Annotated in this window: 64 protein-coding genes (1 of these 64 only partly in view); 29 read left to right on the forward strand and 35 right to left on the reverse strand. The window is 68.9% G+C overall.

All coding sequences use genetic code 11. The features are described from left to right. The coding region (locus LI92_RS02100; protein WP_046315406.1) for an APC family permease at positions 1-1,270 on the reverse strand (1,270 nt) is incomplete at its 3' end. Between the two features lie 103 nt (positions 1,271-1,373). Between LI92_RS02100 and LI92_RS02105 the strand changes: the two genes are divergently transcribed. Together LI92_RS02105 and LI92_RS02110 are read left to right on the forward strand one after the other, a co-directional pair. After that, positions 1,374-2,045: a potassium channel family protein gene (locus LI92_RS02105; protein WP_082109500.1), complete on the forward strand. Its 672-nt coding sequence runs from the start codon at positions 1,374-1,376 to the stop codon at positions 2,043-2,045. A gap of 37 nt (positions 2,046-2,082) precedes the next feature. Then, positions 2,083-2,742: a potassium channel family protein gene (locus LI92_RS02110; RefSeq protein ID WP_046315410.1), complete on the forward strand. Its 660-nt coding sequence runs from the start codon at positions 2,083-2,085 to the stop codon at positions 2,740-2,742. Here the strand turns inward: LI92_RS02110 and LI92_RS02115 are convergent. Beyond that, positions 2,731-3,402, reverse strand: a complete 672-nt coding sequence (locus LI92_RS02115) for a DUF3159 domain-containing protein (protein WP_046315411.1) — start codon at positions 3,400-3,402, stop codon at positions 2,731-2,733. The genes LI92_RS02110 and LI92_RS02115 overlap by 12 nt on opposite strands. A gap of 28 nt (positions 3,403-3,430) precedes the next feature. Continuing rightward, the gene (locus LI92_RS02120; RefSeq protein ID WP_046315413.1) at positions 3,431-3,802 is read right to left on the reverse strand and encodes an OB-fold nucleic acid binding domain-containing protein; all 372 of its coding nucleotides are present in this window, start codon (positions 3,800-3,802) and stop codon (positions 3,431-3,433) included. Between the two features lie 106 nt (positions 3,803-3,908). On the opposite strand from LI92_RS02120, the gene LI92_RS02125 reads away from it, so the two are divergent. Next, on the forward strand, positions 3,909-4,616 hold the full coding sequence (locus LI92_RS02125; RefSeq protein ID WP_046315511.1) for a hypothetical protein: 708 nt from the start codon (positions 3,909-3,911) through the stop codon (positions 4,614-4,616). Between the two features lie 74 nt (positions 4,617-4,690). Here LI92_RS02125 and LI92_RS02130 read toward each other — a convergent pair whose 3' ends face one another. After that, positions 4,691-5,521 (reverse strand): DUF3710 domain-containing protein, encoded by an 831-nt coding sequence (locus tag LI92_RS02130; RefSeq protein ID WP_046315415.1) that lies wholly within the window; start codon positions 5,519-5,521, stop codon positions 4,691-4,693. A 37-nt stretch (positions 5,522-5,558) separates the two neighbouring features. Continuing rightward, a complete protein-coding gene (gene dut, locus LI92_RS02135; protein ID WP_046315416.1) occupies positions 5,559-6,023 on the reverse strand; it encodes a dUTP diphosphatase in 465 nt (154 codons plus the stop codon). A 25-nt stretch (positions 6,024-6,048) separates the two neighbouring features. Here dut and LI92_RS02140 point away from each other — a divergent pair, with 25 nt between their 5' ends. Next, positions 6,049-6,534 carry a DUF3093 domain-containing protein gene (locus LI92_RS02140; RefSeq protein ID WP_046315418.1) on the forward strand — a complete coding sequence of 162 codons (486 nt, stop codon included), beginning with the start codon at positions 6,049-6,051 and terminating at the stop codon, positions 6,532-6,534. Between the two features lie 24 nt (positions 6,535-6,558). Here the strand turns inward: LI92_RS02140 and LI92_RS02145 are convergent, their stop codons facing one another. Further along, a complete protein-coding gene (locus LI92_RS02145) occupies positions 6,559-6,861 on the reverse strand; it encodes a DUF4193 domain-containing protein (RefSeq protein WP_019738982.1) in 303 nt (100 codons plus the stop codon). Positions 6,862-7,030: 169 nt separating this feature from the next. Here LI92_RS02145 and cei point away from each other — a divergent pair, with 169 nt between their 5' ends. From cei to LI92_RS02165, 4 genes are all read left to right on the forward strand, one after another. Next, entirely contained in the window at positions 7,031-7,681 is a 651-nt protein-coding gene (gene cei / locus LI92_RS02150) for an envelope integrity protein Cei (protein WP_046315420.1), read from the forward strand. Between the two features lie 23 nt (positions 7,682-7,704). Continuing rightward, entirely contained in the window at positions 7,705-8,502 is a 798-nt protein-coding gene (gene ppgK / locus LI92_RS02155; RefSeq protein WP_046315422.1) for a polyphosphate--glucose phosphotransferase, read from the forward strand. A gap of 186 nt (positions 8,503-8,688) precedes the next feature. Next, positions 8,689-10,191, forward strand: coding sequence for an RNA polymerase sigma factor (locus LI92_RS02160; protein ID WP_046315513.1), 1,503 nt, complete (start codon positions 8,689-8,691; stop codon positions 10,189-10,191). A gap of 7 nt (positions 10,192-10,198) precedes the next feature. Beyond that, a complete protein-coding gene (locus tag LI92_RS02165; RefSeq protein WP_046315424.1) occupies positions 10,199-11,281 on the forward strand; it encodes a methyltransferase in 1,083 nt (360 codons plus the stop codon). Between the two features lie 40 nt (positions 11,282-11,321). Here the strand turns inward: LI92_RS02165 and LI92_RS23635 are convergent, their stop codons facing one another. Beyond that, positions 11,322-11,636 carry a DUF3303 domain-containing protein gene (locus tag LI92_RS23635; RefSeq protein WP_046315426.1) on the reverse strand — a complete coding sequence of 105 codons (315 nt, stop codon included), beginning with the start codon at positions 11,634-11,636 and terminating at the stop codon, positions 11,322-11,324. 249 nt (positions 11,637-11,885) lie between these two features. Between LI92_RS23635 and LI92_RS02175 the strand changes: the two genes are divergently transcribed. Next, a complete protein-coding gene (locus LI92_RS02175; RefSeq protein WP_046315428.1) occupies positions 11,886-12,176 on the forward strand; it encodes a hypothetical protein in 291 nt (96 codons plus the stop codon). Here the strand turns inward: LI92_RS02175 and LI92_RS02180 are convergent. Next, positions 12,127-12,492: a DUF952 domain-containing protein gene (locus tag LI92_RS02180; RefSeq protein ID WP_046315430.1), complete on the reverse strand. Its 366-nt coding sequence runs from the start codon at positions 12,490-12,492 to the stop codon at positions 12,127-12,129. The two genes, LI92_RS02175 and LI92_RS02180, sit on opposite strands and share 50 nt — an antisense overlap. Before the next feature lie 119 nt (positions 12,493-12,611). On the opposite strand from LI92_RS02180, the gene LI92_RS02185 reads away from it, so the two are divergent. Together LI92_RS02185 and LI92_RS02190 are read left to right on the forward strand one after the other, a co-directional pair. Further along, entirely contained in the window at positions 12,612-12,806 is a 195-nt protein-coding gene (locus LI92_RS02185) for a DUF7455 domain-containing protein (protein ID WP_046315432.1), read from the forward strand. A 73-nt stretch (positions 12,807-12,879) separates the two neighbouring features. Then, positions 12,880-13,827, forward strand: coding sequence for a YihY/virulence factor BrkB family protein (locus LI92_RS02190; RefSeq protein WP_046315434.1), 948 nt, complete (start codon positions 12,880-12,882; stop codon positions 13,825-13,827). Here the strand turns inward: LI92_RS02190 and LI92_RS02195 are convergent. Then, on the reverse strand, positions 13,814-14,053 hold the full coding sequence (locus LI92_RS02195) for a DUF3039 domain-containing protein (RefSeq protein WP_046315515.1): 240 nt from the start codon (positions 14,051-14,053) through the stop codon (positions 13,814-13,816). The two genes, LI92_RS02190 and LI92_RS02195, sit on opposite strands and share 14 nt — an antisense overlap. Positions 14,054-14,118: 65 nt before the next feature. Here LI92_RS02195 and LI92_RS02200 point away from each other — a divergent pair, with 65 nt between their 5' ends. The 3 genes from LI92_RS02200 (at position 14,119) to LI92_RS02210 (ending at position 16,507) form a co-directional block, all read left to right on the forward strand. Next, entirely contained in the window at positions 14,119-14,544 is a 426-nt protein-coding gene (locus LI92_RS02200) for a DUF3099 domain-containing protein (protein ID WP_046315436.1), read from the forward strand. Between the two features lie 128 nt (positions 14,545-14,672). Further along, a complete protein-coding gene (locus LI92_RS02205) occupies positions 14,673-15,638 on the forward strand; it encodes a sigma-70 family RNA polymerase sigma factor (protein ID WP_046315437.1) in 966 nt (321 codons plus the stop codon). Between the two features lie 176 nt (positions 15,639-15,814). Continuing rightward, a complete protein-coding gene (locus LI92_RS02210) occupies positions 15,815-16,507 on the forward strand; it encodes an iron-dependent transcriptional repressor DtxR (RefSeq protein WP_046315439.1) in 693 nt (230 codons plus the stop codon). Between the two features lie 10 nt (positions 16,508-16,517). Here LI92_RS02210 and LI92_RS02215 read toward each other — a convergent pair whose 3' ends face one another. Then, the gene (locus LI92_RS02215) at positions 16,518-17,573 is read right to left on the reverse strand and encodes a DUF4192 domain-containing protein (RefSeq protein WP_046315517.1); all 1,056 of its coding nucleotides are present in this window, start codon (positions 17,571-17,573) and stop codon (positions 16,518-16,520) included. Between the two features lie 299 nt (positions 17,574-17,872). On the opposite strand from LI92_RS02215, the gene LI92_RS02220 reads away from it, so the two are divergent. Further along, complete coding sequence (locus LI92_RS02220; protein ID WP_046315519.1) at positions 17,873-18,850, forward strand: proteasome assembly chaperone family protein; 978 nt, start codon at positions 17,873-17,875, stop codon at positions 18,848-18,850. A 13-nt stretch (positions 18,851-18,863) separates the two neighbouring features. Here LI92_RS02220 and LI92_RS02225 read toward each other — a convergent pair whose 3' ends face one another. From LI92_RS02225 to LI92_RS02235, 3 genes are all read right to left on the reverse strand, one after another. Further along, a complete protein-coding gene (locus LI92_RS02225) occupies positions 18,864-19,349 on the reverse strand; it encodes a peroxynitrite isomerase (protein WP_046315441.1) in 486 nt (161 codons plus the stop codon). 35 nt (positions 19,350-19,384) lie between these two features. Then, complete coding sequence (gene nrdR / locus LI92_RS02230) at positions 19,385-19,849, reverse strand: transcriptional regulator NrdR (protein ID WP_046315443.1); 465 nt, start codon at positions 19,847-19,849, stop codon at positions 19,385-19,387. A 145-nt stretch (positions 19,850-19,994) separates the two neighbouring features. After that, complete coding sequence (locus tag LI92_RS02235; RefSeq protein ID WP_046315445.1) at positions 19,995-20,504, reverse strand: LysM peptidoglycan-binding domain-containing protein; 510 nt, start codon at positions 20,502-20,504, stop codon at positions 19,995-19,997. 214 nt (positions 20,505-20,718) lie between these two features. Between LI92_RS02235 and lexA the strand changes: the two genes are divergently transcribed. Both lexA and LI92_RS02245 read left to right on the forward strand, forming a co-directional pair. Further along, positions 20,719-21,405 carry a transcriptional repressor LexA gene (gene lexA, locus LI92_RS02240; RefSeq protein WP_046315446.1) on the forward strand — a complete coding sequence of 229 codons (687 nt, stop codon included), beginning with the start codon at positions 20,719-20,721 and terminating at the stop codon, positions 21,403-21,405. Positions 21,406-21,407: 2 nt separating this feature from the next. Beyond that, complete coding sequence (locus LI92_RS02245) at positions 21,408-21,860, forward strand: nuclear transport factor 2 family protein (RefSeq protein ID WP_204368883.1); 453 nt, start codon at positions 21,408-21,410, stop codon at positions 21,858-21,860. Here LI92_RS02245 and LI92_RS02250 read toward each other — a convergent pair whose 3' ends face one another. The 9 genes from LI92_RS02250 to LI92_RS02290 form a co-directional block, all read right to left on the reverse strand. Further along, positions 21,861-23,855, reverse strand: a complete 1,995-nt coding sequence (locus LI92_RS02250) for a sunset domain-containing protein (protein ID WP_082109501.1) — start codon at positions 23,853-23,855, stop codon at positions 21,861-21,863. A 212-nt stretch (positions 23,856-24,067) separates the two neighbouring features. After that, entirely contained in the window at positions 24,068-25,228 is a 1,161-nt protein-coding gene (locus LI92_RS02255) for an acyl-CoA dehydrogenase family protein (protein WP_046315453.1), read from the reverse strand. Between the two features lie 90 nt (positions 25,229-25,318). After that, a complete protein-coding gene (locus tag LI92_RS02260) occupies positions 25,319-26,650 on the reverse strand; it encodes a DEAD/DEAH box helicase (protein ID WP_046315454.1) in 1,332 nt (443 codons plus the stop codon). 214 nt (positions 26,651-26,864) lie between these two features. Then, complete coding sequence (hflX, locus tag LI92_RS02265) at positions 26,865-28,286, reverse strand: GTPase HflX (protein ID WP_046315521.1); 1,422 nt, start codon at positions 28,284-28,286, stop codon at positions 26,865-26,867. Next, positions 28,283-29,161 carry a diaminopimelate epimerase gene (gene dapF / locus LI92_RS02270; RefSeq protein WP_046315456.1) on the reverse strand — a complete coding sequence of 293 codons (879 nt, stop codon included), beginning with the start codon at positions 29,159-29,161 and terminating at the stop codon, positions 28,283-28,285. Before dapF ends, hflX begins: the two co-directional genes overlap by 4 nt. Before the next feature lie 4 nt (positions 29,162-29,165). Then, positions 29,166-30,071: a tRNA (adenosine(37)-N6)-dimethylallyltransferase MiaA gene (gene miaA / locus LI92_RS02275; RefSeq protein ID WP_046315458.1), complete on the reverse strand. Its 906-nt coding sequence runs from the start codon at positions 30,069-30,071 to the stop codon at positions 29,166-29,168. Next, positions 30,068-30,736: a class III extradiol ring-cleavage dioxygenase family protein gene (locus tag LI92_RS02280; RefSeq protein ID WP_046315523.1), complete on the reverse strand. Its 669-nt coding sequence runs from the start codon at positions 30,734-30,736 to the stop codon at positions 30,068-30,070. Before LI92_RS02280 ends, miaA begins: the two co-directional genes overlap by 4 nt. A 10-nt stretch (positions 30,737-30,746) precedes the next feature. Beyond that, the gene (locus LI92_RS02285) at positions 30,747-31,664 is read right to left on the reverse strand and encodes a DMT family transporter (RefSeq protein ID WP_046315460.1); all 918 of its coding nucleotides are present in this window, start codon (positions 31,662-31,664) and stop codon (positions 30,747-30,749) included. A gap of 94 nt (positions 31,665-31,758) precedes the next feature. Then, a complete protein-coding gene (locus LI92_RS02290; protein ID WP_046315461.1) occupies positions 31,759-32,637 on the reverse strand; it encodes a DMT family transporter in 879 nt (292 codons plus the stop codon). 238 nt (positions 32,638-32,875) lie between these two features. Between LI92_RS02290 and LI92_RS02295 the strand changes: the two genes are divergently transcribed. Then, a complete protein-coding gene (locus LI92_RS02295) occupies positions 32,876-34,201 on the forward strand; it encodes a DUF349 domain-containing protein (RefSeq protein WP_052740677.1) in 1,326 nt (441 codons plus the stop codon). 186 nt (positions 34,202-34,387) lie between these two features. Beyond that, entirely contained in the window at positions 34,388-35,104 is a 717-nt protein-coding gene (locus LI92_RS02300; RefSeq protein ID WP_046315465.1) for a hypothetical protein, read from the forward strand. Here the strand turns inward: LI92_RS02300 and LI92_RS02305 are convergent. Both LI92_RS02305 and miaB read right to left on the reverse strand, forming a co-directional pair. Beyond that, positions 35,061-35,666: an Rv2732c family membrane protein gene (locus LI92_RS02305; RefSeq protein ID WP_046315467.1), complete on the reverse strand. Its 606-nt coding sequence runs from the start codon at positions 35,664-35,666 to the stop codon at positions 35,061-35,063. The genes LI92_RS02300 and LI92_RS02305 overlap by 44 nt on opposite strands. Further along, entirely contained in the window at positions 35,663-37,102 is a 1,440-nt protein-coding gene (gene miaB, locus LI92_RS02310) for a tRNA (N6-isopentenyl adenosine(37)-C2)-methylthiotransferase MiaB (protein WP_286134809.1), read from the reverse strand. The genes LI92_RS02305 and miaB overlap by 4 nt, the downstream gene beginning before the upstream one ends. Before the next feature lie 156 nt (positions 37,103-37,258). Here miaB and LI92_RS02315 point away from each other — a divergent pair, with 156 nt between their 5' ends. The 5 genes from LI92_RS02315 (at position 37,259) to LI92_RS02335 (ending at position 40,645) form a co-directional block, all read left to right on the forward strand. Further along, on the forward strand, positions 37,259-37,987 hold the full coding sequence (locus LI92_RS02315) for an amino acid ABC transporter ATP-binding protein (protein ID WP_046315525.1): 729 nt from the start codon (positions 37,259-37,261) through the stop codon (positions 37,985-37,987). Beyond that, positions 37,987-38,805, forward strand: a complete 819-nt coding sequence (locus LI92_RS02320; RefSeq protein ID WP_152665304.1) for a glutamate ABC transporter substrate-binding protein — start codon at positions 37,987-37,989, stop codon at positions 38,803-38,805. Before LI92_RS02315 ends, LI92_RS02320 begins: the two co-directional genes overlap by 1 nt. Continuing rightward, on the forward strand, positions 38,802-39,479 hold the full coding sequence (locus LI92_RS02325; protein WP_046315471.1) for an amino acid ABC transporter permease: 678 nt from the start codon (positions 38,802-38,804) through the stop codon (positions 39,477-39,479). Before LI92_RS02320 ends, LI92_RS02325 begins: the two co-directional genes overlap by 4 nt. Next, positions 39,476-40,360, forward strand: a complete 885-nt coding sequence (locus LI92_RS02330; RefSeq protein WP_046315473.1) for an amino acid ABC transporter permease — start codon at positions 39,476-39,478, stop codon at positions 40,358-40,360. Before LI92_RS02325 ends, LI92_RS02330 begins: the two co-directional genes overlap by 4 nt. Before the next feature lie 63 nt (positions 40,361-40,423). After that, positions 40,424-40,645: an Rv1893 family protein gene (locus LI92_RS02335; RefSeq protein ID WP_046315475.1), complete on the forward strand. Its 222-nt coding sequence runs from the start codon at positions 40,424-40,426 to the stop codon at positions 40,643-40,645. A gap of 9 nt (positions 40,646-40,654) precedes the next feature. Here LI92_RS02335 and recX read toward each other — a convergent pair whose 3' ends face one another. The 3 genes from recX to LI92_RS02350 all read right to left on the reverse strand — a co-directional run bounded on the left by recX (position 40,655) and on the right by LI92_RS02350 (position 43,626). Continuing rightward, positions 40,655-41,191, reverse strand: a complete 537-nt coding sequence (gene recX, locus LI92_RS02340; protein ID WP_046315477.1) for a recombination regulator RecX — start codon at positions 41,189-41,191, stop codon at positions 40,655-40,657. Continuing rightward, on the reverse strand, positions 41,160-42,209 hold the full coding sequence (gene recA / locus LI92_RS02345) for a recombinase RecA (RefSeq protein ID WP_046315480.1): 1,050 nt from the start codon (positions 42,207-42,209) through the stop codon (positions 41,160-41,162). Before recA ends, recX begins: the two co-directional genes overlap by 32 nt. 190 nt (positions 42,210-42,399) lie before the next feature. Beyond that, the gene (locus tag LI92_RS02350; RefSeq protein WP_046315482.1) at positions 42,400-43,626 is read right to left on the reverse strand and encodes an oxygenase MpaB family protein; all 1,227 of its coding nucleotides are present in this window, start codon (positions 43,624-43,626) and stop codon (positions 42,400-42,402) included. Between the two features lie 69 nt (positions 43,627-43,695). On the opposite strand from LI92_RS02350, the gene LI92_RS02355 reads away from it, so the two are divergent. Continuing rightward, a complete protein-coding gene (locus LI92_RS02355; protein ID WP_046315483.1) occupies positions 43,696-44,346 on the forward strand; it encodes a TetR/AcrR family transcriptional regulator in 651 nt (216 codons plus the stop codon). Here the strand turns inward: LI92_RS02355 and LI92_RS02360 are convergent. Both LI92_RS02360 and LI92_RS02365 read right to left on the reverse strand, forming a co-directional pair. Further along, positions 44,337-44,531: a DUF3046 domain-containing protein gene (locus LI92_RS02360; RefSeq protein WP_046315485.1), complete on the reverse strand. Its 195-nt coding sequence runs from the start codon at positions 44,529-44,531 to the stop codon at positions 44,337-44,339. The two genes, LI92_RS02355 and LI92_RS02360, sit on opposite strands and share 10 nt — an antisense overlap. Positions 44,532-44,541: 10 nt before the next feature. After that, entirely contained in the window at positions 44,542-45,714 is a 1,173-nt protein-coding gene (locus LI92_RS02365; RefSeq protein WP_046315528.1) for a glycosyltransferase, read from the reverse strand. Positions 45,715-45,756: 42 nt separating this feature from the next. Between LI92_RS02365 and LI92_RS02370 the strand changes: the two genes are divergently transcribed. After that, the gene (locus LI92_RS02370) at positions 45,757-46,203 is read left to right on the forward strand and encodes a limonene-1,2-epoxide hydrolase family protein (RefSeq protein ID WP_046315530.1); all 447 of its coding nucleotides are present in this window, start codon (positions 45,757-45,759) and stop codon (positions 46,201-46,203) included. Between the two features lie 10 nt (positions 46,204-46,213). Further along, the gene (locus LI92_RS02375) at positions 46,214-46,621 is read left to right on the forward strand and encodes a DUF5313 domain-containing protein (protein ID WP_046315487.1); all 408 of its coding nucleotides are present in this window, start codon (positions 46,214-46,216) and stop codon (positions 46,619-46,621) included. 7 nt (positions 46,622-46,628) lie between these two features. Here the strand turns inward: LI92_RS02375 and pspM are convergent, their stop codons facing one another. The 4 genes from pspM to pgsA form a co-directional block, all read right to left on the reverse strand. Continuing rightward, a complete protein-coding gene (pspM, locus tag LI92_RS02380; RefSeq protein ID WP_046315489.1) occupies positions 46,629-47,465 on the reverse strand; it encodes a phage shock envelope stress response protein PspM in 837 nt (278 codons plus the stop codon). A gap of 4 nt (positions 47,466-47,469) precedes the next feature. Beyond that, on the reverse strand, positions 47,470-48,294 hold the full coding sequence (gene pspA / locus LI92_RS02385; RefSeq protein WP_046315492.1) for a phage shock protein PspA: 825 nt from the start codon (positions 48,292-48,294) through the stop codon (positions 47,470-47,472). A gap of 104 nt (positions 48,295-48,398) precedes the next feature. After that, a complete protein-coding gene (clgR, locus tag LI92_RS02390) occupies positions 48,399-48,740 on the reverse strand; it encodes a transcriptional regulator ClgR (protein WP_046315495.1) in 342 nt (113 codons plus the stop codon). A gap of 87 nt (positions 48,741-48,827) precedes the next feature. Further along, a complete protein-coding gene (gene pgsA, locus LI92_RS02395; RefSeq protein ID WP_046315497.1) occupies positions 48,828-49,424 on the reverse strand; it encodes a CDP-diacylglycerol--glycerol-3-phosphate 3-phosphatidyltransferase in 597 nt (198 codons plus the stop codon). Between the two features lie 54 nt (positions 49,425-49,478). Here pgsA and LI92_RS02400 point away from each other — a divergent pair, with 54 nt between their 5' ends. After that, positions 49,479-50,003 carry an amino-acid N-acetyltransferase gene (locus LI92_RS02400; RefSeq protein ID WP_192829961.1) on the forward strand — a complete coding sequence of 175 codons (525 nt, stop codon included), beginning with the start codon at positions 49,479-49,481 and terminating at the stop codon, positions 50,001-50,003. Here LI92_RS02400 and LI92_RS02405 read toward each other — a convergent pair. Beyond that, the gene (locus LI92_RS02405; protein WP_046315499.1) at positions 50,000-50,509 is read right to left on the reverse strand and encodes a DUF421 domain-containing protein; all 510 of its coding nucleotides are present in this window, start codon (positions 50,507-50,509) and stop codon (positions 50,000-50,002) included. The genes LI92_RS02400 and LI92_RS02405 overlap by 4 nt on opposite strands. A 184-nt stretch (positions 50,510-50,693) precedes the next feature. Between LI92_RS02405 and LI92_RS02410 the strand changes: the two genes are divergently transcribed. Then, positions 50,694-52,055, forward strand: a complete 1,362-nt coding sequence (locus tag LI92_RS02410; protein WP_353585437.1) for a wax ester/triacylglycerol synthase family O-acyltransferase — start codon at positions 50,694-50,696, stop codon at positions 52,053-52,055. A gap of 47 nt (positions 52,056-52,102) precedes the next feature. Here the strand turns inward: LI92_RS02410 and LI92_RS02415 are convergent, their stop codons facing one another. Beyond that, positions 52,103-54,378, reverse strand: the 3' portion of a protein-coding gene (locus tag LI92_RS02415; RefSeq protein WP_152665305.1) for an FtsK/SpoIIIE family DNA translocase. It continues 325 nt past the right edge of the window; only the last 2,276 of its 2,601 coding nucleotides appear in the window; its start codon lies off the right edge, out of view; the stop codon is at positions 52,103-52,105.

The following is a 54,378-nucleotide window of genomic DNA, read 5'->3' on the forward strand; positions in this document are numbered from 1 at the left end:
GCAACCTGTTCCAATGCCGCACCATACCGATCTGACTCAGCGTGAACGAGACGAAGACCCCGACGATGTAGAGCTGGATGAGCGCGGTCACCTCCGCCCCGAACGCCACGATGAAGACGATGGCCACCACCGCCAGGAACACGATGCCGTTGGAGAACGCCAGCCGGTCGCCTCGGGTGTGCAACTGCCGGGGCAGGTAGGAGTCCTGGGCCAGGATCGATCCCAGCACCGGGAAGCCGTTGAAGGCGGTGTTGGCGGCCAGCGCCAGGATCAGCGCGGTCACCCCGGCGATGATCCACAGCCCGGGTGGAAAGCCCCGGAACACCGTCTCGGCCAGTTGGGCCAGCAGCGTCTTCTGTTCGTAGTCCGCCGGCGCACCGATCAGCTGCTCATGCGGACGGGCGGCGATCTTCACCCCGGTCTCCCGGGCCAGCACGATGATGCCCATCATCAACGTGACCGCAATCACACCCAGCATCAGCAGGGTGGTGGCGGCGTTCCGCGACTTCGGCTTGCGAAACGCCGGCACACCGTTGCTGATCGCCTCCACACCGGTCAGCGCGGCACAGCCCGAAGAGAATGATTTCGCCACCAGGAACACCAAGGCGACGCCCACCACCTCGCCCTGGGTGGAGTGGATCTTGAACTCGGCCGAATCGGCCTGCAGCGGATCGCCGAGCACGAAGATCTGGAACAGGCCCCAGCCCAGCATGGCGAAGACCCCGATCATGAACGCATACGTCGGGAAGGCGAACGCGGTACCGGACTCGCGGATGCCCCGCAGATTCGCCGCGGCCACCACGATCACCGTCCCCACCGCGAACGCCACTTTGTGCTCGGCGATGAACGGTATCGCCGAGCCGATGTTGGCGACTCCTGAGGAGATCGAGACGGCAACCGTCAGAACGTAATCCACCATCAGCGCACTGGCCACGGTCAAGCCCGCGGTGGGACCGAGGTTGACGGTGACGACTTCGTAGTCGCCGCCGCCCGACGGGTAGGCGTGCACATTCTGCCGGTAGGAGGCCACCACGGTGACAAACACGAAGGCGACCGCCAGACCCACCCACGGTGTCATCCGATAGGCCGCCAGGCCCGCCACCGACAACACCAGAAAGATCTCTTCGGGTCCATAGGCCACCGAGGACAGCGCGTCGGAGGCGAACACCGGGAGGGCGATGCGCTTCGGAAGCAGCGTGTGGCTGAGCCGATCACTGCGGAAGGGCCGGCCCAGGACCAGGCGCCGAGCAGCGGTGGAAATCTTCGACACGAGAGCCAAGGGTAAGCCAGCCGGGCATTGCCGGTAGCGTTCACCGAATACGGGCACCACTGCTGCTGCCAACCAGGCGAAACCGGCCGAAAGGACGTTGCACGTGCGGGTAGTTGTGATGGGTTGTGGCCGAGTTGGCGCCTCGGTGGCCGATGGGCTGTCCCGGATCGGCCACGAGGTCGCCATCATCGACCGAGACAGCACCGCGTTCAACCGGCTCAGTCCGGAGTTCAACGGCGAGCGCGTGCTCGGTATGGGCTTCGACCGCGATGTGCTGCTGCGAGCGGGCATCGAAGATGCGGCTGCGTTCGCCGCGGTGTCCTCCGGTGACAACTCCAACATCATCGCGGCGCGGCTGGCCCGGGAGACCTTCGGCGTATCGCGGGTGGTGGCCCGCATCTACGACGCCAAGCGGGCGGCGGTCTACGAGCGCCTGGGCATACCCACCATCGCCACGGTGCCGTGGACCACCGACCGGATGCTCGATGCGCTGACTCGGGAAAGCGAAACCACCAAGTGGCGTGACCCCACCGGCACCGTCGCGGTCGCCGAGGTGGTTCTGCATGAGGACTGGATCGGCCGTCCCGTCACCGATCTGGAGGCGGCCATCAATGCCCGGGTGGCGTTTCTGATCCGTTTCGGTACCGGTGTCCTGCCCGAGCCCAGAACAGTGATTCAGGCCAGCGACCAGGTCTACATCGTCGCGGTGTCGGGTCGGGTGGCCGAGGCGATCGCGATCGCGGCATTGCCGCCGAGCGAGGATCTGGACAAATGAAACCCCCCACCGGCCTCCGGCCGAAGGAGCGGCGCAGATGAAGGTAGCGATAGCCGGGGCGGGCGCGGTCGGCCGGTCGATCGCTCGCGAACTGCTCGACAGCGATCACCAGGTGACCTTGATCGAGCGCAACCCTGAGCACGTCGACCCCGAGGACATCGCCGACGCGCAATGGCATCTGGGCGATGCCTGCGAGCTGAGCCTGCTGGAGGCGGTGCACCTGGAGTCCTTCGACGTGGTGATCGCCGCGACGGGCGACGACAAGGCCAACGTGGTGCTGTCCCTGTTGGCCAAGACCGAGTTTGCGGTGCCCCGGGTGGTGGCGCGCGTCAATGATCCCCGCAATGAGTGGCTGTTCACCGACGCGTGGGGGGTGGACGTCGCAGTGTCCACGCCCCGCATGCTGGCGTCGCTGGTCGAGGAGGCCGTCGCGGTCGGCGACCTGGTTCGGCTCATGGAGTTCCGCAAAGGTCAGGCCAACCTGCTGGAGATCACCCTGCCCGATGACACGCCATGGGGCGGCAAGCCCGTGCGCAAGCTGACGCTGCCCCGCGACGCCGCGCTGGTGACGATCCTGCGCGGGGCCCGGGTGATCGTGCCGCAGGACGACGAACCCCTCGAGGGTGGTGACGAACTGCTGTTCGTGGCTTCCAGCGGCATCGAGGACGAACTGCGGGCCCTGCTGCTACCCCACTGACCGGGGAGCATGCTCGGCTGCCGGGGCGGCAGGGCGCGCGTCGAGTGCCCGCTGAGCGTATTTGACCGCCAGGTAGGTGACCACCGCCGCGACCGCCGTCAGGGGCCAGCCCATGGCGATGCGCGCCACCCCCAGCCAGCCCGTCTGATCGGCGTTGTAGAGCAGCCGCTGGACCACGAAACGGGACCCGAAGACCAGCACCCAGGTCAGAGTCGCCAGATCGTAGGCGTAGACGGCCGCACGCAGCTCGCGCCAGACCGTGGGCTGACCCGTTGCCCACGACCAGACGTAGCCGACCACCGGCCGGCGAATCACGATCGACGCGGCGAACACCGCTGCCCACACCAGCGACATCCAGATTCCCAGCAGGAAATAGGCCTTGGAGTCGCCCATGCGATAGGCGATCAGGGCGCAGACAGCAACCCCGAAGAAGCCGGAGACGGCCGGCTGGCTGGATTGCCGGCGCAGCAGGCGCCAGGCCAGTACCGCCGCGGCCACGCCCACCGCCGCCAGGACCGCTGCCCGCAGGCCGAAGACGTTGGAGGTCGGCACGAACACCAGGATCGGCAACGAGGAGTAGATCAGCCCGGACAGCCCGCCGACCTGCTCCAGAAGGCGCTGCGGCCCCTGGGCGCCCTCGGAGCGGTAGTCCTCGCTCATCGCTGTGCCGGTCTGACGGGAGGTGGGGTCACTGCTGGATTTCGTAGTGCGGGTTGTAGATGGCCTTGCCGCCGCTCTCCAGGTTGCCCAGCCGGCCGTGCACCCGCAGCGTGCGACCAGAGTCGATTCCGGGAATGCGGCGCTGCCCCAGCCAGACCAGCGTCACCGTGTCGGTGCCGTCGAAAAGTTCGGCCCGGACCCCGCCGACGCAACCCTTGGCGTTGGCTTCGACGCTGCGCAGTACCCCGACCATGGTGACCTCTTGGCCGCGCTGGCAGTCGATCGCGCGCTGCGCACCGGTGGTGAGCGCCTCGTCGGACAGCTCTTCGACGTCACGCAGCTCGGGATCTTCCGTCAATCGCCGAGTCAGCCGGCGCAGGTACTCTTTCGGAGCAGCCATTGCCCTCTCCCTCAATCGTGTGCGCACGCTACGGTAGACCTGTTGATTACCTAATGCCACACGACCGGCCTGCCGGGTGGCGGACAACACCCGACACGATCAAGAGGTGGCGTTGGTTCTGCGCGGCGTGACGGCCGTTCTGCTGCCGGGGACCGGATCCGACGACGACTATGTACGCCGGGCGTTCTGCCAACCGTTGCAGCAGGTGGGTGCCGCCTTGGTGACGCACCGGCCGCAGCCGGGTTGCCTCGTCGAGGGGTATCTGGAGGCGCTGGACGCCGCGGCCGCCCGGTCCGGCCCGATCCTGGCCGGCGGGGTGTCGATCGGTGCGGCCGTGGCCGCCGCGTGGGCACTGAGCCATCCCGACCGGGCGGTCGGGGTGCTCGCCGCGCTGCCGGCCTGGACCGGCGCACCCGATGACGCCCCGGCTGCCCAGGCCGCCCGCTACAGCGCCCAGCAGCTGCGCGATGAGGGGCTGGCCGCGGTGGTGGCCCAGATGCGGGCCTCCAGCCCGGGGTGGCTCGGGGACGAGTTGGCCCGTTCGTGGACCGCCCAGTGGCCACAACTGCCCGATGCGCTGGAAGAAGCCGCGGCCTACGTTGCACCGACATCAGCCGAGCTGGCGGCGCTGACCGTGCCGATGGGTCTGACCGCAGCCGTCGATGACGCGGTGCACCCGTTGCAGACGGCCTCCGACTGGGCGGCCATCGTCCCGCGAGCGGCGCTGCGCACCGTCACCCTGGATCAGATCGGCGCCGACCCGGCCGCCTTGGGCAGCGCCTGCGTCACCGCGCTGATCGCCGCCATGAGCTGACCAGCCGCACCACGGTCGCTAGCCGCCGGGCCTGATTCGGTGGCCCAGCTTCGCCTCTCCTGCGTCGAGCCTCGCTAGCCGCCGGTGATAGTGCGCAACTGCTGCATCGCCGATCCCTCCACACTGCGACGGGCGGCGGGGGGCGCCGGCGGGGGCGGTGTGCCACCGCCTCCCCCGAACTGCTGCATCGCCGCGGCCTGCTGGGCCGCCGCCTGCTGGGCTGCGGCCTGCTGGGCGGCGGCCTGCTGGGCCGCCGCCTGCTGGGCTGCCGCCGCGCGCAACTGCTCGGCCATGGGTTCGGGCAGGCGCACCGGCAACGGGGTGCGCACCGGCAGCGGCGTGTCGCCGCGCCGGACCACGGTGTCGGCCAATGCCTGGCGTGCCAGCTGGGCCAGTGGCTCGATGGTCTCGGGCCGGCCGTTGATCACGCAGCGCACCATCCAGCGGTAACCGTCGACACCGATGAACCGAACGGCGCCGGTCGCCGTTCCGACCACCTCCCTGCCCCAAGGACCGTCGACGATGCTGACGTTCGCCGAGTCCCTGCGCAGCGCTTCTGCCAGCTCGGCAGCCACCTCCCGCCACAGACCCGGTGACTTGGGTGCGGCATAGGCGGCGATGTTGAACCGGCCGTACTGGGTCACCAGCCACACCGCACTGGGGACACCGGCATCGCTCAGTTCGACCTGGACCTGAGCCCCCGCGGGCATCGGCACCAGCACCGAGCCCAGGTCGAGCCGAGCCGTGGTAGCCGCCGCCGGGTCGTCGAAGTCCTCGATGTCGAAGGGACCCTCCAGCTCCTCCGCCTCGGCTTCGAAGTCGTCGTCCACTTCTGCGGAGGGCTCCGGCCCGGCGCTCGTCGGCTTGGCCGCCTCGCCTTTGCCTTTACCTCTACCGAATGCCATCACAGCCGCCCATCTTCATCGGTTCGTGTTCCCCGTGTCACAGACTCGCATGTCCCCCCGAGGAGCCGTGTCCATCGGCGCCGCGGCTCGTCTGGGCCAGTCCGGCATCGTCGAACGACGCCACCTCGACCAGTTCCGGCAGTTCCACCCGCTGCACCAGCAGTTGGGCGATCCGGTCGCCGCGGTGGATCTCGATCGGCGTCGCCGGATCGAGGTTGATCAACGCCACCTTGACCTCACCACGATAGCCCGCATCGATGGTGCCCGGGCTGTTGACGATTGAAAGACCCCCCCGCGCAGCCAAACCCGACCGGGGATGAACCAGACCCACCATGCCGAACGGAATGGCCACCGCGATCCCGGTGGGCACCAGTGCGCGCTCGCCGGGGCCCAGTTCGACGTCGATCGCGCTGTAGAGGTCCACGCCGGCATCGCCGGGGTGCGCACGGCTGGGCAGGGGCAGATCCGGATCCAAGCGAACAACCGCGAGACTGGGTGACACGAGGCGCAAGACTACTCTTAGCCGGATGTCGGGATCGCGTCTGAACCACCGGACATCGCAAACCGTGCGCTACAGCGAGCAGCTGTGGGTGCCGTGGTGGTGGTGGCCACTGGGGTTTGCGGGCACTGGACTGTTGGCCTACGAAGTCCGGTTGGGGCTGCGCAGCCTGCCCGACTGGTTGCCGTTCGCGGTGTTCTTCGCGATCACCGCCGGCGCCCTGCTGTGGTGGGGGCGCATCACGGTGCGGGTGGTCGACAGCGGCGGGGAAAGGCAGCTGTGGGTCGGTGACGCGCACCTGCCCACGTCGGTGATCGCACGCTGCGCCGAGGTGCCCCGGTCGGCGAAATCCGCGGCGCTGGGCCGCCAGCTCGATCCCGCCGCCTACGTCGTCCACCGCGGCTGGGTGGGCCCCATGGCGCTGGTGGTTCTCGACGATCCCGACGACCCGACCCCCTACTGGCTGGTCAGCTGTCGCCATCCGCAGCGACTGCTGGCAGCACTGCAGACCTGAGTGGGACCCGGCGGTGCGGCCGGCTCAGGCCGCGCAGTCGGTGCAGATCATCACGCCGTTCTTCTCACTGGCGAGTCGACTGCGGTGCTGAACCAAAAAGCAGCTCGAGCAAGTGAATTCGTCGGCCTGCTTCGGAATGACCCGCACCGACAGCTCTTCGCCGGAAAGGTCGGCGCCGGGCAGCTCGAACGACTCGGCCGATTCGGACTCGTCCACATCGACCACAGCGGACTGCGCCTCGTTGCGACGGGCTTTGAGCTCCTCCAACGAATCCTCGGAAACGTCATCGGTCTCAGTGCGCCGCGGCGCGTCGTAATCGGTAGCCATGGTCTCTCCCCTCCAGTCCCCTCGTAAGCCTGCGCGAGCTTTGTACCAGCGTCGAACGCATCCACCAAATGATTCGTGCCCGGATCGCCCCCCAAACAAGTGTGAGTTATATCACACTCCCCTCCTGACCACGGTCATCGCACGCCCGCGCGCCCTCTAGAGTGCGTACGTGGTCGCGCAAATCACCTCCGGTACCGAGTTCGACAAGCACGGTCGGCCGTTCCGGCGACGTAACTACCGACCGGCCGCCTACGCGGCGGCCGCCCTGGCACTGCTGACCGCCGTGGTGTGGGCAGTGGCACTGACCCGGCCGGTCGATATTCACGAGGTCGCGGTGTGCAACGCCCCGCCGGCACCCACCGAACCCGACCAGCCGCGGCTGGGCACCCAGGTGCCCCGCGCCGCGATGATCACCACCACCCCGGCCCGACTTGCCGACGTCAAAGCGCGCGTGCTCAACGCCAGCGGCCGGGCGGGTCAGGCCGCCGACATCGCCGACGCCCTGCGCGACGACGGCTTCCCGCAGCCAACGGCGGCCAACGATCCCATCTACAGCGAAGTCCGTCTGGACTGCCAGGGCCAGATTCGCTTCGGCCCGGCCGGCCAGGCAGCCGCCGCGGCACTGTGGCTGGTGGCGCCCTGCGCCGAACTGTTTCGCGACGACCGCGCCGACGACTCGGTGGACCTGGCCGTCGGCAGCGACTTCGTCAGCCTGTCCCACAGCGACGACATCGAAGCCGCCCTGGCCGGCCTGCGTCCGGACTCCACCGGCATGCCCGATCCTGCCCTGCTGACCAAGATCCATTCCGGCACCTGCTGACGATCGACCCGAAGAGGAGATCCATGACCGGACCCGCCCCCGCCTCCCCCTCGGCCGCCGGCACGCGGCAGCCGCGACACGGCTTCGGCGTCGACGTCGGCGGCAGCGGCATCAAGGGCGGCGTAGTCGACCTCGACACCGGCGCGCTGGTCGGTGAGCGAGTCAAACTGCCCACGCCCAGTCCCGCCACACCGGCCCTGGTGGCACAGACGGTGGCCGCGGTGGTCCGGGAGTTCGGTTGGACCGGCCCGCTGGGCGTCACCTATCCCGGGGTGGTCGTCGACGGCATAGTGCGGACCGCCGCCAACGTCGACAAGTCCTGGATCGGGCTCAACGTGCAGGAGACGATCGCCGCCGAACTGGACGGCCAGCGGGTGGTGGTCCTCAACGACGCCGACGCCGCCGGGCTCGCCGAGGAGCGCTACGGGGCGGGCAACAACAACCCCGGCGTGGTCGTGTTGCTCACCTTCGGCACCGGGATCGGCTCGGCGGTGCTGCACAACGGAAAGCTGCTGCCCAACACCGAACTCGGGCATATCGAGGTGGGCGGCAAGGAGGCCGAGCAGCGGGCCGCCGCGTCGGTCAAGGAGCGCAAGAACTGGTCCATGGCGAGATGGGCCGAACAGGTCACGATGGTGCTGACGGCGATCGAGGACGCGCTGTGCCCGGACCTGATCATCGTGGGCGGCGGCATCAGCCGCAAAGCCGATCGATGGGTGCCGCTGCTGGGCAATCGGACTCCGGTGGTGGCCGCGACGCTGCAGAACACCGCGGGCATCGTCGGGGCCGCGATGGCGTCTTCGGCCGACGAGACTCACTGAATTGCGCCCGCTCGGCGAGTCCCGCGCCGTCCTGTCGTTACAATGGTCCGCGGCGGCCGCCTAACCGATAGCGGCGACTATCCCAGTTGATCTCCAACTGAAATAGAGCCGACATTCGACATACCCGATACTTTCGGTTGCGCACGACGCTGCAACCCGAAAGTCAGTCCGACCGAAGGGGTGGACGTGGCAGTGAGCAAGGCACAGCCGGCGGCTGAGGAGCCCAAGAAGGCCAGCGCCACCAAGGCGCCCGCCAAGGCCGCCGCGAAGTCGCCTGCCAAGGCTGCCGCCAAGTCCGCCGCCGCGGCGCCCGCCAAGCGCACCGCGGCCAAGGCCACCAAGGCGGCAGCGCCGGCCAAGAAGGCCGCCAAGGCGACGGCGCGCGGCGCCGACGCCGCGGCCAAGCCCGCGACGCGCGCCACGCGGGGTCCGGCGAAGAAAGCGGCTAAGGCCACCAAGGCTGCGGCGAAGAACGCCGACGCCCTGGCGCCCGAGGAGCTCGATGCCGATGTGGAGCTCGACGGCGAACCCGGTGTGGACGACATCGACGTCGCCGACCTGAGCCTGGACGATCTCGATGACGACGACACGGCCGCCGACGGCGACGACACCGCGTCGAGCCCGGCGACCGAGGCGGCCGACGACGGCGACGAGGACGACGACGAGATCGCCGAGCCCAGCGAGAAGGACAAGGCGTCGGGCGACTTCGTTTGGGACGAGGAGGAGTCCGAAGCGCTGCGCCAGGCCCGAAAGGACGCCGAGCTCACCGCGTCGGCCGACTCGGTGCGCGCCTACCTCAAGCAGATCGGCAAGGTGGCGCTGCTCAACGCCGAAGAGGAAGTCGAGCTGGCCAAGCGCATCGAGGCCGGCCTGTTCGCCACCCAGAAGATGGCCGAGCACGCCGAGAAGGGCGACAAGCTGGCGGTTGCCTACCGGCGTGACATGGCATGGATCTGCCGCGACGGCGACCGCGCCAAGAACCACCTGCTCGAAGCCAACCTGCGCCTGGTGGTGTCGCTGGCCAAGCGCTACACCGGCCGCGGCATGGCGTTCCTGGACCTGATCCAGGAGGGCAACCTCGGTCTGATCCGCGCGGTGGAGAAGTTCGACTACACCAAGGGCTACAAGTTCTCCACCTACGCCACCTGGTGGATCCGCCAGGCCATCACCCGCGCCATGGCCGACCAGGCCCGCACCATCCGCATCCCGGTCCACATGGTCGAGGTCATCAACAAGCTCGGCCGGATCCAGCGTGAGCTGTTGCAGGACCTGGGCCGCGAACCCACCCCGGAGGAACTCGCCCGGGAGATGGACATCACCCCGGAGAAGGTGCTGGAGATCCAGCAGTACGCCCGGGAGCCCATCTCGCTGGACCAGACCATCGGCGACGAGGGCGACTCGCAGCTCGGCGACTTCATCGAAGACAGCGAGGCCGTGGTCGCCGTCGACGCGGTCTCCTTCACGCTGCTTCAGGACCAGCTGCAGTCCGTGCTCGAAACGCTCTCCGAGCGCGAGGCGGGCGTGGTGCGGCTGCGCTTCGGCCTCACCGACGGCCAGCCGCGCACCCTGGACGAGATCGGCCAGGTCTACGGTGTGACCCGCGAACGCATCCGCCAGATCGAGTCCAAGACCATGTCGAAACTGCGCCACCCCAGCCGGTCTCAGGTCCTGCGCGACTACCTGGACTGACGCTCACATGGCCGCCACACCGCCCTCGGCTGTACTACGTGCCGTCAACGCGTTCCGTGGTGGTCTCCAGCGCCTGCGCCAGGCGACCGTCCCGGCGTCCGTCGCCGCCCTGGAATTGGGGCTGGGCGGCTGGCTGTCGCAGGCCCTGTGCGTCGCCGTGCGGCTGGGCATCCCCGACGCGCTCAGCGCCGGTCCGCGGACCGCTGAGCAGGTCGCTGCCGAAGCCGGGACCAACCCTGCCGCCACCTACCGGCTGATGCGCGCGCTGGCCAGCCAGTCGGTGCTCAAACTGCGCCGTGACGGCCGGTTCGCGCTGACCCGCGTCGGCCGGGCCCTGGTGTCGAACAATCCGGCCGGGGTCGCCCCGATGATGGTGTTCGTCGGCCACCCGCGCCACCGGGAGCACTGGTCGCACCTCGAGCACTCGGTGCGCACCGGCCAGACCGCCGTCGACCAGCTTCGCGGAATGCCGATCTTCGAGTATCTGGACCACGACCCCGAACTGGCGCAGGTCTTCAACGATGCGATGACAGGCGCCTCTGCGATGGCCATCGAAAGCGCCGTGCCCGCATATGATTTCAGCTCCAGCAAGCTGATCGTCGACGTCGGTGGGGGTCACGGCGCGCTGCTGGCCGCGGTGCTGGCCCAGACCCCCGACGCGCGCGGTGTGCTGTTCGACCTGCCGCAGGTGATCGCCGGCGCCGGAGCGGCGATGCGCCCCGCCGGGGTGGCGTCGCGCTGCGATGTCCAGGGCGGGTCGTTCTTCGAGTCGGTCCCGGCCGGTGGTGACACATATCTGCTCAAGACCGTCATCCACGACTGGGACGACGATCGATCATGCGCGATTCTGCGCAACGTCCGCAGCGCCATCGCGCCCGGCGGAAAGCTGCTGCTGTTCGAGATGGTGCTCCCCGAGGGGGCTCCCGCCCACCTGGGCCTGGTGCTCGACCTCGAGATGCTGGTGAGCGCGGGCGGACAGGAGCGCACCCAGCGGGAGTACGGCGAGCTGCTGGCCGCCACCGGCTTCGAGCTGCGGCGCGTGGTGCCCACAACCAGCCCGCTGGCGATCATCGAGGCTCGGCCGGTCTAAGCCGCGCCCGCCAGGAGCGACCCCTTGATGGTCTCGCGGATCAGCTGATCGACTGCCGGTACTCAATACCCTTCTGCACCGCTTTCACGGCGTCGGCGAAGTCAACGACCGAATGGACCTGCATCTCGTAGTAAGGGCTGAATGCGCTGGCGCCCTCGACCAAAGCGAGCGGGTCGTCGGTCTCGACGATGACGAAGCCACCGCTGCCGTCGAGCGTGGTGAGCCATTGCTCTATTTTCGCGCTGGCGGGTGGCGTCCATTTCGTAAGCAGGTCCAGGACACGTGGCGCCGCTTCTTCACTGTCTTTCGCGGAACCCCCAGCGGGCCGGGCTTTCGAGACAACTACGTACTTCATCTTGTTCCTCCTCGCACTCCGGACTGAACTAGCGGTCGTGCGGATGCAGGAGCTGCCCGCACAGCTCAAGCGTCCTCCCCGGCGAATTCGCGAACAATGGTTCAGCCGACGTTCGCGAAATTTCGAGTAGTCGATTACTCGAAGGAGGCCGAGAGGTCGGCAGCGGCCAGCCGGCTCGTTGGCGCAGCAGCGCGGCCAGGCGGGCCGACCTGGGCCGCCCGGCGCCGGGCCGGCGTAGGATCGCCGAGCATGTCCCCGGATGATCCCGTGTCGTCCCAGACCTTCGCCGCGTTGCTCAAGCGCGCGACCACCCACGGTCATCCCGCGCCGCCCGAGGCCGGTTTGAATCCCGCTGTGCTCGACGCCATCAACGCCGTCGCCGCAGCCTGGCCACGGGTGCCCGCGGCGTTGATCAACAAGGCGCAGACCACGTTCGCCCGTAGCGAACTCACCCGGGCGTCGGCAGCCAAGCCGACCACCCCGATCAACCTCAACCAGCCGGGGCGAACACGCCATCCGGGCCCGGCCGGTACGGGCTGACACCGCACACCGCCGCAACGGGCAACGGCCCGTACAGATGCGGGAACACCATCGACTCCGGATCGCCCGGCACGCCGGGCTCCCAGCGCACCGGCGCGCCGAGTTCGTCCGGATTGACCTGCAGCAAAACCAGATCCGAGCAGCCGCGGTAGAGCCGATTCGCCGGCAGGTGCACCTGCTGCGGCGTCGACAGGTGCACGAATCCGACACTGCGCAACGACTCCGGGCGCAGTTCCCCGGCCTGCTGCGCCCGCTCCCAGTCGCCGGCGCTGCACATGTGCACCAGGACCCCGGCCGGCATCGGTTGCTGCTCCATATCACCGATCCTGCCGCACCGCGTTTCGGGGTGAGACACGACACAGCCGGAGCCGGGAACAACGCCGAACGCTCAAGCGTCTGACACACTTGAGAGCAACCGCGAGAACGGAGGAGCCCATGAACGCGACTCTGACCAGTCCCGAACTCCCCCGGGCTGATCGATGCGACCGGTGCGGCGCGGCCGCCCGGGTGCGAGCCACGCTGCCCTCCGGTGCCGAACTGCTCTTCTGCCAGCACCATGCCAACGAGCACGAGGCCAAGCTGATCGAGCTGGCCGCGGTGATTCAGGTCAGCGCGTCGGACGAGGCGTGACGCCAAGCGCAGTCAACACGCCGTCTGAGAAGATTGTGCAATAGCGGCGCTCGTCAGGAATGCTGGGCGGGTCATGACTGACCGGATTGCCAAACCCTCCCGTCATCACCTGCTCCGGATCGCCCGGCGCACCCTGGTGAAGAGCTGGGACGATTCGATCTTCGCCGAATCGGCGCAGGCGGGCTTCTGGTCGGTGTTGTCGCTGCCGCCGCTGTTGCTGGGAATGTTGGGCAGTCTGTCCTACGTGGCACCACTGTTCGGCCCGAACACGCTGGCCACCATTCAGGACCGGCTGATCAGCATGGCCAGCAGCTTCTTCTCCAAGAACGTGGTGGTGGAGATCATCGAGCCGACGGTGCGAGACATCGTGGCCAATGCGCGCGGTGAGGTGGTCTCGCTCGGCTTCGTGATATCGCTGTGGGCCGGATCGTCGGCGATTTCGGCGTTCGTGGACTCGGTGGTCGAGGCACACGACCAGACCCCGCTGCGTCATCCGGTGCGGCAGCGCTTCTTCGCGCTCGGGCTCTACGTCGCGATGCTGGTGATCGCGGTGGCCACCGCGCCACTGGCCGCGCTGGGACCGCACGCGATCGCCGAGCGGCTGCCGGCCCGATGGACCGACATTCTGCGATTCGGCTACTACCCCGCGCTGGTGCTCGGTCTGCTGCTAGCGGTGACGGTGCTCTACCGGGTGTCGCTGCCCAAGCCCCTGCCCTCGCACCGGCTGATTTTCGGCGCGCTGCTGGCCACGACCGTGTTCGTGGTGGCGACGATGGGTCTGCGCATCTACCTGCGCTACATCACCAGCACCGGCTACACCTACGGGGCGCTGGCGACGCCGATCGCCTTCCTGCTGTTCGCGTTCCTGTTGGGCTTCGCGATCATGCTGGGCGCCGAACTGAATGCGGCCGTCCAGGAAGAGTGGCCCGCCCACGCCACCCACCTGCACCAACTGCGTAGGTGGGTGGTGTCACGGGCCGGCCAGGCCGGCGACGAGACCGATCCGGTCAGGCTTGCTTGAGCGTCGCGTAGATCCGCTTGCAGTCCGGGCAGACCGGGGAACCGGGCTTGGCCGACTTGGTCACCGGGAACACCTCACCGCACAGCGCCACCACGTGGGTGCCCATGACCGCGCTCTCGGCGATCTTGTCCTTCTTCACGTAGTGGAAGTACTTCGGGGTGTCGCCGCCGGTCCCGTCATCGACACGTTCCTCGGAATCGGTGCGCTCGAGGGTGTCGGTCTGTATGCCCATGTTCCCATTGTGCCCAGAACCGCAGTGTTCCCAAAACCCCTCGTGCCGGGGAGCCGGACATGTGGGACAGTGGAGGGATGAAGCACGGCCCCGAGCTGGGTTTCGACGACGACGGCCGACCGGTCCTGATCACCGCGGCGGCCCCGTCCTACGAGCAGCAGCACCGCGAGCGGGTACGCAAGTACCTGACCCTGATGGCGTTTCGGGTGCCTGCGCTGATCTTCGCCGCGATCGCCTACGGAATCTGGCACAACGGGCTGGTCTCCCTGCTGATCCTGGTGGCGTCGATCCCGTTGCCGTGGATGGCGGTGCTGATCGCCAATGACCGGCCGCCCCGCAGCAAAGAGGAGCCCCGCCGGTATGAGGCGGCGCCTACGCGCACCCCGCTGTTCCCCACCGGAGCCCGGCCGGCCCTGGAGCGGCCACCGCGTCCGGATTCCGGCGACAGCGCCGGCGGCGAAGCGCCGCACGCGAACGGTTCTTAGCACATTCTCAAAGTCATTCCCGTATTTCCGCACGTCAAGTGGTGTGGAAATGCGATCGGCCGGGAACTCTGCGTGCGTGTCGGGCGTTGACACCTGTGACAGCTGAAGCCGATCAACGGGAGGCCGCAATGGCAAAGGCAGATGCCAGCATGAGTCGGATCGACGGCGATCTGGACGCGCAGAGCCCAGCCGCAGATCTGGTACGGGTGTACCTCAACGGCATCGGCAAAACCGCGTTGCTCAATGCCGCCGACGAGGTGGAGCTCGCCAAGCGGATCGAGGCCGGGCTCTACGCCCAGCACCTGCTCGACACCCGCAAGCGCTTCGGCGAGAAGCGCAAGCGCGAACTGGCAGCGGTGGTGCGAGACGGCGAGTCCGCACGTCGGCACCTGCTGGAAGCCAACCTGCGTCTGGTGGTCTCACTGGCCAAGCGCTACACCGGCCGGGGCATGCCGCTGCTGGACCTGATCCAGGAGGGCAACCTCGGTCTGATCCGCGCGATGGAGAAGTTCGACTACACCAAGGGCTTCAAGTTCTCCACCTACGCCACCTGGTGGATTCGCCAGGCCATCACCCGAGGCATGGCGGATCAGAGCCGCACCATCCGGCTTCCGGTCCACCTGGTCGAACAGGTCAACAAGCTGGCGCGGATCAAGCGTGAGATGCACCAGCAGCTGGGCCGCGAGGCCACTGACGAAGAGCTGGCCGCCGAGTCCGGCATTCCGGCGGAACGGATCAACGACCTGCTCGAGCACAGCCGCGACCCGGTCAGCCTCGACATGCCGGTCGGCTCTGACGAGGAGGCCCCGCTGGGCGACTTCATCGAGGACTCCGAGGCGATGTCGGCGGAGAACGCGGTGATCGCCGAGTTGCTGCACACCGATATCCGCAGTGTTCTGGCCACCCTCGACGAGCGGGAGCATCAGGTGATCCGGCTGCGGTTCGGCCTCGACGACGGTCAGCCCCGCACGCTGGACCAGATCGGCAAGCTGTTCGGTCTGTCGCGCGAGCGGGTCCGCCAGATCGAGCGCGAGGTGATGGCGAAGCTGCGCCACGGCGAGCGCGCCGACCGGCTGCGTTCCTACGCCAGCTGACACCGGCGGGCTCGGTCGGGCCCGGTGCATCGTCCCCGTTCCGGCGGGCCGCCGCAGATCGCGGAGGCCCGCCGGACCTGCATCTGCAGACGTGCATTGCCGCCGCAACGCCGAGCATCGCGACTCCCCGCGGCGTTGGCTGCCCAAGTAGACTCAGCTGCGACGGAAGGTGCCGAATGAATGACTTGGTTGATACCACCGAGATGTACCTCAGGACGATCTACGACCTTGAGGAAGAGGGTGTCACCCCGCTGCGGGCACGCATCGCCGAGCGCCTGGAACAAAGTGGCCCGACCGTCAGTCAGACGGTGTCCCGGATGGAACGCGACGGCCTGCTGAAGGTGGCCGGCGACCGTCATCTCGAACTCACCGAGAAGGGGCGCGCCCTGGCCGTCTCCGTGATGCGCAAGCACCGGCTGGCCGAACGCCTGCTCGTCGACGTCATCGGCCTGCCGCTGGAAGAGGTGCATGCCGAGGCCTGTCGCTGGGAGCATGTGATGAGCGAGGACGTCGAGCGGCGCCTTGTTCAGGTGCTCGACAACCCGACCACGTCGCCGTTCGGCAATCCCATCCCCGGTCTTCTGGATCTCGGTTTCGGCGCCGGGTCCGGCGGCGGCGATTCCGACCTCGTCCGGCTGACCGAACTGCCGGCCGGCGCCCCGGTGGCGGTGGTGGTTCGCCTGTTCACCGAGCACGTCCAGGGCGATATCGACCTGATCACCCGGCTCAAGGAAGCCGGTGTGGTGCCCAACGCCAGGGTGACCGTCCAGACTGACGGCGACGACGGTGTGACCATCGTGATCCCCGGCCACACCGATGTGAGCCTCCCCTACGAGATGGCGCACGCCGTGAAGGTCCAGAAAGTCTGACGCCCGGTCCTCAACCGGCCCGCCGGTCCGGGTCCTGCCGGTGCGGCAGGCGCCCCCCGATCTGCCGGCCCAGCCGGTAGCCGGTGTCGGCCAGCCCACGGATACGCTCCGGCCGCAGCCCGGATTGCAGGGCGGTGTCGAGTAGGCCCGCCATCCGATGCCCCGGCACACTGCGCAGGGCGGCTTCCAGCGACACCCCGGCCAGCGGCCCGTCCCCACGCGCGTAGGCGCTGAACGCCAGCAGGACCAGCGCCTCGGCCCGCCAGGGCTCGGGCAGAGCCCGGGCCAGGGTCGACCACAGCAGCTCGGCTTCGGCGGCGCGCTCCCCGATCGCCAAGGCGCACAGGGTGTCCCGGACCAGCACGTCGGAGAGCGAACATCCGAGCCGGGCCAACTCCGCCTCGCCCGGCTCCTGTCCGCCCGCCAGCGCAGCGATGGCAGCCAGCACCTGCGCGACGTCGCGGCGGGCCCGGACGAGAGCCGCATCGCGCCCGGCGGCCCGCTCTGCCGCACAGTCGGCGATCGCCGCGGCCACCGCGGCACGGCGCACCGCGTCATCGGGGGTGACCACCGCTTGAAGGTCCGCACGGCGGGAATACAGTCGCCTGCCCTCCAGCACTGCGGCGGCGGCCAGTGGCGACGCCTCCGGGTCGTCGACGGGACCGCCGGCACCGCAGCCGTCGGCGCAATGCCACCGGCCGCCCCGGGCCACCTGATCCACCACATGCGCTCCGAGCAGCGCGATGTCGCGGCGCGACAGCTCTTCGGTCAGCCGGGCGATCAGCTCCCGGTGCTGATCGCCGCAGGCCGGGCAGCCGGCTCCCTGCTCGTCGACGAGCACCGCGACGGCCTCCGCCGGCGCGGCGGCGGCAGCCACCTCCGCGAGCCGCCCCAGGGTGCCGATGAGCGTGTCGCTCAGATCGACCCGCAGCACCGAACCCAGTGCAGCACCGTCGAGCAAGACCAGAACCAGGGAGTTCTCCGGCACGAAGCCGAGGATGGCCGGCAACGCCGCGATCAGCGCTTCGGGCCGGTTCAGCGTGAAGTCCGGTTGCTTAGTTGTCATGGCTGCAACGGTGACGACAAGGTCCGTCACGCCGGGCGCGTCCATGCCATACCGCACCCCGCGTTGGGGATGAACCGGCGGGTGTGGACAGCTGTTCGGGCGACGCCGCGAAGCCGTGCGGCGTCGCGCTGCCGCGGGGCCGGCTGCCAGCGCGTTCTCCGGTGAGCGAACGCCGGACCCCCGCGGAATTCCGCCGCTGCACCGCGACGTTGATCACCTGCAGAGTGCACCGTGTTCCGGTGCGTCCCCCGGTGGGGGAAAATGGCGAGTGCGATCCGCACAACGAGGAGGCAAAGACGATGGCCGACTACCCGGACAACGGTCCCGGCCGGGACCGGCACTACCAGGCCGAGCAGAGCGGTATGTACGAGCTGGAAGTTCCGGCACCGCAGCTGATGTCGGCCAACGGCGAGGGACCGGTGCTGATTCACGCCTTGGAGGGCTTCTCCGACGCCGGCCACGCGATCCGATTGGCGGCCCGCCACCTCAAGGCGACGCTGGACAGCGAACTGGTGGCGTCGTTCGCGATCGATGACCTGCTCGACTACCGGTCGCGCCGGCCGCTGATGACGTTCAAGTCCGACCACTTCACCCATTACAGCGAGCCCGAGCTGAACCTGCACGCGTTGCGTGACAGCGCGGGCACCCCGTTCCTGTTGCTGGCGGGCATGGAGCCCGACCTGAAATGGGAGCGTTTCATCACAGCCGTGCGACTGCTTGCCGAACAGCTCGGAGTGCGACGGACCATCGGCTTGGGCACCATCCCCATGGCCGTGCCGCACACCCGTCCGGTGACCCTGACCGCGCACTCCAACAACCGGGAGCTCATCAGCGAGTTCACGCCGTGGATCACCGAGGTCCAGGTACCGGGCAGCGCATCCAACCTGCTGGAGTACAGGATGGCGCAGCACGGCCACGAGGTCGTGGGTTTCACCGTTCACGTGCCCCATTACGTCGCGCAGACCGACTACCCCGACGCGGCTGAGGCGCTGCTCAAGCAGGCGGCCCAGAGCGGCGCGCTGGAGCTGCCGCTGACCGAACTCCGCGAGGCCGGTGCCGAGATCCGGGCCAAGATCGACCAACAGGTGCAGGCGAGCGCCGAGGTCGCCCAGGTGGTGACGGCTCTGGAACACCAGTACGACGCGTTTGTCACCGCCCAGCAGAACCGTTCGCTACTGTCACGCGACGAGGACCTGCCGAGCGCCGACGAGCTGGGAGCCGAATTCGAGCGCTTCCTGGCCCAAGAGGCCAAGAAGAATCGCGACGGCGACGAGTGAGCCCAGCCGCGGGTTACGCGGTGCGGCCAAGGGTGGCGGTCAGGTGGTTCTGCGCGGGCTGGCCGACGGCGCCCATCTCCAGCGTGTAGGACAACTCATCGCCGTCGAGCCGGTAAACGCGGCTCAGCGCGGTCACTTCCTTGGCGGTCGGCGCCAGCCCGATCGCGGTGGCCGACAGCCGTAGCTCCACGCCGGTGCCGGTGACCGCGTAGCTGCCGACCTCGATCTCGGTGATGCCACTCGGGTGCGCCAGCACCCATTCGATCCGGCCGGGCTGCGGCACGCGCAGATAGCCGGTCTCGGCATGCAGAGGCAGGCCGTCGACCGGCGAGCGGGTTTTCTGGCTGTAGACGAGGAATGGCTTACCGACGTGGGAGAACACCACCTCTTCGAGATAGTCGAACGAGGCGATCGTCGGATAGACCCCGAAGCCCTCGCCCGACCAGGTGCCCAACAGCGGTGCCAGCTCCACAAGGTTCGGATGCAGCTGCGGTGCCATCCCGCCAGCGTAATGCGCCCAGGAGCCGGTACGGCTCAATCGGGGCTGGGCATCTCGCGGTGCTCACGCAGGGACTGAATCTCCCGCTCGAAGTCGGCGGCGGAGGAAAACGACCGGTACACCGAGGCGAACCGCAGGTAGGCCACCTCGTCGAGCTCGCGCAGCGGGCCCAATATCGCCAACCCCACCTCATGGCTGGGGATCTCCGGTGAGCCCGCGGCCCGAACAGCGTCCTCGACCTGCTGTGCCAGCAGGTTCAGCGCGTCGTCATCGACCTGGCGGCCCTGGCAGGCCCGCCGTACCCCACTGATGACCTTCTCCCGGCTGAACGGTTCGGTGACGCCACTGCGCTTGACCACCGCCAGCACCGCGGTCTCCACCGTGGAGAACCGGCGACCGCATTCCGGACACGAACGACGGCGCCGGATCGCCTGGCCCTCATCGGTTTCGCGGGAGTCCACCACCCGAGAGTCTGGATGGCGACAAAACGGGCAGTGCATCGCCGCTCCTTCGCCGTGCCGAGAACCAGAGCCCTCTGACAGGTGAGGCGCCCCGGGCCGTTGAGACCCCTGCGAGCGTACCTGCGCGGCCGGCCGTCGGGGTCCGGCAGTGGCTGCAAGCGGCCGCCGGATGAGCACGGGGGCCTCAGCCCAACGGCGCGATCAGCGTCTGGCCGGCGTCGAGGGCCACCGTCTCCAGGCCGTTGAGTTCGCGGATGCGCTCGATGACCTGCCCGGCCGGCGCGTCGGGTGCCACGCGCGCCGCCAGGTGCTGCAAACTCTCCCCGCTCTGGACTCGTACGACACCGAGCCGGTCCGGCACCGCGGAGGCACCGCCGGCGGCGGCCGCGCCGAACTGCGCGATCAGCCCGAGCCACACCGTGATGGCGGCGGCGATCAATGCGAGCACCACCGTGGTAGCCGGGGTGATGGCCTTGGCCGCCTGCGGCCGATGCGGCGCGCGCGACATCAGCACCCCGGTGCCGCGCTGCCGCATCGGCGCGGCACCCGGGCGGGTCCGGACCAGACGCGCCGGGCGGGTGTAGACCGGGTGGGCGCGACCTGATGTCAGCGGAGCCCGATGGGTCCGCGCAGACTGGCGCCCGGCGGGCTCGGCGGTCGCAGAGGTCACAGAGATCGTGTCGATGAGCATCATGTGCGGTTCTCCCTCGCTCGGCGTCGGCGACCCTGTTCGCTCGACTGTTCGAATAGTAATCGCTTGTATGTTCGATTTCCGAACATGTGATCGAATCGTTGTCGAAAACATTAGCGAACAGCTCCGACAAACTCGCCCAGCAGTTCGAACGATCGCGCGACACACCTCGAACACATGTTTGATTAATCGCAGCTCGGCGACTAGATTCGCCCCCATGAGCGACAGCAGCAGTAGCGCCACGGGGCCGGACGCAGCGCTGACCCCCCGTCAGCGCACCATCCTGAGCGTCATCCGCGCCTCGGTGAACGAGCGGGGCTACCCGCCGAGCATCCGCGAGATCGGCGATGCCGTCGGGCTGACCTCCACCTCCTCGGTCGCCCACCAGCTGCGCACGCTCGAGCGCAAGGGCTATCTGCGCCGTGATCCCAACCGTCCCCGGGCAGTCGACGTCCGCGGCCTAGACGATGTGGCCGGTGCCGCCGAGGCCGCCCAGACCACCGAATTCGCCGGGTCGGACGCGCTGCCCGAACCCACGTTCGTGCCGGTCCTGGGCCGGATCGCAGCCGGCGGGCCGATCCTGGCCGAGGAGGCCGTCGAGGATGTGTTCCCCCTCCCCCGCGAACTGGTGGGCGAAGGAGAGCTGTTCTTGCTCAAGGTCGTCGGCGAGTCGATGGTCGATGCCGCGATCTGCGACGGCGACTGGGTTGTGGTGCGCCAACAAAACGTCGCCGACAACGGTGACATCGTCGCCGCCATGATCGACGGGGAGGCCACCGTCAAGACCTTCAAGCGCACCGGCGGCCAGGTTTGGCTGATGCCGCACAACCCGATCTTCGACCCGATCCCGGGTAACGACGCGGTGGTGCTGGGCAAGGTCGTGACCGTCATCCGCAAGATCTGACCGTGTTCGCGCCCGTCCCGCCGTTCGACGCCGCGTCGGCACAACGCAAGGTGCAGGCCGCCGAAGACGCTTGGAACAGCAGGGATCCCGCGCGCGTGGCGCTGGCGTACACCGAGGACTCGCTGTGGCGTAACCGCGACGAGTTCCTCACCGGCCGCGCGGAGATCGAGGCCTTCCTGCAACGCAAGTGGGCCGCCGAGCGCGACTACGCGCTGCGGAAGGACCTGTGGTGCTGGGAGGGCAACCGAATCGCGGTGCGCTACCAGTACGAATGCCGGGACGCCGACGGCCAGTGGTGGCGCAGCTACGGCAACGAGCTGTGGGAGTTCGCCCCCGACGGCCGAATGAGCCGACGCGAGTCGAGCATCAACGACATTCGCATCGCCGAAGATCAGCGCCGAATCTTCGGGCCCCGCCCGCCGGCCGAGGCGAATCTGCCACTGCCGCTGCGGTGATCAGCCGGCCCGCGTGAAGCCGTTGAGCCGCGCCGCCTCCTCGGTGGCGAACCAGATCTCGGCGAGGGTGTCGTCATACAGCGCGTTCTGCGGGGTGTAGTAAAGCCCCGAGCCGATGTTCGCCTTGATCGGGTAGCCGTTCGGCTGCTGATACGGGTCGTCGAGCGGCAGATGCATCACCGGATGCACCGTTTCCTCGATGCCGAAACCGCGCCCGGACGTGCCGCGGCCGAAGCTGCGCGGCTCCGCGCCGCCGCCGAACCTGTGCGGATCGGCCGGGGCGCCACCGTTGCCCACCGCGTGCCGACCGGAACCGAAGTCCTCGTCGGTCACCGTTCGGGTGGGCGCGGTGTCGGTGTCGTCATCGTCGTCGAGGTTGGCCTCGGTGTCGTTCTCGCCGTAGTGCAGCCACGGCGCATCGGCACCGGTGGACACGGGCAGTTCGGGCTCGGAGGGATACGGCGCCGACCCGTACCGGCTGGGCAGCCGGACGGTGCCCTCGAACTCCCGGTGCTCCTCACGACGGTCCTCGCGGTGGTCTTGGTGCGCCCACTGCTCGTCCTCGTCGTCGCGCTCATCGGCAGCCGGGGCGGGCACCGCGACCGGCGGGCTCGTACGCCCGTTGGCCGGCCGCCGCCGCTGCCACCACATCGCCGCCCCGGCGAGCGCGCCCAGAACCGCCAGCACCGCAACGGGAATCAGCACCCACAGCCAGTTCCACCGCGTCTCCTTGGCGGTGACGCCCGTGGTGGCCTTACTGCCCTCGGGCAGGTTCATCCCGGGGATCTGCACGCCGGACAGCGATTGCGCCAGCTCGGCCGGATCGGCGCTGAAGGTGTTCGTGGCCTGGTTCCAGGTGATCGTGCCGCCGCTGAACTTCTGCGACACCACATCGCCTTCGACCGTTTGATCGCCCACCGGGACGCCGAGCCGGCCGGTAGCTCCGTCGAGCTTGTCCCAGGCCGCCTTCATCGCGCTGCGCACCACGAAGGCGCCCTTGTCGGGGCTGAAGAAGATCACCGGCTCGTCGTCGGCGGCGAACGCATTGAACTTGCTGCCGGCGGCCGCCCCGTCGGCGGTGCTGGTGATGGGGAAGCCGAGATCGCTGCCGGCCGGCCCGCCCAGGGACTCGTACTTGGCCAGTACGTCGCCTGTGACCGCGTTGGCGCCGGTGACGGGGCTGAAGTAGACCTTGCCGTGCACGAAGTCCTGGCCGGCGGCGCCGTTGTCGCCGATCGCATACAGGCCGCCCTCCTTTGCGCCCAGCGCGCCGGCCGGTCCGCCGGCGGTGCGCCACGCCTGGTCGATGGCCGCCGCCGGATCCACCTGGGCCTCCACGTCGGCCAGCTGCGCCGCCAGTTCCGGCGGCACCGTGGTGAAGGTCCGGGTCGCGCTGTCGAAGGAGAGCGCACCGGCGCTGAACTTCTGGGTGACGACGGCACCGTCGTAGCGCTCGTCCTCGACCGGGACGCCGAGCGCGCCGGTGGAGCTGCCCAGCTTGTCCCAACCGGCGTTGATCGGTCCGCGCACCACGTGCGCGCCATGCTCGGGCGTCCAGAAGATCACCGGGTTGTCGGCGCCGGACAGGATGGCCACCCGACTGCCCGGTACGAGGCCGGGGACTTCGTCACTGCTGGGGAAACCCAGGCCGTTGTCCGCCGCCCCGCCCAGCGCCTCGTACTTGTCCAGAATCGCACCGTAGAGCGCCTTGGCCCCGGTCTCCGGGGTGAAGAAGATTGTCCCCCCGGCGAAGTCCTGGGCGAACCCGCCGCCGGCCGGGTGCACCTCCCCCTTGGGCGGCCCCAGCGGCGAGCCTTCCCCGCCGGCCGCCTGCCATGCCGCCGTGATGGCGTCCTGGGCATCGCTATCGGGTGTTGCGGCAGCGGTGTGCACCGACAACAGCACGGTGACCGTGGCCACGAGGCCGAGCGCCGCGCGCACCGCCGTCTTGCCGAACCGATCTCTCCGACTAGTCACCAGCGCCCTCCCAGGCATCGTTATCGACGCAAATATTTCCGGCATAGACTTTCCCGCAATCCGGCCGAATTTCGAAGCCCAGTATCCGATATTGCGGAAACAGATACCCACCCGATACTGAAATGATGCCAAACCATCAGCCCTGACGCGAACAAAGGGCGCTACCAAACCTGCAGGTAGCGCCCCTGAGAGCGTCCGCGGGACGCCTCAACTGTTCGGTTTTGCCGCGGCTAGACGCCCAGGCTGCGACCGATGATCTCTTTCATGATCTCGGTGGTGCCGCCGTAAATGGTCTGAACGCGGGCATCCAGATAAGCCCGGGCGACCGGGTATTCGCGCATGTAACCGTATCCGCCGTGCAGCTGCAGACAGCGGTCGATCAGGTGCACCTGCTTCTCGGTGGCATACCACTTGGCCATGGCGGCCTGCTCGACCGTCAGCTTCTTGTCCAGGTGCAGCTTCACGAACTCGTCGACCAACATCCGCACCACGGTGGCCTCGGTGGCCAACTCGGCCAGCAGGAACCGGCTGTTCTGGAAACTGCCGATCGGCTTGCCGAACGCCTTGCGCTCCTTGGTGTACTGGATCGTCTGCTCCAGCACCGCCTCCATCGCCCCGGCGGCCATGATCGCGATCGAGATCCGCTCCTGGGGCAGGTTCTGCATCAGGTAGATGAAGCCCTTGCCCTCCTCGCCGAGCAGGTTCTCCACCGGCACATGCACGTCGGTGAACGACAGCTCGGCGGTGTCCTGGGCGTCCAGACCGATCTTGTCCAGGTGCCGGCCGCGCTCGAAGCCCTCCATCCCGCGCTCCACGACCAGCAGGGAGAAGCCCTGTGCGCCCTTGTCGGGGTCGGTCTGGGCCACCACGATCACCAGATCGGAGTGGATGCCGTTGGTGATGAACGTCTTGGAGCCGTTGAGCACGTAGTGGTCGCCCTGGCGGACCGCACGGGTCTTGATCCCCTGCAGGTCACTGCCGGTACCCGGCTCGGTCATCGCGATCGCGGTGATCAGCTCACCGGTGCAGAACTTGGGCAGCCAGCGCTGCTTCTGCTCCTCGTTGCACAGTTCCAGCAGGTAGGGCGCGCAGACGTCGTTGTGCAGGCTGAAGCCCAACCCGCTGTAGCGCCCGGCAGTGACTTCCTCGGTGATGATCGTGTTGTATCGGAAGTCGGGGTTGCCGCCGCCCCCGTACTCCTCGGGCACCGCCATGCCCAGAAAGCCCTGCTTGCCGGCCTCCAACCACACCGCGCGGTCGACGATCTTGGCCTTTTCCCACTCTTCCTGGTAGGGCGCGGCGTGGCGATCCAGGAAGGCCCGGAACGACTCCCGGAACAGCTCGTGCTCGGGCTCGAACAGGGTTCGCTGGTACTTGATTGCGGCACTCATTGCCTGACCTCCGGTCGACTGATCTTTCCGACGAGGATAGACCAACCGGATGGTTGGTCGCCCGTGGTGGTGGATAGGGGGATCTGCTGCCTACCCGGCCTGGCGCCGCGGACCGGTGCCGCCGCGCTGCCGGCGCCGGGAGTCGGCCACCGGAGCCTGCTGCTGGGTGCCGCTTCGCCGGCGCCGCGGGCGGCCCGAGCGGGCCGGCGCGGTCGCAACGCGTGCCGGGGCGGCGACTACCGGCGCGGGCGCGCGCAACGGCGCGACCTCCCCCACCAAGTCGAGCACCGAAACCGAATCGGCGGCCACCTGCTGCGGGGCGACGGTGATGCCGGCGCGGCGCAGCAGCACCTGGGTCTCACTGCGCTGCTCGGGCAGGACCAGAGTGACGACGTCTCCGGCGCTGCCGGCCCGAGCGGTGCGCCCGGAGCGATGCAGGTAAGCCTTGTGCTCGGCGGGCGGATCCACATGCACGACCAGCTCGACTTCGTCGACGTGGACGCCGCGGGCAGCGATGTCAGTGGCCACCAGCACCCGTACCTCGCCGTCGGCGAAGGCCGCGAGATTACGCTGACGGGCCGGCTGGGACAGGTTGCCGTGCAGATCGACCGAGGGAACACCGCTCTCGGTCAGTTGCCGGGCCAGTTTCCTGGCCTGGTGCTTGGTGCGCAGGAACAGGATTCGCCGCCCGGTTCCCGACGCGAGCAGCTGCACCAGTTCCTTCTTCTCCTGCAGACCCGACACGTGGAACACATGGTGGGTCATGGCCGGAGGAGGCGCGTCGAGCTCATCGACGGAGTGCAACACCGGATTCCGCAGGAAGCGCCGAACCAGCTTGTCCACCCCGTTGTCCAGCGTCGCCGAAAACAGCAGTCGCTGACCGGTTTCGGCAGTGGCAGCCAGAATGCGGGTGACTCCCGGCAAGAAACCGAGATCGGCCATGTGGTCTGCCTCGTCCAGCACGCTGATGCGTACCGCGTCCAGCGTGATCAGCCGCTGCTTCATCAGGTCTTCCAGGCGGCCGGGGCAGGCCACCACGATGTCGGCGCCGGAGTTGAGCGCAGCCACCTGACGGTTCTGCGACACCCCGCCGAAGACGGTGGTCACCTTCAGACCGCTGGCCCGGGCCAGCGGTTCCAGGGTTGCGGCGATCTGGGTCGCCAGCTCGCGCGTGGGTGCCAGCACCAGGCCCGTGGGCGCCGCGGGACGGCACTTGTCACCGGCCAGCCGAACCACCAGCGGCAGAGAGAAGGCCAGCGTCTTGCCGCTACCGGTCTTGCCGCGGCCCAGCACGTCGCGGCCGGCCAGGCTGTCCGGCAGTGTCGCCACCTGAATCGGGAACGGAGCAGCGATTTCGCGCTCGGCGAGCACGCGCACAAGTGCGGCGGGCACGCCGAGGTCGGCGAATGAAGGGGTTGTCATGTCATGCCTTTCCGGCATCGGCTGCGCCGCAGCGGTCAACACGAACTGACCGATCCATCTGCAACACAGGGTTGGCGAGATTGCCTGTTGGCAATAGCGATCGCCGCGAGAAGAGCTTTGGAACCGGCTGAATCACGGCCCGATGGCCGCAATGGCGGTGAGTAAGCGTTCCACGACGCGTGATCGCCAGCCTATCGCACGGTGCGCCGAATGCCTAAAGGGCGGCGAATTCCCGCAGACTGGCCGCCAGCGCCAACGGGACCCGGGCACGGATCCGGGTGCCACCCTCACCGTGTTCGGCCTGCTGCACCCGGCCTTGCTCATGCACCCTTGCAACCAAATCACCACGGCCATAAGGGATCACGACATCTACAGCGGTGTCGACGGGCGCCACCAGCTGCCCCATTCGCTGCCGCAACACGTCGATGCCGTCTCCGGTGTGTGCCGAAACGAACACCGCATCGGGCAGGGCACGGCGCAGCTGGGCCAACGCCAAATCACCCGCGGCGTCAATCTTGTTGACCACCAGCAGCTCCGGGGCACGCTGGTCGCTGCGGCCCGAATGACGTTCGGCGATGACTTCGGAGATCACCTCGCGCACCGCGCTGATCTGCGCCAATGGGGCTGCATCCGATCCGTCGACCACATGGACCAGCAGGTCGGCGTCGGCGACTTCCTCGAGTGTGGAGCGAAACGCCTCCACCAGCTGGGTGGGCAGGTGGCGCACAAAGCCGACTGTGTCGGTGAGCACAAAGGGGCGGTCATCGTCGAATTGGCCACGACGGCTGGTCGGTTCCAGTGTGGCGAACAACGCATCCTGAACCAGCACCCCGGCGCCGGTCAATGCGTTGAGAAGGCTCGACTTACCGGCGTTGGTATAGCCAACGATCGCCACCGAGGGGACGTCACTGTGCCGGCGACGGCTGCGCTGCGTGTCGCGCACCTGCTTCATGGCCCGGATCTCGCGGCGCAACTTTGACATCCGTTCCCGGATCCGCCGCCGGTCGGTCTCGATCTTGGTCTCACCGGGGCCACGCAGGCCCACTCCGCCGCCGCTGCCGCCGGCCCGTCCGCCGGCCTGCCGTGACATCGACTCGCCCCAGCCGCGCAGCCGCGGCAGCATGTACTGCATCTGCGCCAGCGCCACCTGCGCCTTGCCCTCGGCACTGGTGGCGTGCTGAGCGAAGATGTCGAGGATCAACGCGGTGCGGTCGATCACCTTGACCTTGACCGCTTTTTCCAGCGCGGTCAGTTGCGCCGGGGACAGTTCACCGTCGCAGATCACCGTGTCGGCCCCCGTGGCCAGCACCAGCTCCCGCAGTTCATGGGCCTTGCCCGAGCCGATGTAGGTGGCCGGGTCAGGCCGTTCCCGGCGCTGGATCAGGCCCTCGAGCACCTCCGAACCGGCGGTCTCGGCCAGGGCGGCCAGTTCCACCATGCTGGCGTCGGCCTCGGCTGCGGTGCCCTCGGTCCACACGCCCACGAGCACCACCCGCTCCAGGCGCAGCTGGCGGTATTCGACCTCGGAGATATCGGCGAGTTCGGTGGACAGCCCGGCGACCCGGCGCAATGCAGCGCGGTCGTCGAGGTTGAGCTCACCGGTGCTGGGCTGCGTCCTCGCGTCGGGATAGGTCACTGGGCCGCCCACCACTGGGGCGCGATTTCGCCCCGGGCCACCAGTTCCGACGGCCCACGCAGGTAGCTGCCGGCCTCGGTGACGGTGACGCTGACCCGTCCGCCCGGGATCTCGACGCACAGCGTGCCCGTCGACGAGCCGGTATGGGCCAGAGCCGCCACCGCGGCAGCCACCGTGCCGGTGCCGCACGAGCGGGTCTCACCGACGCCGCGCTCATGCACCCGCATCCGCACCGCTCCGTCGCGCGGCGCGGTCACGATCTCCACATTCACCCCGTTCGGGAACGCCGTGGTGTCGAACGACACCGGGGCTGCCACGTCAAGGGCAGCCAGCGCTGCCGCGGACAGCTCCGGATCCACGCAGGCCAGATGCGGGTTCCCCATATCGACGCCCAGGCCGGCGAACCGCTTGCCGCCGACCACCGCCTCGAATGCGGGGCCGGTGCTGCCGAGCAGGTTCGGCTTGCCCATGTCCACCGTGACGTCGGCGTGCACGTCGTCGGCGTGGTGGACGACCACCGGCCGGGGCCCCGCCAGTGAGGCGACCACGAACTCATCGCGGGTTTCCAGGCCGGCAGCCCGCAGATAGTGCGCGAAGACCCGGACTCCGTTGCCGCACATCTCGGCAACCGAACCGTCGGCGTTGCGGTAGTCCATGAACCAGTCCGCGGGCGCCACCGCTTCGGGAAGGCGGTCGAGCACACCTGCCTGCAGCGCGGCACCTGCGGTGGTGACCCGCAGCAGACCGTCGGCCCCCAGGCCGCGACGGCGGTCGCACAGGGCGGCCACCGCGGCGGGGGTCAACCGCACCGCCGCGTCCAGGTCCGGCAGCAACACGAAGTCGTTCTGGGTGCCGTGGCCCTTGGCGAAAAGCATGTGCTCAGGATACGTGCCGCACCGCCCGCAACGCCGCGTCGAGCAGGCCGCCGGCGGCGGCGTCGAGCCACTGGATGCGGTGATCGCGCCGAAACCAGGATCGCTGCCGGCGCACGTAGCGGCGGGTGCCGATGAACGTCGGTTCGGCGGCGCCGGTGCCGTCGCCGCCGGCCTGAAGGTCGGCGATCACCTGGGCGTATCCCAGGGCCCTGGCGGCCGTGACTCCCTCGCGCAGCCCCGCCTCCAGTAGGCCCTGGACTTCGGCCACCAGGCCGTTGGCAAACATCGAGTCGGTCCGGGTGGCCAACCGTTCATCGAGAATGGTTGTGTCGCAATCCAAGCCGAGTATCACGGTATTCCAGCGCGGAGTTCCGATGGCGGGCGCCGAGGCGGCGAAGGGCTGGCCGGTCAGCTCCACGACTTCCAGTGCCCGCACGATCCTCCTGCCGTCGGTCGCCAGGATCGAAGCGGCGGCGGCCGGATCGACGCCGGCCAGTTCGGCGTGCAGGGCGGCGACCCCGACTTCTGCCAACCGCTGCTCGTAGCGGGCACGTACCACCGGATCGGTGGCCGGGAAACACCAGTCGTCGAGCAGGGCCTGCAGATAGAGCATCGACCCACCAACGATGATCGGGACCGCGCCGCGGGCCGTGATTGCCGCCACGTCGGCCGTGGCGGCCTGCTGGTAGCGGGCCACCGTCGCGGTCTGGGTGACGTCGAGCACGTCGAGTTGGTGGTGCGCGATGCCGCCGCGCTCGTGCGGCAACAGCTTGGCGGTGCCGATGTCCATGCCGCGGTAGAGCTGCATGGCGTCGGCGTTGACGATCTCACCGCCCAGCCGCGCCGCGAGCTCCAAGGCCAGTTGTGATTTTCCGGTGCCGGTGGGTCCGACGATGGCGATCGGCCTCACGGCTGCCAGACCCCCACGAAGTAGCCGACCCCGTACGGCGCGTCGCAGTAGAGCTGCTTGACCGCGCGCGGTGCCGTCCCGGCCAGCCCGGCCAGTGCCGCGAATCCCGCCCGGCCGACGATCTGTGGGGGCAGCCCGGCCAGTGCGGCGACGTCGCCGCCGGCCAGCGCCTCGTCGAGCGCGTGCTGATGTTCCCGCTGTTCTGGGTGGTAGCCGCCGGGTGCTGCCGGCGTCAGCGTGGCGGCGCCGTCGGCAAGCACCAGCACGCCCGTGGGCTCGGCCTGCTGGTCGAGCTCGGCGCGCAGCCGAGCCCCGGTGGTCCACGCCGAGCCGGGATCGGCGCTGGAGTAAACCACCACCTCGCCATCCGGGCAGACCTGCCCGCGCACCCAGCCGGCCAGCAACGCGCACAACGGCAGATCAACCACCTGCCGGGCCTTCGGCGACAACCCGACCGTCACATCGGCGCCGAATCCCCCGAAACTGCCCGCGCTGTCCGGCCCGAAGACCCCGTCCGGTCCGGCGCCGAGAGCCACCCACCGGCGCGGCAGCAGCGCCGCGGCGCCCAGCGCCGCATTCCGTAACTCGGCGGCTTCGGCGGCGGCGCCGGCCAGTTCGGGCACCAGCACCGGCGCCGACGGCATGATCGCTATCGGTCCCAGCACGGCACCCAAGTTAGCCGTTCGACGGCGCGGCCACCGGCACGGCCAGGTCCGCGCCCGCATCGGCGACGATGGTGGCCGCCTCACCGCGAGCCAGGGCGGCCGTGGCGACCACGACCAGGATCACCCCGGCGATCACCGCGACGTCCTCTGCGCCACCGGCCTGGATCGTCTCGTTGAGCAGCAGCACGCCCAGGGCGGTGGCCACCAGCGGTTTGGCCACGATCATCGTCGGCATGGACGCCGTCAGCGCGCCGGCCCGAAACGCCGACTGCTGGAAGATCATCCCGGCCAGCGTCGCCGCAACCCAGGGCACCAGCGCCGGGGCGCGCAGCACCGCGGCGAAACCGTCGGCCTTGAGCACTTCCACCAGCACCTTGGTCAGCAGGGCGAACACCGCCAGCGACGTCCCGGCCACCACGGCAAGCAGCACCGCGGCGGCCGGCCGGCCGCGGAACATCCGGGCGGCCAGTACGCAGCCGACCAACACCGTCGGCAGGACCACCGCGACGATGATCCAGGTGGCCGCCGGAGCGTGGCGTTTGCCCTCGGTGGGATCGCCCACGATCACCACCACCGCCAGCGAGGCGGCCAGCAGGACGGCCCACATCCACTCACGGCTGGTCACCGGACGCCGGGTCAGCCAGGCATAGATCGGCAGGGCGAACAGCAGCGCGGTCACCTGCAGGCCGGTCACCAGCATCACCGAACCGACCGCTAAGGCCACCGCTTGCAGTGCGTAGTTGGCCACCGCCGCAGCGCCCCCGCCCCACCACCGAGGGTCACGCAGCGAGAGCCGAAACAGCTCCAGGTGGCCAACGTGTCGGTCGGTGATCTCCTGGGCGGAACGCTGCCGGATCACGTCGCCGATCGCGGACGCCAAGGCAGCGCACAGCGCTATCAGCGCCGCTAGGACGTTTCCTGTCGACATGACCCCCTCCTCAGACGCGCAACGATACCCGCAGTCGGCGTGGCGGCCCGGGAGCAAGGCCGACGGCGGTAACCCGCCCGCTGGCAATCCTCCGCTATGTGGCGACCGCCGGGGCCTCGGCGGTGGCCGCCTGATCCCGCGAAAGCGCCGCAACCGCGGCGACCAGCGTGCCCACCGCCAGCACCAGGATGAAGACGGCGTCGCGGCCCGGATTGAGCACCTCGCCGAGCAGGACCACACCCAGCGTTGCGGCCACCAGGGGTTCGAGCACCGTGATCGTGGGTAGCGAGGCCGTCAGGGCCCCGGCGCGAAACGCCGACTGCTGGTAAACCATGCCCACCAGGGCCAGAGCTCCCCAGGCATACAGCTCCGGAGCGGTCAGCAGCGCGCGGGGGCCATGGCCGATCAGATCGACCACCCCCTTGGTCAGCACCGCGAAGATTCCCCAGGCGATGGCCGACACCGCAGCCAGCAGCACAGCCGCGACGGCCCGCCCGGCATAGATACGCGCTCCGATCACGCACAGCAGCATCGTCGGCGCCAGCACGCCGATCACCCACACCCAGCCGTCCAGCGACGCCCGTGGCTGCCCGGCGGTGGGATTGCCGACGATGATGACCACCGCCAAGGCCGCGACCAGCAGCCCCGCCCACAGCCAGACCGACGGGGCCAGCCGCCGGCCGGCCTGGCGAGCGCCCAGCGGCAGCGCGAACAGCAGCGACGTGACCAGCAGTGACTCCACCAGCAGCCCCGATCCGAGTCCCAGCGCGACCGCCTGCAGAGCCAGTCCCACCACGCCCGACACGCTGCCGACCCACCAGCGCCGGTCGGTCAGCAAACGGGCGAACAGTGCGGCGGATCCCACAGCTTGGTCGCCGACACGCTGGGCGCTGTGCTGCTGGATCACGTCACTGATCGCGCCGAACAGCGCCGCACCGAGAGCGAACAGCACGGCTACCGTCTCTTTCGCCATGGCCGCCTCCTACCGGTCCGCCGGGAATATCGGTGACGATCGGACAGGCTACCGCCCGGCCTACGCGGCGACCCCAGCCTGATCCCTCCTGCGGCGAGCCTCGCTGAACCGCCGAGTTGGCGGCACAGTGTGGCGGGTTACTGCTTGAATACTCTTGAATACTTCCAGGCATATCGAAGGCGCCGCGGCGCGCGGCAGATGCGCGGGCTATCCCGCGAAGGGTTAGGTGACGACAGCGATGACCACTGACAGCGGTTCGCCCGCCCCCCGCCCGGGCCCGCGTCCGGGGCCCCGCCCCGGCCCGAAGCCGGGCGCCCGGCCGGCCCCGGCCGTCGTGGGGCCGCCTACCTGCGATCCACACCGATTCGGCCGGGTCGACGACGACGGGACGGTATGGCTGATCACGGCGGCCGGCGAGCGCCAGATCGGCTCATGGCAGGCCGGTGACCGCGAGGCGGCGTTCGCCCATTTCGGCCGCCGCTACGACGATCTGAGCACCGAGGTGACCCTGCTCGAGGAGCGATTGTCCTCCGGCAGCGGCGACGCCCGCAAGATCAAGGCGTCCGCGGCAGCGTTGGCCGAGCAGTTGCCCACCGCCAGCGTCCTCGGCGACGTGGAGGCCCTGGCGACTCGGATCTCGGTGGTGCGCGAACACGCCGACTCCCTCGCCGCCGCAGCCCGTGCGCAGCGCGACGAGCAGCGCGCAGCGGCAACGGCACGCAAAGAAGCCCTGGCCGTCGAGGCCGAGGAGCTCGCGGCGACGTCGACGCAGTGGAAGGCCGCCGGCGACCGGCTGCGCGCCATTCTCGACGAATGGCGCACCATCAGCGGTTTGGACCGCAAGGTCGACGACGCGCTGTGGAAGCGCTACGCCGCCGCACGCGACAGCTTCAACCGGCGGCGCGGGTCGCATTTCGCCGAGCTGGACCGCGGCCGGGCCGGCGCTCGGGAGGAGAAGGAACGGCTGTGTAAGCGGGCCGAGGAACTGGCCGCTTCCACCGACTGGGTGGCCACCAGCGCCACCTTCCGCCAGCTGCTGGCCACCTGGAAATCAGCGGGGCGGGCGTCGAAGGACGTCGATGAGGCGCTGTGGCAGCGCTTCAAGGCCGCCCAGGACACCTTCTTCGCCGCCCGCAACGCCTCGAACGCCGAGCGTGATGCCGAGCTGGAGGCGAATGCCGCGGCCAAAGAGGCCCTGCTGGCCGAGGCGGAACGCATCGACCCGGCCAACCAGAACGCCGCGCGCACAGCGCTGCGCTCGATCGTCAACAAGTGGGATGCCCTCGGCAAGGTGCCCCGGGAGCGCTCCGCGGAGCTCGAGCGACGGCTGCGGGCGGTGGAGAAGAAGGTGCGGGATGCCGGCGCGGCCGCCGAGGCCGCCGTGGTGGACCCCGAGGCCGAAGCCCGGGCGGCTCAATTCCGCACCCGCGCCGAACAGTTCGAGCGGCAAGCACTCAAGGCCCAGGCCGCGGGCCGGGACAAAGAGGCCGCCGAGGCCAGCGCCAACGCCGAGCAGTGGCGGCAATGGGCCCAGGCCGCCGAGCAGGCGCTCAACCGGCGCTGATCTGCCAGCCGATGTTTGAGCATCGGCGAACATGGGCTACCACCTCCGGACGAGACTGCAACAACACTCACTGGAGGTGAGCATGGCCAGCAACATCACCGCGGTCCTGGACGTCAAGCGCTTCAAGGAGTTCATCGAAAGCCAGGGCAGCGAGACCGGCGCGTGGCGCGGGGACGTACCGCGGCAATGATCGCCGGGGAGCTGTTCCGCCGGGGGGCAGCGCTGCGGCATAGGCGGTTTTTTCATCCCGACGGTGTGCTGGCGACCGGCGTTCTCGAACGGGACGCAGCCACCGGTGTGGGCCTGCCGGTGTCGTCGGCCACCGTCGTGGCGCGCATCTCCAAGGCCGCCGGCACACCGGGCGCGCTACCCGACGCCGTCGGACTGGCCCTGCGGATTCCCGCGTCAGCGCCCGACCGCCGCTGCTGGGACATCCTGCTGGCCTCGGCGAGTTCGGGGATCGTGGGCCGCGCGCTGGGGATACGGCCCGCACTGCGGTGGTCGGGTCTGACGCTGACCTCGCTGCAGCCGCTGAGCTATGGCGAGCAGACGTGGTGGTTGCGAGCCCGACTGGACACACCGATCGACGGCCGGGCGTTGTCGCTGCGCAGTGTCCGCCAGCAACTCGACGACGGGCAGATCCGCTTCGAACTCGAGCAGGCCCGCGGGACGGCCGGGTTCCATCCGCTCGCCCATCTGGTGCTCACCGGCCTCAAGGGGACCGGCGATGCGGGGCATGACGTGTCATTCGACCCGACCGTCAACACCGCTTCGGGGGTCGAACAGCGTCCCCGCTGGCTCACCCGGTTGCGCGCCGACGCCTATCGCGCCAGCCGGGAAGGCCGGGCCGCAACGGCCCCTACTCCCCCGCCGCCGGCGGTGGCTGGTCCTCCGGACCGTTGAGGCCGTCCAGCAGGTTCTTGGAGTGCAGTTCGGCGGTGCTGCGCCGGCGCTCAGCCTCTGCGGCGAGCTGCAGCGCGGTGCGGGTCCACACCACGCGCGCCCAGTGAAACGTCAGCACGAACAGCGTGATCCAGGCCAGGATCAGCCCGATTCCCGGGCCGGGGTCGCCCGCCACCGCGGTCTGGCGGGACCACACGGCCAGCAGTCCGGCCGCGGTGGCCACCGCGGACCCCGCCAGGGCTACCCAGGCCACCGTCCAACGTCGCGTCACCAGGGCCAGCAGGGAGAATCCCACGCCGAACACCAGAGCCAGCCACATGAACAGCTTCGACGGCAGCGTCACGAGGGCTCCGTCGGTGCCGTTTCCGGGGAACAGCACGTCCCAGCCGCGCACCGAACCGGTGTGCGGCAACAGGAACGAACCCAGCAGCACGAAGACGCAGATCGCCACCACCAGGCCTCTGCCGCCCGGATCGATCTCACCGGCCACGCGGCGCTCGGCGGCCTCGATGTCGGCGCGGTAGGCCTCGAAGTCTCGGTGGTTGTCGCCGCTGCCGCTCATCGCGCCGCCCCCGGCATCTTGGGCATACCGAGTCCCACACCGGGTGCCGGTTCGGCGTGCAGGTCTCCGGCCCGGGTACGCCGATGGCTCAGCAGGGCGCCGTCGGCCAGCAGGTGGTGCGGGGCTGCGCCGGTCACGGTCGTGGTCACCACGTCACCGGGACGCACCTGGGCGTGCCCGGGCGCGAAGTGCACCAGCCGGCCGTCGCGGGCACGGCCGCTCATGCGTGCGGTCGCGGCATCCTTGCGGCCCTCACCGGTCGCCACCAGCAATTCGACGGTGCGACCGATCTGGGCCTGGTTCTCTTCCAACGAGATCTGCTCCTGTAGTTCGATCAGCCGGTCATAGCGCTGCTGGACCACCTCTTTGGGCAACTGATCGGGAAGTTCGGCAGCAGGTGTCCCAGGGCGCTTGGAGTACTGGAAGGTGAATGCGGCCGAGAATCGGGCCGCCGCCACCACCTCGAGCGTCTCGGCGAAATCCTGCTCGGTCTCACCGGGAAATCCGACGATCAGGTCCGTGGTGATGGCCGCATCGGGAATGTCGGCCCGGACCCGCTCCAGAATGCCCAGGTAACGCTCGGCCCGGTAGGAGCGGCGCATGGCCCGCAGCACGCGGTCGGAACCGGACTGCAGCGGCATGTGCAGCGTGGGACAGACGTTCGGGGTCTGCGCCATCGCTTCGATGACATCGTCGGTGAACTCGGCCGGATGCGGTGAGGTGAAGCGGACCCGTTCCAGCCCGTCGACGTCCCCGCAGGACCGCAGCAACGATGCGAATGCGCCGCGGTCGCGCGGCAGGTCGGGGTCGGCGAACGAGACACCGTAGGCGTTGACGTTCTGGCCCAGCAGGGTCACTTCGAGGACGCCCTCGGCGGCCAGCGCCCGCACTTCGGAGAGGATGTCGTCCGGGCTGCGGTCCACTTCCCGGCCACGCAACGAGGGCACGATGCAGAAGGTGCAGCTGTTGTTACAGCCGACGGAGATCGACACCCACGCCGAGTAGGCCGAGTCCCGCGCGGTGGGCAGTGACGACGGGAACTCGCGGAGCGATTCCACGATCTCGACCTGGGCGCTGCGGTTGTGCCGGGCGCGTTCCAGCAGCGCCGGTAGCGACCCCAGATTGTGGGTGCCGAAGACGACGTCCACCCACGGCGCGCGGTTGAGCACGCTGTCCTTGTCTTTCTGGGCCAGGCAGCCACCCACTGCGATCTGCATGTCGGGGTTGCTGCGCTTGTTGGGCGCCAGGTGACTCAGGTTTCCGTAGAGCTTGTTGTCGGCGTTCTCCCGCACCGCGCAGGTGTTGAACACCACAAGGTCGGCGTCCGCGCCGTCGGAGGCGCGGCGATAACCGGCCTGCTCCAGCATTCCGGCGATCCGTTCGGAGTCGTGAACGTTCATCTGACAGCCGTAGGTGCGCACCTCGTAGGTGCGCATCTGTTCGGAAATCACCGGCGAACTCACCCGGTCTATGGTACGGCGGCGCGCGGCACCCGAGTCGGTGGGAGTGACCCGACCGATAGCGGCGTCCCGGCCGGGACTTCCTGGGTAGGGTCAGATGCCATGATCAGCAGCGGAGGGAATCCGGTGCCGATGATCGCCATCCGTGAGGTCAACAAGTACTTCGGCGATCTGCATGTGCTCAAAGACATCAGTCTCGAGGTCGCCCGGGGCGAGGTGGTGGCGATCCTCGGCCCCTCAGGCTCGGGCAAGTCCACGCTGTGCCGCACCATCAACCGGCTCGAAGTCGTCGACTCCGGCACCATAGCTCTCGACGGCGAGCCGCTGCCGACCGAAGGCGCGGCCCTGGCCCGGTTGCGGGCGCAGGTCGGCATGGTGTTCCAGTCGTTCAACCTGTTTCCGCACAAGACGATCCTCGCCAACGTCACACTGGCTCCGATGAAGGTGCACAAGCTGCCCCGGGCGCAGGCGCACAGCCAGGCCATGGCACTGCTGGAGCGCGTCGGGGTGGCCGATCAGGCCGACAAGCACCCCGCCCAGCTGTCCGGCGGGCAGCAGCAGCGGGTGGCGATCGCGCGCGCCCTGGCGATGAATCCCAAGGTGATGCTGTTCGATGAGCCGACCAGCGCCCTGGACCCGGAGATGATCAGCGAAGTGCTCGACGTGATGACCACCCTGGCCGACGACGGGATGACCATGGTGGTGGTCACCCACGAGATGGGTTTCGCTCGCCGTGCCGCGGACCGGGTGGTGTTCATGGCCGACGGCGCCATCGTCGAGGTCGCCCCTCCCGCAGAGTTCTTCGGCTCGCCGCAGACCGACCGGGCCCGGGACTTTCTGGCCAAGGTCCTCGAACATTGATGCTCACCGGGCGTTTGCGCACGTTGGCGCGGGTCGCTGCGGCACTGGCGTGGGCGGCCGTTTTGGCCGCGCTCACCGGGGCATGCACCGCCCACGACAGCGGCAAGATCACCATCGGGGTCAAGTTCGACCAACCCGGGTTGAGCGTCAAGAGACCCGACGGAACGCTGGACGGATTCGATGTCGCCGTTGCCCGCTACGTCGCGGCCCGGCTGGGCTACCCGCCCGACCGCATCGCCTGGCTCGAGGCACCGTCCAGCCAGCGCGAGATGCTGCTGCGCAACGGCCAGGTCGACTTCCTGGTGGCCACGTATTCGATCACCGACTCGCGCCTGCAGAAGGTCGACTTCGCCGGCCCCTACCTACTGGCCGGGCAGTCGCTGCTGGTTCGCGCCGATAACGCCGACATCACCGGCACGGCCTCGCTGCAGCGGCACAAGAAGCTGTGTTCGGTGTCTGGTTCGACGCCGGCGCAACGGATCAAGGACCGCTACCCCGGTGTGCAGTTGCAGCGTTACGACACGTACTCGGCATGCGTGGAGGCCCTGCGCAACGGCGCGATCGACGCGGTGACCACCGACGACGTGATCCTGGCCGGTTTTGCCGCCCAGAGTCCCGGCGACTTCAAGCTGGTCGGCGAACGGTTCTCCCAGGAGCTTTACGGAATCGGCGTGCGCAAGGGCAACGACGCGCTGCGGCAGCGGATCAACGACGCCCTCGAAGAAATGGAACGTGACGGTTCGTGGCGGGCGGCGTTCGAGGACAACTTCGGCCCGGCCGGGTTTGCCGTGCCCGATCCGCCGCCGATCAGACGATGATGTTCGGCGAATATCGGGGCCAGATCCTCCAATCCTTCACCGTCACGGTCGAGTTGGCGGTGCTGTCCGGTGCACTCGCGCTGGCCTTGGGCACCGGGTTGGCGGCAATGCGCCTGGCTCCGGTGCCAGTGCTGCGCCTGCTCGGCGGCGGCTACGTCCATCTGGTGCGCAATACCCCGCTGACCCTACTGCTGCTTTTGTGTTCGTTCGGGCTGTCCCAGACGCTGGGCGTGACGCTGACCGACCCGCAGTCGCCGACCTCGGTCGACGACAGCAACTTTCGCCTGGCGGTCCTCGGGCTCGGTGTCTACACCGCTTCTTTCGTCTGCGAGGCGGTGCGCGCGGGTGTCAACACGGTGGGGATCGGGCAGGCCGAGGCGGCTCGCTCGCTGGGGTTGAGTTTCACCCAAAATCTCCGGATTATCTTGCTGCCCCAAGCCTTTCGCGCCGCGATAGTTCCGTTGGGCTCGGTTTTCATCGCACTGACGAAGAACACCACGCTGGCCTCGGCGATCGGCGTCGCCGAGGCGGCGCTGCTGATGAAGACGATGACCGAGAACACCGCGGCGCTGCTGGGCGTGGGCGCGGTGTTCGCCACAGGCTTTCTGGTGCTCACACTGCCGCTCGGACTGTTGTTCGGTTACCTCGACCGGCGCTTGGCGGTGTCGCGATGAGGTCCGTGCCACGGGCGACCGTGCTGTTCGACACCCCCGGCCCGCGGGCCCGGGCGCGCCACCACGCCCTGTCGGTGACCACGGTGCTGGTCGCCGGCCTGCTGAGCTGGATGGTGTACTCGCGGCTGTGCGCCAAAGGCCAGCTGACGGCGGAGAAATGGGCGCCGTTTCTGACCGCGGACCTGTGGCGGACCTACGTGTTGCCGGGCGTGGCGGGCACTCTTACCGCAGCAGCCTGGTCCATCGGGCTCGCACTGATTCTGGGCGTCGCGCTGGGCGTCGGCCGACTGTCCCAGATCACGCCGGTGCGCTGGTGTTGCGCGGTGGTCGTGGAGTTCTTCCGGGCCATTCCGGTGCTGATCATGATGATCTTCGCCTATTTCCTCTACGGCCTGCTCAACGTGTTTCCACCGCAACAGATCGCGTTGGCCGGGGTCGTCACCGGCCTGACCCTCTACAACGGCGCGGTCATCGCCGAGATCGTGCGGGCCGGGGTCAACGCCCTGCCCGGCGGCCAAGGCGAAGCCGCCGCCGCGTTGGGGCTGGGCTGGCTCGCCTCGATGCGACTGGTCCTGCTGCCGCAGGCCGTCACGGCCATGCTTCCGGTACTGGTGTCGCAACTGGTGGTGGTGCTCAAAGACACCGCTATCGGCTACCAGATCACGTTTGTGGAGATGGTGCGCCAGGGCACCGTCGTCGGCTCCCAGTACAGCAACTACCTGCCCGCGCTCCTGGTGATCGCCGCGCTGATGATCGCCGGAAACATGGCGCTGTCAGCCGGCGCCATCGGCTTGGAACGCCGCATGCGCCAGGCTCGCCAGTCCCCCTTGGAGGCCACCACCATCGAGCCGGAAGGCACCCCGGGCACCCGCGTCGTTTAGGCACTGCGCACCCAGTTCCCGGCGTCTAGAGTCGGAATCGACAGCTAGCGACAGGAGACTCCGATGGCCATCACCCCCAAGGATGCAATCAGCGCCGCACGCGACATCGCCGCTCACACCATGGAGAAGGCCTCCGACATCGTCGAGGACGCCGGCGACATCATTCGGGGGGACATCTCCGGGGGCGTCAGCGCGATCGTCCAGGACTCGATGGCGATCGCCACGCATGCTGTGGAGCGAACCAAGGAAGTCTTCACCGGCACAGACGATGCGGCAGGCGCCTGACGCACGTCGTCAGACTCGGCGGCGCTCTCGTTCGCCGGCCAATGCGGCGCTGACCACGTCGTAGGCCATCGCCGGGCTGTAGCCGCGCCGGGCCAGCATCGCCACCAGCCGACGGGTGATCTTGACGTCGTCGTCGCCGAGGGCTTCCCGGCGAAGCCTGGCCGCCACCAGTTGCTCGGCGCGCTCGCGCTCGGCCCCGGCGTCGATGCCCGACAACGCTGTGGCGATCACGTCCTCATCGATGCCCTTGTTGCGTAACTCGGCTTCCAGCGCCTTGCGGCCCTTGCCCGCCCGCTCGCGCCGCGATCGCACCCACTGTTCGGCGAAATCGGCGTCATCGATCAACCCGGCGGTGGTCAACCGGTCGAGGATGCGGCTGCTGACCTCCTCGGAGTAGCCGCGTTTTGCCAGCTGCTCGGCGAGTTCGGCACGAGTGCGCGCCCGGGCGGTGAGCAGGCGAAGGCACAGCGCCTTCGCCTGCTCTTCGCGTTTGGGCGCTGCCGCCTCAACCAGCTCAGAAGTCGACAGGGGCAGGCAGGACTTCATCGGTCAGCTCATCGGTCAGCACGGCGCCGATGCCGAGCTTTTCCTTGATCTTCTTCTCGATCTCATTGGCCACGTCGACGTTGGTCAGCAGATAGTTGCGGGCGTTCTCCTTGCCCTGCCCCAACTGCTCGCCGTCATAGGTGAACCACGAGCCGGATTTGCGGATGAAGCCCTGATCCACGCCCATGTCGATCAGTGAACCCTCACGGCTGATGCCCCGGCCGTACAAGATGTCGAACTCGGCCTGCTTGAACGGCGGCGACACCTTGTTCTTGACCACCTTGACGCGGGTGCGGTTGCCGACCGCTTCAGTGCCGTCTTTGAGGGTCTCGATCCGCCGAACGTCCAGCCGCACCGATGCGTAGAACTTCAAAGCCTTTCCACCCGTGGTGGTTTCAGGACTGCCGAACATCACCCCGATCTTCTCCCGCAGCTGGTTGATGAAGATGGCGGTGGTACCCGAGTTGTTCAGTGCGCCGGTCATCTTCCGCAGCGCCTGGCTCATCAGCCGGGCCTGCAGACCGACGTGGCTGTCCCCCATCTCGCCTTCGATCTCCGCGCGCGGCACCAGGGCGGCCACCGAGTCGATGACCAGAATGTCCAGTGCCCCGGAACGGATCAGCGTGTCGGCGATCTCCAGCGCCTGTTCCCCGGTGTCGGGCTGGGACACCAGCAACGAGTCGGTGTCCACACCGAGCTTCTTGGCGTATTCGGGGTCCAGTGCGTGCTCGGCGTCGATGAACGCCGCGATCCCTCCGGCGGCCTGGGCGTTGGCCACCGCGTGCAGCGCCACGGTCGTCTTACCGGAGGACTCCGGGCCGTAGATCTCGACGACCCGGCCCCGAGGCAGGCCGCCGATGCCCAGCGCCACGTCCAAGGCGATGGAACCGGTCGGGATGACCGAGATCGGCTGACGCACCTCGTCCCCGAGGCGCATCACCGAGCCTTTGCCGAAGTTCTTGTCGATCTGGGCCATCGCCAGTTCGAGTGCTTTTTCGCGATCGGGCGCTTGCGCCATGATGCCTCTCCTGTGGTTCGGTAGTTCGGTTGACCGTTCTCGGTCGGTTGGCCGTGACGCTAGCGACGGGGTCTGACAGACCCGTCAGGGCCGAACGAACTGCCTCCACAGTAGGCGAACGAATGTTCGAATCAAGTAGGCGCGCGGCGTGTCGCCGCAGCGCCCGGCTCCGCCGCGCTCGCGATCGCCGCTAAGCCACCTGCATGACGTGCGCAGAGGCGCCGATGGTGGTGTCGCCGGTGCCCATCAGGGTTCGCATGAACGCCTCCTGCTCGCGCCGCCCGCGGCGCGCCGCGCGATCCAGTCCACCGGGCAGCGTCACCGCCGCAACACTGCGGGCCAGGTTCACCGGCAGCCGCACCAGCGGGTACCACGGCAGCACCGAAGTCGGCAGACCGAGCTTTCGCATCGTGCCCGATCCCAGGAAGCTACTGGTCAACGAGAGATGCTGGGCGCGTGCGATGCGGCGCCGCAGGCCGGCCATGGCGCCGAAATGCCATCCCAGCGGATCGTCGGCCATCGGTGCCGCGAGCTGCTTGGTGGTCTCGTCGGGCGCCGAAAGCGCGCCGAGGGTCTGGTAGAGCACGCGGATGCCGTCCCGGAAGCTGCGGGGCAACCAGTCGTCGCGGACTCCCATCAGCCAGCCGACATAGCGGGTCAGGTGCGCGATGTCGTCCAGTTCGGCCGGCGGCATCACGAGTCCCAGCGCCAGTCCGCCGGCCGGCGGCGCGATCAGCGCGCCCACCAACGTGGCGGCCATGTCGGTTTGGTTGACCGGCAGGCCCCATTCGTCGGCACGCCAGTCCGGCAGTGCCGCCACATGCCGGCGCACATACTCGTGGATCAGCCGGACCCGGATGGTGGCCTGGTAACCGACGCCGAGGGGCTCCAGTCCGCCCTCCGCACTGACGTCCAGCGCCCACTGCAGGGTCTCGGCGAAGCGCTTGTTGGAGCCCTTCTCCAGTACACCGGTGCGCAGCAGCGTCTTGTTGAACGAGGAGAACTGGTAGCCGCCCAGAAACGACACGTCCCGGGCGATGTAGGTGCCGTCGGCACCGCCCCGGCGCAGGGCTCGCTGGCCGCGCCGCACTCGGGCCATGTCGACCCAGTCCGGTATCGGCTCGAATTCACCGAAGAACTCCCGCAGCGGCTCAGGTGCATCCGGCACGCTGGCAAGGCCACGGGTGAGGATCTGTTCGAAGATCGGCCGCGTCTCGGCGGCCCCGGTGCTCGACATCCACTCGACCAGCCGCTGCATCGGCTCGTCTCCGGCGGTCAGGTCCTCACCGATCTTCTGCCACCGCTCGGCACTGGGCCGGCCTACCGCCAGCACCCGGGCCAGCGCCGCGATGCCCGCCGGTACGCGGCCGGGCCCGGACGGGTGGCGGGCGGGGATGGTCTGTGCGGGCGCGTTCATCGGGCGGCCTCCAAGCTATTTGGATAACATCCGTATTCCGAATTTACGGGCGCTAGTAGGGTGATGTCAATGAAACGCCCTGAGGTGGTGCGTGACTACGGCGGGATCAGCGCGGTAGACCGCCGCGCCGAGCGCCGCGGAAAGCTGCTGGCGGCCGGCCGCCAGATCTGGGGCGAGTCGGGCATCGGCGAGGTCACCGTCCGCGGAGTCTGCACCGCGGCCGGACTCACCCCGCGTTACTTCTACGAGCAGTTTCCCAATCGCGAAGCGCTGTTCTTCGCGGTCTCCGACGATGTCCGCGACCAGTTGCTCGAAGCGATGGTGACCGCAGGAGTCGGCGACCCCGGAACGCTGTCGGACAAACTCCGCTCGGCGCTGACCGCATTCCTGGACCTCATCGCCGCCGACCCCTACATCCACCGCATCGCCACCAGCGACCTGTCGGCGATTCCCGGCCTCAACGAGCACCGCGCGGGCATCCTCGACATGATCACCGACACCATCGTCGAATACGCCCCAGCCGTTCTCGACGGCCAGGACCTGGCCCCCGAAGAGTTACGGCGCGGTGCACTGTTCATCGTCGGCGGCGTCAATCAGATCATCGAAACCTGGCTCGACAACCCGGTCGAAACTCCGGCCGAACTGGCCGCGATCTGCTCAGACCTGTCGGTCGCCCTGGTGCGCAGCATTGTGGCGCACAGCGACTCGCCTCACCACTGATCGCGCGGCACGTCGAAGTCCGCGCACAGCGCCCACCACACCTCGCGGGGTTCGACACCGTCCTCGATGGCCTGCGCCGCGGTGCGTCCGCCCACCGCGGCCAGCACGTGATCTTCCAGCACCGTGTTGCCGTAGGCGGCGCCGAAACGCATCGCGACCCGCTCGCGAAATTCGGTCAGACGCACAGCCCCCAACCTACCCAGTGCTCGAAAGCGCTTCGTGGCACACCCGTACCGGGTCGGCGACTTCGCCGGCGGTGCGCGCCGCCCGCCGCGCTGCCTCACGATGGTCCGGCGAGGCCAGCACGGCGCCCACCGCCTCAGCCAGCGCCGGTCCGGTCAGCGGCCGGATCAGCCGTCCGCTGCCCTGGCGCAACACCCGGTTGGCGATCTCCCACTGATCGCCGCCACCGGGCACCACCACCAGGGGCACACCGTGCAACAGCGTCTTGGCCACCATCCCGTGCCCGCCTCCGCACACCACCACGTCGGCGTGCTGCAACAGCTGGTCCTGGCGCCCCAGACCGGCTACCGCCCACGGCGGCAGCGTCAGCGGCGGACCGCCCAGGCGCGATACCGCCAGCCGGGCACCCACAGGCAGGGTGGCACCCGGCACCAGATACTCCACCGCCAGCTCGGCCAGCCCCGCGGTGCCGGTCGCTGCCGTCGACGGCGCCACCACCACCAGCGGTCCGGCGCCCGCCGGCACGTCCAGCACCTGCTCGGTCGGTTCGAAGTGCAGGGGCCCGACCACAGCGGCTTCGGCGGGCCAGTCGGGCCGATCCACCTCAAGCGCGGGCAGCGTGGCGATCAGGCGCCGCAGCGGCCCCGGATCGCGGCCCGGCAGCCCGATGGCGACCCGGGCGTCGGCGCGCTGGCGCAGCCCACTGCGGACCGATCGTGCCGTCAGCGACCGCATCACCGCATCCCGCAGCCGGCCGCGCACCCCCGTGCCCGGAGCCAGCCCGCTGCCGATCGGCGGCAGACCTTTCGACGGCAGGTACAGCGGGTGCGGGCTCAGTTCCACCCACCCGATGCCCAGCAGCTCGGCCGCCATTCCACCGCAGGCCGTGATGACGTCGGAGACCACCAGGTCGGGCTGCAGCGCGCGCAGCCGATCTCGGTTCTGCACCGCCATCCGGGCCGCACGGTGGTGCAGTTTGGCGCCGTCGTCGGCGTCGTCATCAGCAGCGGTCGGATCGAGCCCGAGCAGTTCGGCGGCGTCCACCCCGGCGGCACGCGCGGTGTCGAGCCACTTGACACCGGTCAGCAGCGTCGGTGCGTCGCCGGCTGCCAGAAAGCGCTTGCACAAGGCGATCGCGGGGATCGCGTGACCGGGATCCGGGCCTGCTACCACTACCACTCGCATCGGCCTACCGTGCCACAGCCCCACGGGCCTAGGGTGGCAGGCATGACCGAACTGACTGACCAGCACCGCGCCGCTGAGACCGCCGAGAACATCCGCATCGTTGAAACCTTCCTCGACGCCCTCCGCGACGAGGATCTCGACGCGGCGGCCGAAGCGCTCGCCGAGGACGTCGTGTATCAGAACGTCGGGCTGCCGACCATCTACGGCCGCAGCGCCACGGTCAAGGTGTTCCGCCGCTTGTCCGGACGCGGGTCGTTCGACGTGAAGATCCACCGGATCGCCGCCGACGGCTCCGCGGTGCTCACCGAGCGCACCGACGTCCTGACGCTGGGGCCGCTGCGGCTGCAGTTCTGGGTGTGCGGAGTGTTCGAGGTGCACCACGGGCGGATCACCCTGTGGCGCGACTACTTCGACTTCCTCGACATGTTCAAGGCGACGCTGCGCGCGGTGGCGGCAACGGTGTTTCCGGCGCTGCGCCCCACGCTCTAAGGTCACGACCGTGTCAAAGCGCCCCAACCCGATTCAATACATCCGTTACTGTTACGGGCGCCCGCTGCCTCCGGAGCTGCTGGACTGGGTCCGCAACGACCTCGCGGGGCGCGGCGCCACCGTCCGGATGATCATGCGCGCCGCCGTGCCCACGACGCTGATCCTGATCCCGTTCTGGTTCCTGCCGGCCGACTTCATGACGCACTTCACCATGACGTTTCCGATCTGGTTCATGGTGATTCTGTTCGCGCATGCGCTCAACAAGGTGTGGCGCACCCACATGCTGCGCATGCACGGCCTCGATCCGGAACTCGCCAATGCCCGCAAGCGGCAGCGCGACGCCCACATCCACCGCTCCTACGTGGAGCGTTACGGCCCGCGGCCGGATTCCGTCGATCAGCGCAGCGACGACATCTAGGTGTGATCTAGACGACGCGGGGCAACTGGCCCAGTTCGTCGAACGCCTGGGCCCAGCCCAGCATCCGGTCGGTCGCTCCGGCCAACTCCTCGCGGTAGCGCCGCTGCGACATCGGGGAGTTCGCCGGGTCGCCGGTCAAAGTCGCTGAGCCGTCGTTGGCCGACGCCACCAGTTGCGCTGCGGCGGTGACCATCTCGTTGTACTGGCGGACGCCGGCACTGAGCTGCGCGGTGAAGGCGTTGATGGTCGGCACCAGGTATTGGCGGGACTGCGGACTGTCCTGCACGGCGCGCTCCATGGACACCACCTCAGCAGCGGTGGCCGCCATGGTGGACGCGGCGCGGTTGACTGCAGCCGTCAGTTCGTTGATCTCGTCGGCGGGCAGCAGTCGGCCCCGCTCAAGCACGCCCAGCAGCGAGAGCATCCCCCGCTCGGAGGCACCCAACGCGTACATCGCCGGACGCGCCGCCGACCCGGCAGCCGGCAGCCGCCGCGCGGTGGCTGCGCGCACGGCCGGCAACGGCGCGGCGCGCAGCCAGCGGTAGCGCAGCAACAACAGGGTGGCCGGCGCGGCGGCCCCCGCCGACACCAGTCCGGTGATCAGCAGCACCCACACCGGCGTCGACCAGGAGGCCAACACCGCCGTCACCAGCATCCAGAATGCGCAGGTGGCACCGAAGAACAGGCCCAGCCGCAACGCCCAGCGCCGCTTACGCAGCATCCTGGCCCGCGGATCAGCCAGTGCACCCAGCCTGGTGGCCAGGGCGTCGGCAGCCTCGCTGGCCCGGTCCACGGCACGCTGCAGCAGCGGGTGCCGGGCGCTGCCTCCGAGTGTCGCGGCCACGTCGCTACCGTCCCAGCGGATTCTCGGGGGTTGGATTCGCCCCGGACTGCGGGGCCGCCGGCGTGCCCTGGCCGGCCGCGGTGGCCGATCCGCCCGCAGGCAGCGACTCGCCGCGCATGGACGCCCGGATCTGCTCCAGGCGGGAATGACCGGCCATCTGCACTCCGGCCTGCTCGACTTCGAGCATCCGCCCCTGCACCGATCCCTGGGCGAGCTCGGCAGCTCCGATCGCGTTGGCGTAACGCCGCTCGATCTTGTCGCGCACCTCATCGAGGCTCGGGGTCGTACCCGGCGCGGCGATCTCGCTCATCGACCGCAACGATGCGCTGACCTGCTCCTGCATCTTGGCCTGCTCGAGCTGGCTGAGCAGCTTGGTGCGTTCGGCGATCTTCTGCTGCAAGACCATGGCGTTCTGCTCGACGGCCTTCTTGGCCTGCATCGCCGCGGAGAGGGCCTGGTCGTGCAGGGCCTTGAGGTCTTCGACGCTCTGTTCGGCGGTGACCAGCTGCGCCGCGAACGCCTCGGCGGCGTTGTTGTACTCGGTGGCCTTCGCGGCGTCCCCGGTGGCCGTGGCCTGGTCCGCCAAGGTCAGCGCCTGGCGCACATTGACCTGAAGCTTCTCGATGTCGGCCAGTTGGCGGTTGAGCCGCATCTCCAGTTGCCGCTGGTTGCCGATCACCTGAGCGGCCTGTTGAGTCAGGGCCTGGTGCTGGCGCTGCGCCTCTTCGATCGCCTGCTGGATCTGCACCTTGGGATCGGCGTGCTCGTCGATCTTCGAGTTGAACAGCGCCATCAGGTACTTCCACGCCTTGACGAACGGGTTGGCCATCAGTCAGCTCCGTCTGCTTGTTATCCGGTGTTGTCGCTCCGCCGGCTACCGCTGATCAATTTATCGGGTCCGGGATGCTCAGGTGGGTGTTCAAGCGTGGCGCGTCACGCTGAAACCGCCGACGCCAGCCCGCGAATCGGTGGGATCACCACCTTGGTGCCGGCATCGATGCGGGTCACTGCGGCCTGGCGCTGCGCCTGGTCGGACCGCTCGGCGTGGGCGAGGCGGGTTCCGGCATCGAAGAGCACACGCGACAGCGGGATCTGCAACGCCGCGCAGATCGCGTTGAGCAGCTCACTGGATGCCTCTTTGCGGCCCCGCTCGACCTCCGAGAGGTATCCGAGGCTGACCCGCGCGGTGTCGGACACCTCGCGCAGCGTGCGCCCCTGGGCCGTCCGGGCCTGGCGCAGCACCTCACCGACCGACTCCCGCAGCAATGTCGTCATCGTGCACTCCCCTCCCGGGTCAATCTCGGCGATCCACCGTCATCACCTCAACGCGCACCGACCCCGACGGGTTCCCGAAGTACGCGGTCAACTCGCGGCCGGGCCGCCGCGAAGGTCGGTGACCGCTGAGACCACGTAGTCGATCCCGGTCAGCACGGTCAGAATCACCGCCACGGCCATCACCGTCCAGGCCGTCACCAGCCAGGGCCCGGACAGCGGCAGGATCAGCAGGCCGATACCCACGGCCTGCACCAGGGTTTTGAGTTTGCCGCCGCGGCTGGCCGGGATCACACCTCGGTGCAGCACCGCGAACCGCAGCACGGTGATCCCGATCTCGCGGGCCAGGATCACCACCGTCACCCACCACCACAGGTCGCCGAGCATCGACAGCCCGATCAGCGCGGCGCCGATCAGCGCCTTGTCGGCGATCGGGTCGGCCAGCGCGCCGAATTCGGTCACCATGCCGTAGTTGCGTGCCAGGGTGCCGTCCAGCCGGTCGGTGATGATCGCCACGGCGAAGATGACGAACGCCGCGATCCGCGTCCTCGGATCGTGGCCGTCCTCGGCGAACAGCGCCAGCAGGAAGACCGGGACCAGCCCCAACCGCATGACGGTCAGTGCGTTCGCGAGATTGACCACGGGGACTTTCGTCACCGTCGGACCGGTTTTAGGGTGCCCCGACACGGCGTCAGAATATCTGTTGTCCAGGCCGAAACGAGAAACCGATACTGTGCAGCTGTGAATCTTGCGGCGGACCAACCGGCCCAGCGGCCTGTGGTCCGGCGCGCACGCGCCTCCGACGTCCCGGCGATCAAGCGGCTGGTGGACATCTACGCCGGCAAGATCCTGCTGGAAAAGAACCTGGTGACGCTCTACGAGTCGGTCCAGGAGTTCTGGGTCGCCGAGGACGGCGACCAGCAGGTGGTGGGGTGCGGCGCCCTGCACGTGCTGTGGTCGGACCTCGGCGAGGTACGCACGATCGCGGTGGACCCCGGGCTGACCGGGCACGGGATCGGACACGCGATCGTCGACCGCCTGCTGACTGTCGCCCGCGAGCTGGAGCTGCAGCGGCTGTTCGTGCTGACCTTCGAGACCGAGTTCTTCGCCCGCCACGGTTTCACCGAGATCGACGGAACGCCGGTGACCCCCGAGGTGTACGAGGAGCTGCAACGTTCCTATGACGTCGGGGTGGCCGAATTCCTGGACCTGAGTTACGTCAAGCCCAACACCCTGGGTAACACCCGGATGCTGCTGATCCTCTAGTCGACGATCAGATCGCGGGACCGGCGGGTGGCGCCGATGAGAAAGCTGAACTGTCCGTCGGACTCCATGCGGCCCTCCCGGACCACGGAGAGATCCGCGATTCCCTGTTTGCGGGCCTGCTCGCGGACCTGCTCCTCAGTGATCATCTCTTTGCGCATGTTCGCGTGCAGCAGCGCGCCGTCCTGGATCACCAGCAATGGACCGGGCCGCAGGAACCTGGCCACGGCCGGCCAGCGGTGCGCCATCCAGTTCAGCAGGTAGGACCAGCCGATGATCACGCCGACCAGCAAGATGCCGTCGCTGATCGATCGGTAGCCGCCGGCCATCCCGTTCTGCGCCGCGTCGGCGATCAGCACCACGACGATGAGGTCGGTGATGCCGTTGGTGCCGGCCTCGCGTTTGAGCACCACCCGCAGCATCGCGTAGATCGCGATGTAGATGACCGTCCCGCGGATGAAGATCTCCGAGGGCGGGGTATCGAAAGCGAAAAGTCGTGCCCACTCCACGCCGGGGAGATTACGCGCCCCGCTGACCGGGGCAAACTGCCGGTGTCCGGTCCGTAGCCGCACTGTGGCCGGCATGTGTCCGCACACCGGTACGCCGGGCCGGACATGAGGACTTCCGGCCCTGCCGTACGCTACCGCCACAGGAGATAGTGGTACTGACAGTTGCAGACAACTGGAGGTGGCTGTGGCCGAGTACTTGACCCCCCTGGACGCCGGATTTCTCGGGCTGGAGGATTCCGACCACAACGTCAGCATGGCCACTGGGACGCTCGCGGTGCTGGCGGGTCCGATGCCCGAGCACGCCGCGCTGGCGGCGACGCTGGCCGAGCGCCTCGGCGGGTGTACACGGTTCGGACAGCGACTGGTCCGGCACGCCCTGGATCTGGGCGCACCCGAATGGGTCGATGATCCGCACTTCGACGTCACTCACCACATCGGCCGGGTCGCGGCGCCGGCGCCCGGCGGAGACGCCGAGTTGCACACGGTGGTCGCCGACGTGATGTCGTGGCGTCTGGACCGCGACCGTCCGCTCTGGGAGATCTGGGTGATCGGCGGTCTCAGCGACGATCGGTGGGCCCTGCTGATGAAGGTGCACCACTGCATCGCCGGCAGCGCCGCAGCCGCGCACATGCTCACCGGGCTGTCCGACAGCGGTATGAGCCACCACCGGCCCGGTACCGCCGCGCCGCCCGCCGCCGACCGGCCGGGGCACGCCCGGCCGCTGCTGGACCTCAATCCGCTGCATTGGGTGTACAACCTGCGCGGCGTCGTCGAACTTGCCAGCGGCCTGCTACAGCCGGCGTCGTCGCCGCTCAACGGTCCGATCACCAGCCGGCGCCGCTACAGCGCCGCACGGGTGCCGCTCGACGGCATCGAACAGGTGTGCCGGGCGTTCGAGGTGACCGTCGACGACGTGGTGCTGGCGGCGCTGACCGAGAGCTACCGCGACTTCATGATCCGCCGCGGTGAAGTTCCCGAGCCCGATTCGCTGCGCACCCTGGTTCCGTTCTCGCCGTCGTCCCCCGACGCCGCGCCGACCTCCGAGAGCCGGGCTTCGGTGCTGCTGCCCCGGCTGCCGGTCGAGGAGTCGAACCCGATCCGGCGGCTGCTGGCGGTGCGTTCCCGGCTGGCGCAGGCCAAGGCCGGCGGGCAGCGGCACGCCGCGCGTGCCGTCATCTCCGCGGCCGGCATGCTTCCCGTCGCGTGGTCGGGGTGGGCGGCCCGGCTGTTCGGCCAACTCCGCCAGCGCGGGGTCGTGGCGCTGGCGACCAATGTCTCAGGCCCGGCAGAGCCGTTGCAGATCATGGGATGCGACGTGGTTCAGGTGCTGCCCGTGCCCCCGATCGCGATGCAGCTGCGCGCCGGCGTCTCGGCTCTGAGTTATGCCGGGAACCTATTCATCGGGGTGCTGGCCGACTTCGAGTTCGCCGCGGTCGACGAACTGGCCCGGGGCCTGGAGGCTGCGGTGGCCCGGCTGGTGGCGCGCAGCCGACGACGCAAGCCGCTCCGCGACTGGCACGGCCTGGCATTGGTGCGCAGCGCGTAAGGCTCCCCGGGTACGGTTGCCCGGCCGTCTTCGGCACAGGGCGCCGGCTAGAAGTCTTCGCCGTCCCCGGTGTCCGGCTCGCCGCCGCCGCGAATGGCCATCAGAGTGGCCGCCAGCTCGTCGGGCTTGACCAGAACCTGCCGCGCCTTGGAGCCCTCGGAGGGTCCGACGATGCTGCGGGTCTCCATCAGGTCCATCAGCCGGCCGGCCTTGGCGAATCCCACCCGCAGCTTGCGCTGCAGCATCGAGGTGGAACCGAACTGGCTCGACACCACCAGCTCGACGGCCTGCAGGAAGACCTCCATGTCGTCGCCGATGTCGGGGTCCACGTCGGCGCGGTCGCCGCCGGCCTTCACCGCGGTGACGCCCTCGGTGTACTCGGGCTCTGCCTGGTCCTTGCAGGCGCTGACCACGGCCTGGATCTCCTCGTCGGAGATGAACGCGCCCTGCAACCGGATCGGTTTGTTCGCGCCCATCGGCAGGAACAGACCGTCGCCCATCCCGATCAGCTTCTCGGCGCCGGGCTGATCCAGGATGACCCGGGAATCGGTGAGCGAGGAGGTGGCGAACGCCAGCCGGGACGGCACATTGGTCTTGATCAGACCGGTGACGACGTCCACCGACGGCCGCTGGGTGGCCAGCACCAGGTGGATGCCGGCGGCGCGGGCTTTCTGGGTGATCCGCACGATCGCGTCCTCGACATCGCGGGGAGCGGTCATCATCAGGTCGGCGAGCTCGTCGACCACCGCAAGGATGTAGGGGTAGGGCCGGTAGACCCGTTCGCTGCCCAGCGGCGTGGTGATCTCCCCGGAGCGGACCTTGTCGTTGAAGTCGTTGATGTGGCGCACCCGGGATGACTTCATGTCCTGGTAGCGCTGCTCCATCTCCTCGACCAGCCAGGCCAGCGCGGCGGCCGCCTTCTTGGGTTCGGTGATGATCGGGGTGATCAGGTGTGGAATGCCTTCGTAGGGCGTCAGTTCCACCATCTTCGGGTCGATCAGGATCATCCTGACCTCTTCGGGGGTGGCGCGCGCCAGCAGTGACACCAGCATGGAGTTGACGAAGCTGGACTTGCCCGAGCCGGTGGAGCCGGCCACCAGCAGGTGCGGCATCTTGGCCAGGTTGGCGCAGATGAAGTCGCCCTCGATGTCCTTGCCCAGGCCGATCACCAGCGGGTGGTGGTCGGAGCGGGTGGACGGCGCGGTCAGCACGTCGGCCAGCCGCACCAGTTCGCGGTCGGTGTTGGGCACCTCGATACCGACGGCGGACTTGCCCGGAATCGGCGCGAGCATCCGCACGCTCTCGGTGGCCACCGCGTAGGCGATGTTGCGCTGCAGGGCGGTGATCTTCTCGACCTTGACCCCCGGCCCCAGTTCCACCTCGTAACGGGTGACGGTGGGTCCGCGGGTGCAGCCGGTGACCGCCGCATCGACCTTGAACTGCTCCAGCACCGAGGTGATCGCGTCGGCCATCTGGTCGTTGGCGGCAGTGCGTGTCTTCGGGGGATCACCGGCGACCAGCAGGCTCAGTGCGGGCAGCGTGTAGGGACCCTCGACCACCCGGTCGAGGACGACCGTGGTGTCGGTGGGCGCGGCCGCCTTGGGCGCCTTGGGCGCCTTGCGGCGCACGGGCTTGACCGGAGGTGGCGGCGCCTCCGGCTCTTCCTCGAGCGGGTAGTTGTCCAGCGGGGATCGCGATTGCCAGTCCGGGGCGTCCGGCGCAGCCTCGGGCGCCGCCGCGCCGAACCGGCTCACACCGCCGGTCGGGCCGGCGGCCCCGGCGTCGTGGCCGTCGGCAGCGGCGCCGGGGTGGCCCTGGCCGTAGTCCTGATCCGCGTAGGCCTCGCCGTCGTATTCGTCGTGGTAGTCGTCATCGCCGTATTGCTCGGCATCGTCGTAGTCGCCGTAGTCGTCATAGTCGTCGTAGTCGCCGCGGAACATCGTCCGCAGGGCCTCCGGCGCCTCGCGCAGGGTGGTCCCGGTGAGCAACAGCACGCCGAACAGCACACCGATGCACAACAGCGGTGCGGCGATCCACGCCGTGAGCCCGTCGGCGAGCGGGCCGCCGATCGCAAATCCCACGAACCCGGCGCCGTGCAGACGCCCGTCGGGACTCTGCGGCGAACCCGACCACAGGTGCCACAGACCCAGCAGCGGCAACGCGATCATGGCCGAGCCGAGGATCAGCCGGGGCCGGTTCTCCGGGTCTGGTTCGGTGCGCATCAGCAGCACGGCGGCGCCCGCGGCCAAGACCGGCAGCAGCACCACCGCCCCGCCGATCACGGCGCGCAGACCGGTGTCGATCCACGCGCCGACCGGCCGGG

The organism is Mycobacterium sp. UM_Kg1 (genome assembly GCF_000972925.1).
Taxonomy (GTDB): domain Bacteria; phylum Actinomycetota; class Actinomycetes; order Mycobacteriales; family Mycobacteriaceae; genus Mycobacterium; species Mycobacterium hiberniae.

Bases quoted from the DNA above. Each gene is read 5' to 3' on its own strand.
- LI92_RS02175 (WP_046315428.1), top strand. From the start codon at position 11,886: ATGTCCCCGGATGATCCCGTGTCGTCCCAGACCTTCGCCGCGTTGCTC.
- LI92_RS02130 (WP_046315415.1), bottom strand. From the start codon at position 5,521: ATGGCATTCGGTAGAGGTAAAGGCAAAGGCGAGGCGGCCAAGCCGACG.
- LI92_RS02165 (WP_046315424.1), top strand. From the start codon at position 10,199: ATGGCCGCCACACCGCCCTCGGCTGTACTACGTGCCGTCAACGCGTTC.
- ppgK (WP_046315422.1), top strand. From the start codon at position 7,705: ATGACCGGACCCGCCCCCGCCTCCCCCTCGGCCGCCGGCACGCGGCAG.
- dapF (WP_046315456.1), bottom strand. From the start codon at position 29,161: ATGCTTTTCGCCAAGGGCCACGGCACCCAGAACGACTTCGTGTTGCTG.
- nrdR (WP_046315443.1), bottom strand. From the start codon at position 19,849: ATGCACTGCCCGTTTTGTCGCCATCCAGACTCTCGGGTGGTGGACTCC.
- LI92_RS02330 (WP_046315473.1), top strand. From the start codon at position 39,476: ATGAGGTCCGTGCCACGGGCGACCGTGCTGTTCGACACCCCCGGCCCG.
- LI92_RS02185 (WP_046315432.1), top strand. From the start codon at position 12,612: ATGAACGCGACTCTGACCAGTCCCGAACTCCCCCGGGCTGATCGATGC.
- LI92_RS02225 (WP_046315441.1), bottom strand. From the start codon at position 19,349: ATGGCACCGCAGCTGCATCCGAACCTTGTGGAGCTGGCACCGCTGTTG.
- LI92_RS02350 (WP_046315482.1), bottom strand. From the start codon at position 43,626: ATGAACGCGCCCGCACAGACCATCCCCGCCCGCCACCCGTCCGGGCCC.
- LI92_RS02295 (WP_052740677.1), top strand. From the start codon at position 32,876: ATGACCACTGACAGCGGTTCGCCCGCCCCCCGCCCGGGCCCGCGTCCG.
- LI92_RS02115 (WP_046315411.1), bottom strand. From the start codon at position 3,402: ATGAGCGAGGACTACCGCTCCGAGGGCGCCCAGGGGCCGCAGCGCCTT.
- LI92_RS02305 (WP_046315467.1), bottom strand. From the start codon at position 35,666: ATGAGCGGCAGCGGCGACAACCACCGAGACTTCGAGGCCTACCGCGCC.
- LI92_RS02290 (WP_046315461.1), bottom strand. From the start codon at position 32,637: ATGGCGAAAGAGACGGTAGCCGTGCTGTTCGCTCTCGGTGCGGCGCTG.
- LI92_RS02300 (WP_046315465.1), top strand. From the start codon at position 34,388: ATGATCGCCGGGGAGCTGTTCCGCCGGGGGGCAGCGCTGCGGCATAGG.
- LI92_RS02110 (WP_046315410.1), top strand. From the start codon at position 2,083: ATGAAGGTAGCGATAGCCGGGGCGGGCGCGGTCGGCCGGTCGATCGCT.
- LI92_RS02205 (WP_046315437.1), top strand. From the start codon at position 14,673: ATGGCAAAGGCAGATGCCAGCATGAGTCGGATCGACGGCGATCTGGAC.
- LI92_RS02370 (WP_046315530.1), top strand. From the start codon at position 45,757: ATGACCGAACTGACTGACCAGCACCGCGCCGCTGAGACCGCCGAGAAC.
- LI92_RS02285 (WP_046315460.1), bottom strand. From the start codon at position 31,664: ATGTCGACAGGAAACGTCCTAGCGGCGCTGATAGCGCTGTGCGCTGCC.
- lexA (WP_046315446.1), top strand. From the start codon at position 20,719: ATGAGCGACAGCAGCAGTAGCGCCACGGGGCCGGACGCAGCGCTGACC.
- LI92_RS02220 (WP_046315519.1), top strand. From the start codon at position 17,873: ATGGCCGACTACCCGGACAACGGTCCCGGCCGGGACCGGCACTACCAG.
- LI92_RS23635 (WP_046315426.1), bottom strand. From the start codon at position 11,636: ATGAAGTACGTAGTTGTCTCGAAAGCCCGGCCCGCTGGGGGTTCCGCG.
- LI92_RS02180 (WP_046315430.1), bottom strand. From the start codon at position 12,492: ATGGAGCAGCAACCGATGCCGGCCGGGGTCCTGGTGCACATGTGCAGC.
- LI92_RS02190 (WP_046315434.1), top strand. From the start codon at position 12,880: ATGACTGACCGGATTGCCAAACCCTCCCGTCATCACCTGCTCCGGATC.
- LI92_RS02255 (WP_046315453.1), bottom strand. From the start codon at position 25,228: ATGAGTGCCGCAATCAAGTACCAGCGAACCCTGTTCGAGCCCGAGCAC.
- clgR (WP_046315495.1), bottom strand. From the start codon at position 48,740: ATGACGACATTGCTGCGGGAGTCGGTCGGTGAGGTGCTGCGCCAGGCC.
- LI92_RS02145 (WP_019738982.1), bottom strand. From the start codon at position 6,861: ATGGCTACCGATTACGACGCGCCGCGGCGCACTGAGACCGATGACGTT.
- LI92_RS02250 (WP_082109501.1), bottom strand. From the start codon at position 23,855: ATGCCTGGGAGGGCGCTGGTGACTAGTCGGAGAGATCGGTTCGGCAAG.
- LI92_RS02140 (WP_046315418.1), top strand. From the start codon at position 6,049: ATGTCGGGATCGCGTCTGAACCACCGGACATCGCAAACCGTGCGCTAC.
- recA (WP_046315480.1), bottom strand. From the start codon at position 42,209: ATGGCGCAAGCGCCCGATCGCGAAAAAGCACTCGAACTGGCGATGGCC.
- LI92_RS02235 (WP_046315445.1), bottom strand. From the start codon at position 20,504: ATGATGCTCATCGACACGATCTCTGTGACCTCTGCGACCGCCGAGCCC.
- miaB (WP_286134809.1), bottom strand. From the start codon at position 37,102: ATGCGCACCTACGAGGTGCGCACCTACGGCTGTCAGATGAACGTTCAC.
- LI92_RS02320 (WP_152665304.1), top strand. From the start codon at position 37,987: ATGCTCACCGGGCGTTTGCGCACGTTGGCGCGGGTCGCTGCGGCACTG.
- LI92_RS02210 (WP_046315439.1), top strand. From the start codon at position 15,815: ATGAATGACTTGGTTGATACCACCGAGATGTACCTCAGGACGATCTAC.
- LI92_RS02335 (WP_046315475.1), top strand. From the start codon at position 40,424: ATGGCCATCACCCCCAAGGATGCAATCAGCGCCGCACGCGACATCGCC.
- LI92_RS02325 (WP_046315471.1), top strand. From the start codon at position 38,802: ATGATGTTCGGCGAATATCGGGGCCAGATCCTCCAATCCTTCACCGTC.
- recX (WP_046315477.1), bottom strand. From the start codon at position 41,191: ATGAAGTCCTGCCTGCCCCTGTCGACTTCTGAGCTGGTTGAGGCGGCA.
- pspA (WP_046315492.1), bottom strand. From the start codon at position 48,294: ATGGCCAACCCGTTCGTCAAGGCGTGGAAGTACCTGATGGCGCTGTTC.
- LI92_RS02365 (WP_046315528.1), bottom strand. From the start codon at position 45,714: ATGCGAGTGGTAGTGGTAGCAGGCCCGGATCCCGGTCACGCGATCCCC.
- LI92_RS02120 (WP_046315413.1), bottom strand. From the start codon at position 3,802: ATGGCTGCTCCGAAAGAGTACCTGCGCCGGCTGACTCGGCGATTGACG.
- LI92_RS02355 (WP_046315483.1), top strand. From the start codon at position 43,696: ATGAAACGCCCTGAGGTGGTGCGTGACTACGGCGGGATCAGCGCGGTA.
- LI92_RS02260 (WP_046315454.1), bottom strand. From the start codon at position 26,650: ATGACAACCCCTTCATTCGCCGACCTCGGCGTGCCCGCCGCACTTGTG.
- LI92_RS02215 (WP_046315517.1), bottom strand. From the start codon at position 17,573: ATGACAACTAAGCAACCGGACTTCACGCTGAACCGGCCCGAAGCGCTG.
- LI92_RS02200 (WP_046315436.1), top strand. From the start codon at position 14,119: ATGTGGGACAGTGGAGGGATGAAGCACGGCCCCGAGCTGGGTTTCGAC.
- LI92_RS02315 (WP_046315525.1), top strand. From the start codon at position 37,259: ATGATCGCCATCCGTGAGGTCAACAAGTACTTCGGCGATCTGCATGTG.